At 40.9% G+C, this 48,588-nt stretch carries 54 protein-coding genes and 3 pseudogenes (1 of these 57 only partly in view); 33 read left to right on the top strand and 24 right to left on the bottom strand.

The annotated features are described in order from the left end of the window. Both WA1_RS14530 and WA1_RS14535 read left to right on the top strand, forming a co-directional pair. Window positions 1–514: the 3' portion of an MIP/aquaporin family protein gene (locus tag WA1_RS14530; protein ID WP_026134551.1), read on the top strand. Its footprint begins 317 nt before the window's first position; only the last 514 of its 831 coding nucleotides appear in the window; its start codon lies beyond the left edge, outside the window; the stop codon is at window positions 512–514. Then, window positions 511–2,124, top strand: a complete 1,614-nt coding sequence (locus WA1_RS14535; protein WP_017742470.1) for a GMC oxidoreductase — start codon at window positions 511–513, stop codon at window positions 2,122–2,124. Before WA1_RS14530 ends, WA1_RS14535 begins: the two co-directional genes overlap by 4 nt. A gap of 49 nt (window positions 2,125–2,173) precedes the next feature. Here WA1_RS14535 and WA1_RS14540 read toward each other — a convergent pair whose 3' ends face one another. Further along, on the bottom strand, window positions 2,174–2,740 hold the full coding sequence (locus WA1_RS14540; RefSeq protein ID WP_017742471.1) for a DUF2808 domain-containing protein: 567 nt from the start codon (window positions 2,738–2,740) through the stop codon (window positions 2,174–2,176). A gap of 273 nt (window positions 2,741–3,013) precedes the next feature. Between WA1_RS14540 and WA1_RS14545 the strand changes: the two genes are divergently transcribed. Next, complete coding sequence (locus WA1_RS14545) at window positions 3,014–3,499, top strand: DUF4149 domain-containing protein (RefSeq protein ID WP_017742472.1); 486 nt, start codon at window positions 3,014–3,016, stop codon at window positions 3,497–3,499. Between the two features lie 115 nt (window positions 3,500–3,614). Here WA1_RS14545 and WA1_RS59745 read toward each other — a convergent pair whose 3' ends face one another. Then, window positions 3,615–3,743: a hypothetical protein gene (locus tag WA1_RS59745; protein ID WP_017742473.1), complete on the bottom strand. Its 129-nt coding sequence runs from the start codon at window positions 3,741–3,743 to the stop codon at window positions 3,615–3,617. 32 nt (window positions 3,744–3,775) lie between these two features. On the opposite strand from WA1_RS59745, the gene WA1_RS14550 reads away from it, so the two are divergent. From WA1_RS14550 to WA1_RS54965, 12 genes are all read left to right on the top strand, one after another. After that, on the top strand, window positions 3,776–4,372 hold the full coding sequence (locus WA1_RS14550; RefSeq protein WP_017742474.1) for a Uma2 family endonuclease: 597 nt from the start codon (window positions 3,776–3,778) through the stop codon (window positions 4,370–4,372). A gap of 243 nt (window positions 4,373–4,615) precedes the next feature. After that, on the top strand, window positions 4,616–4,855 hold the full coding sequence (locus WA1_RS56935; protein ID WP_017742475.1) for a tetratricopeptide repeat protein: 240 nt from the start codon (window positions 4,616–4,618) through the stop codon (window positions 4,853–4,855). A gap of 135 nt (window positions 4,856–4,990) precedes the next feature. Continuing rightward, on the top strand, window positions 4,991–5,182 hold the full coding sequence (locus tag WA1_RS59750; protein WP_272819137.1) for a hypothetical protein: 192 nt from the start codon (window positions 4,991–4,993) through the stop codon (window positions 5,180–5,182). After that, window positions 5,173–5,439 (top strand): pepsin/retropepsin-like aspartic protease family protein, encoded by a 267-nt coding sequence (locus WA1_RS59755; RefSeq protein ID WP_272819138.1) that lies wholly within the window; start codon window positions 5,173–5,175, stop codon window positions 5,437–5,439. Before WA1_RS59750 ends, WA1_RS59755 begins: the two co-directional genes overlap by 10 nt. A gap of 180 nt (window positions 5,440–5,619) precedes the next feature. Beyond that, entirely contained in the window at window positions 5,620–5,769 is a 150-nt protein-coding gene (locus WA1_RS59760) for an effector-associated domain EAD1-containing protein (RefSeq protein ID WP_017742476.1), read from the top strand. Window positions 5,770–5,858: 89 nt separating this feature from the next. Then, complete coding sequence (locus WA1_RS14565) at window positions 5,859–6,158, top strand: hypothetical protein (protein WP_017742477.1); 300 nt, start codon at window positions 5,859–5,861, stop codon at window positions 6,156–6,158. An 80-nt stretch (window positions 6,159–6,238) separates the two neighbouring features. Next, complete coding sequence (locus WA1_RS14570) at window positions 6,239–7,654, top strand: VMAP-C domain-containing protein (protein WP_017742478.1); 1,416 nt, start codon at window positions 6,239–6,241, stop codon at window positions 7,652–7,654. A 7-nt stretch (window positions 7,655–7,661) separates the two neighbouring features. After that, window positions 7,662–8,648: an AAA family ATPase gene (locus tag WA1_RS14575; RefSeq protein WP_017742479.1), complete on the top strand. Its 987-nt coding sequence runs from the start codon at window positions 7,662–7,664 to the stop codon at window positions 8,646–8,648. Then, window positions 8,641–11,256 carry a formylglycine-generating enzyme family protein gene (locus tag WA1_RS14580; RefSeq protein ID WP_017742480.1) on the top strand — a complete coding sequence of 872 codons (2,616 nt, stop codon included), beginning with the start codon at window positions 8,641–8,643 and terminating at the stop codon, window positions 11,254–11,256. Before WA1_RS14575 ends, WA1_RS14580 begins: the two co-directional genes overlap by 8 nt. Before the next feature lie 298 nt (window positions 11,257–11,554). Next, window positions 11,555–11,893 (top strand): diversity-generating retroelement protein Avd, encoded by a 339-nt coding sequence (gene avd / locus WA1_RS14585; protein ID WP_017742481.1) that lies wholly within the window; start codon window positions 11,555–11,557, stop codon window positions 11,891–11,893. Window positions 11,894–11,914: 21 nt separating this feature from the next. Further along, window positions 11,915–12,973 (top strand): RNA-directed DNA polymerase, encoded by a 1,059-nt coding sequence (locus tag WA1_RS14590; protein ID WP_017742482.1) that lies wholly within the window; start codon window positions 11,915–11,917, stop codon window positions 12,971–12,973. Window positions 12,974–13,202: 229 nt separating this feature from the next. Next, a complete protein-coding gene (locus tag WA1_RS54965) occupies window positions 13,203–13,409 on the top strand; it encodes a hypothetical protein (RefSeq protein ID WP_148662689.1) in 207 nt (68 codons plus the stop codon). Window positions 13,410–13,559: 150 nt separating this feature from the next. Here WA1_RS54965 and WA1_RS14595 read toward each other — a convergent pair whose 3' ends face one another. Together WA1_RS14595 and WA1_RS14600 are read right to left on the bottom strand one after the other, a co-directional pair. After that, window positions 13,560–13,835, bottom strand: coding sequence for a hypothetical protein (locus WA1_RS14595; RefSeq protein ID WP_017742483.1), 276 nt, complete (start codon window positions 13,833–13,835; stop codon window positions 13,560–13,562). Next, window positions 13,819–14,685, bottom strand: a pseudogene (locus tag WA1_RS14600) (LysR family substrate-binding domain-containing protein); the annotation flags it as partial. The gene WA1_RS14595 and the pseudogene WA1_RS14600, both read right to left, overlap by 17 nt. A gap of 428 nt (window positions 14,686–15,113) precedes the next feature. Here WA1_RS14600 and WA1_RS14605 point away from each other — a divergent pair. Together WA1_RS14605 and WA1_RS14610 are read left to right on the top strand one after the other, a co-directional pair. After that, a complete protein-coding gene (locus WA1_RS14605) occupies window positions 15,114–15,326 on the top strand; it encodes a hypothetical protein (protein ID WP_017742485.1) in 213 nt (70 codons plus the stop codon). Next, the gene (locus tag WA1_RS14610) at window positions 15,323–15,586 is read left to right on the top strand and encodes a type II toxin-antitoxin system RelE family toxin (protein ID WP_017742486.1); all 264 of its coding nucleotides are present in this window, start codon (window positions 15,323–15,325) and stop codon (window positions 15,584–15,586) included. The genes WA1_RS14605 and WA1_RS14610 overlap by 4 nt, the downstream gene beginning before the upstream one ends. 120 nt (window positions 15,587–15,706) lie before the next feature. Here the strand turns inward: WA1_RS14610 and WA1_RS14615 are convergent, their stop codons facing one another. After that, the gene (locus WA1_RS14615) at window positions 15,707–16,615 is read right to left on the bottom strand and encodes a LysR family transcriptional regulator (protein ID WP_017742487.1); all 909 of its coding nucleotides are present in this window, start codon (window positions 16,613–16,615) and stop codon (window positions 15,707–15,709) included. 164 nt (window positions 16,616–16,779) lie between these two features. Here WA1_RS14615 and WA1_RS56940 point away from each other — a divergent pair, with 164 nt between their 5' ends. Beyond that, window positions 16,780–17,046 (top strand): hypothetical protein, encoded by a 267-nt coding sequence (locus WA1_RS56940; protein ID WP_017742488.1) that lies wholly within the window; start codon window positions 16,780–16,782, stop codon window positions 17,044–17,046. 203 nt (window positions 17,047–17,249) lie between these two features. On the opposite strand, the gene WA1_RS14625 is transcribed toward WA1_RS56940, so the two are convergent. Continuing rightward, window positions 17,250–17,975 carry a hypothetical protein gene (locus WA1_RS14625; protein WP_017742489.1) on the bottom strand — a complete coding sequence of 242 codons (726 nt, stop codon included), beginning with the start codon at window positions 17,973–17,975 and terminating at the stop codon, window positions 17,250–17,252. 343 nt (window positions 17,976–18,318) lie between these two features. Here WA1_RS14625 and WA1_RS14630 point away from each other — a divergent pair, with 343 nt between their 5' ends. Beyond that, on the top strand, window positions 18,319–19,530 hold the full coding sequence (locus tag WA1_RS14630; protein WP_017742490.1) for a glycerate kinase: 1,212 nt from the start codon (window positions 18,319–18,321) through the stop codon (window positions 19,528–19,530). On the opposite strand, the gene WA1_RS14635 is transcribed toward WA1_RS14630, so the two are convergent. Continuing rightward, on the bottom strand, window positions 19,523–20,857 hold the full coding sequence (locus tag WA1_RS14635; protein WP_017742491.1) for a cytochrome P450: 1,335 nt from the start codon (window positions 20,855–20,857) through the stop codon (window positions 19,523–19,525). The two genes, WA1_RS14630 and WA1_RS14635, sit on opposite strands and share 8 nt — an antisense overlap. 25 nt (window positions 20,858–20,882) lie before the next feature. On the opposite strand from WA1_RS14635, the gene WA1_RS14640 reads away from it, so the two are divergent. Continuing rightward, complete coding sequence (locus tag WA1_RS14640) at window positions 20,883–21,077, top strand: glycosyltransferase (RefSeq protein WP_081403122.1); 195 nt, start codon at window positions 20,883–20,885, stop codon at window positions 21,075–21,077. A gap of 353 nt (window positions 21,078–21,430) precedes the next feature. Continuing rightward, a complete protein-coding gene (locus WA1_RS14645) occupies window positions 21,431–22,045 on the top strand; it encodes an AAA family ATPase (protein WP_017742493.1) in 615 nt (204 codons plus the stop codon). Between the two features lie 139 nt (window positions 22,046–22,184). Here the strand turns inward: WA1_RS14645 and WA1_RS14650 are convergent, their stop codons facing one another. From WA1_RS14650 to WA1_RS14660, 3 genes are all read right to left on the bottom strand, one after another. Further along, window positions 22,185–22,634 (bottom strand): type II toxin-antitoxin system VapC family toxin, encoded by a 450-nt coding sequence (locus tag WA1_RS14650; RefSeq protein WP_017742494.1) that lies wholly within the window; start codon window positions 22,632–22,634, stop codon window positions 22,185–22,187. Then, the gene (locus WA1_RS14655; RefSeq protein WP_017742495.1) at window positions 22,631–22,882 is read right to left on the bottom strand and encodes a hypothetical protein; all 252 of its coding nucleotides are present in this window, start codon (window positions 22,880–22,882) and stop codon (window positions 22,631–22,633) included. The genes WA1_RS14650 and WA1_RS14655 overlap by 4 nt, the downstream gene beginning before the upstream one ends. A gap of 111 nt (window positions 22,883–22,993) precedes the next feature. Continuing rightward, window positions 22,994–23,203, bottom strand: coding sequence for a hypothetical protein (locus WA1_RS14660; protein ID WP_017742496.1), 210 nt, complete (start codon window positions 23,201–23,203; stop codon window positions 22,994–22,996). Window positions 23,204–23,756: 553 nt separating this feature from the next. On the opposite strand from WA1_RS14660, the gene WA1_RS14665 reads away from it, so the two are divergent. From WA1_RS14665 to WA1_RS14680, 4 genes are all read left to right on the top strand, one after another. Next, a complete protein-coding gene (locus tag WA1_RS14665; RefSeq protein WP_066612881.1) occupies window positions 23,757–24,506 on the top strand; it encodes an ABC transporter ATP-binding protein in 750 nt (249 codons plus the stop codon). A 73-nt stretch (window positions 24,507–24,579) separates the two neighbouring features. After that, on the top strand, window positions 24,580–27,144 hold the full coding sequence (locus WA1_RS14670; RefSeq protein WP_017742498.1) for an FtsX-like permease family protein: 2,565 nt from the start codon (window positions 24,580–24,582) through the stop codon (window positions 27,142–27,144). A 16-nt stretch (window positions 27,145–27,160) separates the two neighbouring features. Continuing rightward, entirely contained in the window at window positions 27,161–28,336 is a 1,176-nt protein-coding gene (locus WA1_RS14675) for a lipocalin-like domain-containing protein (RefSeq protein WP_017742499.1), read from the top strand. Window positions 28,337–28,511: 175 nt separating this feature from the next. Further along, complete coding sequence (locus WA1_RS14680; protein ID WP_017742500.1) at window positions 28,512–29,399, top strand: aspartoacylase; 888 nt, start codon at window positions 28,512–28,514, stop codon at window positions 29,397–29,399. A 310-nt stretch (window positions 29,400–29,709) separates the two neighbouring features. Here the strand turns inward: WA1_RS14680 and WA1_RS14685 are convergent, their stop codons facing one another. The 4 genes from WA1_RS14685 to acsF all read right to left on the bottom strand — a co-directional run bounded on the left by WA1_RS14685 (window position 29,710) and on the right by acsF (window position 32,403). Further along, entirely contained in the window at window positions 29,710–30,219 is a 510-nt protein-coding gene (locus tag WA1_RS14685) for a DUF411 domain-containing protein (protein ID WP_026134552.1), read from the bottom strand. Window positions 30,220–30,229: 10 nt separating this feature from the next. Next, window positions 30,230–30,784 carry a methylmalonic aciduria and homocystinuria type D protein gene (locus WA1_RS14690; protein ID WP_017742502.1) on the bottom strand — a complete coding sequence of 185 codons (555 nt, stop codon included), beginning with the start codon at window positions 30,782–30,784 and terminating at the stop codon, window positions 30,230–30,232. A 260-nt stretch (window positions 30,785–31,044) separates the two neighbouring features. Next, window positions 31,045–31,251, bottom strand: coding sequence for a hypothetical protein (locus WA1_RS14695; RefSeq protein WP_017742503.1), 207 nt, complete (start codon window positions 31,249–31,251; stop codon window positions 31,045–31,047). Window positions 31,252–31,326: 75 nt separating this feature from the next. Continuing rightward, a complete protein-coding gene (gene acsF, locus WA1_RS14700) occupies window positions 31,327–32,403 on the bottom strand; it encodes a magnesium-protoporphyrin IX monomethyl ester (oxidative) cyclase (RefSeq protein ID WP_017742504.1) in 1,077 nt (358 codons plus the stop codon). 558 nt (window positions 32,404–32,961) lie between these two features. On the opposite strand from acsF, the gene WA1_RS14710 reads away from it, so the two are divergent. The 4 genes and pseudogenes from WA1_RS14710 to WA1_RS59765 form a co-directional block, all read left to right on the top strand. Beyond that, window positions 32,962–33,672: a biliverdin-producing heme oxygenase gene (locus tag WA1_RS14710; RefSeq protein ID WP_017742506.1), complete on the top strand. Its 711-nt coding sequence runs from the start codon at window positions 32,962–32,964 to the stop codon at window positions 33,670–33,672. A 184-nt stretch (window positions 33,673–33,856) separates the two neighbouring features. Further along, window positions 33,857–35,239, top strand: a complete 1,383-nt coding sequence (gene hemN, locus WA1_RS14715; protein ID WP_017742507.1) for an oxygen-independent coproporphyrinogen III oxidase — start codon at window positions 33,857–33,859, stop codon at window positions 35,237–35,239. A gap of 216 nt (window positions 35,240–35,455) precedes the next feature. Beyond that, window positions 35,456–36,742, top strand: a complete 1,287-nt coding sequence (locus WA1_RS14720) for a serine hydrolase (protein WP_026134553.1) — start codon at window positions 35,456–35,458, stop codon at window positions 36,740–36,742. Between the two features lie 193 nt (window positions 36,743–36,935). Continuing rightward, window positions 36,936–37,133 (top strand): annotated as a pseudogene (locus tag WA1_RS59765) (IS630-like element ISAcma32 family transposase); the annotation flags it as partial. A gap of 38 nt (window positions 37,134–37,171) precedes the next feature. Here WA1_RS59765 and WA1_RS59770 read toward each other — a convergent pair. The 10 genes and pseudogenes from WA1_RS59770 to WA1_RS14770 all read right to left on the bottom strand — a co-directional run. After that, window positions 37,172–37,327 (bottom strand): annotated as a pseudogene (locus WA1_RS59770) (ISAs1 family transposase); the annotation flags it as partial. A 50-nt stretch (window positions 37,328–37,377) separates the two neighbouring features. Then, window positions 37,378–37,629, bottom strand: coding sequence for a pentapeptide repeat-containing protein (locus tag WA1_RS61340; protein WP_017742510.1), 252 nt, complete (start codon window positions 37,627–37,629; stop codon window positions 37,378–37,380). After that, a complete protein-coding gene (locus WA1_RS14735) occupies window positions 37,605–37,844 on the bottom strand; it encodes a hypothetical protein (protein ID WP_017742511.1) in 240 nt (79 codons plus the stop codon). Before WA1_RS14735 ends, WA1_RS61340 begins: the two co-directional genes overlap by 25 nt. A gap of 37 nt (window positions 37,845–37,881) precedes the next feature. After that, window positions 37,882–38,379: a hypothetical protein gene (locus tag WA1_RS14740; RefSeq protein ID WP_017742512.1), complete on the bottom strand. Its 498-nt coding sequence runs from the start codon at window positions 38,377–38,379 to the stop codon at window positions 37,882–37,884. Window positions 38,380–38,903: 524 nt separating this feature from the next. Then, complete coding sequence (locus WA1_RS14745; protein WP_017742513.1) at window positions 38,904–39,158, bottom strand: hypothetical protein; 255 nt, start codon at window positions 39,156–39,158, stop codon at window positions 38,904–38,906. Between the two features lie 171 nt (window positions 39,159–39,329). Beyond that, the gene (locus WA1_RS14750) at window positions 39,330–39,932 is read right to left on the bottom strand and encodes a neutral zinc metallopeptidase (RefSeq protein ID WP_017742514.1); all 603 of its coding nucleotides are present in this window, start codon (window positions 39,930–39,932) and stop codon (window positions 39,330–39,332) included. A 132-nt stretch (window positions 39,933–40,064) separates the two neighbouring features. Further along, a complete protein-coding gene (locus WA1_RS14755) occupies window positions 40,065–41,096 on the bottom strand; it encodes a hypothetical protein (RefSeq protein ID WP_201789094.1) in 1,032 nt (343 codons plus the stop codon). A 291-nt stretch (window positions 41,097–41,387) separates the two neighbouring features. After that, window positions 41,388–41,876, bottom strand: a complete 489-nt coding sequence (locus WA1_RS14760) for a pentapeptide repeat-containing protein (RefSeq protein WP_017742516.1) — start codon at window positions 41,874–41,876, stop codon at window positions 41,388–41,390. Between the two features lie 376 nt (window positions 41,877–42,252). Further along, window positions 42,253–44,250 carry an amylo-alpha-1,6-glucosidase gene (locus WA1_RS14765; protein ID WP_017742517.1) on the bottom strand — a complete coding sequence of 666 codons (1,998 nt, stop codon included), beginning with the start codon at window positions 44,248–44,250 and terminating at the stop codon, window positions 42,253–42,255. 236 nt (window positions 44,251–44,486) lie between these two features. Continuing rightward, entirely contained in the window at window positions 44,487–44,882 is a 396-nt protein-coding gene (locus tag WA1_RS14770) for a hypothetical protein (RefSeq protein WP_017742518.1), read from the bottom strand. A 67-nt stretch (window positions 44,883–44,949) separates the two neighbouring features. On the opposite strand from WA1_RS14770, the gene WA1_RS14775 reads away from it, so the two are divergent. The 4 genes from WA1_RS14775 to WA1_RS59780 form a co-directional block, all read left to right on the top strand. Beyond that, the gene (locus WA1_RS14775; RefSeq protein WP_017742519.1) at window positions 44,950–45,624 is read left to right on the top strand and encodes a response regulator transcription factor; all 675 of its coding nucleotides are present in this window, start codon (window positions 44,950–44,952) and stop codon (window positions 45,622–45,624) included. Window positions 45,625–45,644: 20 nt separating this feature from the next. Further along, a complete protein-coding gene (locus WA1_RS14780; protein WP_017742520.1) occupies window positions 45,645–46,925 on the top strand; it encodes a sensor histidine kinase in 1,281 nt (426 codons plus the stop codon). Window positions 46,926–47,225: 300 nt separating this feature from the next. Next, the gene (locus WA1_RS14785) at window positions 47,226–47,702 is read left to right on the top strand and encodes a hypothetical protein (RefSeq protein ID WP_272819139.1); all 477 of its coding nucleotides are present in this window, start codon (window positions 47,226–47,228) and stop codon (window positions 47,700–47,702) included. A 291-nt stretch (window positions 47,703–47,993) separates the two neighbouring features. Further along, window positions 47,994–48,588: photosynthetic reaction center family protein (locus tag WA1_RS59780; protein WP_473163455.1), on the top strand; the 595-nt coding region annotated here is incomplete at its 3' end.

The following is a 48,588-nucleotide window of genomic DNA, read 5'->3' on the forward strand; positions in this document are numbered from 1 at the left end:
TGGATTGGTTGGTATATACTTAGTCGCTTTATTGCTGGGAAAAGTTTTCACGCAACCACCTGTGAACTATGTTGTGACAGTGCCAGGAACACTAGGCTGGGTTGCGGCTTTGTTGGGTGAACTAGTCATTGCATTTCTCATGATGATGACTGTCTTGCTCGCAAGTAACAATCAAAAACTCAATCGCTTTACAGGGTTATTTGCCGGATTTTTGGTAATGCTTTACGTCTTTTTTGAAGCTCCTTTATCTGGCTTTGGCATGAACCCTGCCCGCACCTTTGCCTCTGCCTTTCCCTCTCAGATTTGGACGGCATTTTGGTTGTACTTGATTGTACCACCTGCTGGTATGTTGCTGGCATCAACGTTGTATCAATATCTATTTGGACAGAGAGCCGTTAAGTGTGCCAAATTGCATCACGAAAATCACAAACGTTGTATTTTTCGCTGTGGCTACAACCGTAATGGCAATATCGATTTGAGCGATCGCCTACCTATTTCAGGAAAACATTCATGACAACAAATACCTATTATGATGTCATCATCATCGGCACTGGGGCTGGTGGTGGAACTCTAGCTTATCATCTTGCGCCCAGTGGTAAGAAGATTTTAATCTTGGAGCGGGGTACCTTTTTGCCCAGGGAAAAGGAAAACTGGAGTGCGCTGGAAGTATACCAACGAGAGCGATACCATACCCAAGAGCAGTGGTATGATGTGAACAACAAATCCTTCCGTCCTGCAATGAATTACTGGGTTGGTGGGAACACAAAAGTTTATGGTGCAGCCTTGTTGCGATTGCGGGAACGCGATTTTGAACAGGTAGAACATAAGGATGGTATCTCACTGGAATGGCCGTTGAAATACCATGACTTTGAAGCATATTATACTCAAGCCGAGCAGCTTTATGATGTTCGAGGTCAGGCTGGTGTAGATCCTACAGAACCGACTAGAAGTTTACCTTATTCTTATCCTCCGGTACACCATGAACCGCGAATGCAGGAGCTAGTCAATGCTCTGCAGATAGCTGGTTTGCATCCCTTCAATCTGCCATTGGGGTTGAAACTGAACGAAGTTGATAAAAGTCTGGGAAACTGTATTCGCTGCAATACCTGCGATGGATTTCCTTGTCTAACTCGTGGCAAAGCCGATGCTGAAGTCAATTGCATTCAGCCCATTCGCGATTACGCAAACATCACTTTACTAACTGAAGCTAAAGTGACCCGCCTGCATACGAGTCCTTCTGGTCGGGAAGTGACTCAAGTAGAAGCCCAGATTAATGGGGAACTTCAATTCTTTACAGGCGATATTGTTGTGGTTTCTTGCGGTGCTATTAACTCAGCAGCATTGTTATTGCGATCGCACAATGACCAACATCCCGATGGATTGGCAAACAGTTCTAACCAAGTGGGTCGCAACCTAATGAAGCATATTTGCATGGCAATGGTGCAATTAAATACAAAAATTAATCAATCTGTTTATCAAAAGACAATTGCCATTAGCGATTTTTACTGGGGCGAACCTGACTTTCCCTACCCCATGGGCTTGATACAGAATACTGGCAACGTATTGGCAGATATGTTACCAGCTGAAGTTCCCGCACTGCTAGCTCCACTATTAAGAATGCGACCGGGAGCAGAACTAAAAACTGTTGCCGATCGCACCGTTGGCTGGTGGTTGCAAACTGAGGACTTACCCGATCCTGAGAATCGCGTGCGAGTGGAGGGCGATCGCCTCTACTTAAACTACAAACCCAATAACCTTGAAGCAAGCGATCGGCTTGCCAAACGCTGGGTAGGAATTCTCAAGAAGGTCGATCGCGCAGAACACCTAGTTCCATTTAGCCTTTATCCCCGTAACATGATGCCACTTCAGTCAGTTGGTCATCAATGTGGTACTTGTCGATTTGGTGAAGATCCCACCAATTCCGTACTCGATCTCAATTGCCGTACCCATGACGTTGATAATCTCTACGTTGTTGATGGCAGTTTCTTTCCATCTAGTTCTGCTGTTAATCCAACACTGACCATTATTGCCAATTCCTTACGAGTAGGCGATCTCTTGTTACAAAGAGTAAACTCTCCAGTTAGATCTCCGACTTCTTTGAGAAGTCGGAGATCTGAAGTATAAAAACCGTTAATCCGGTCACTGGTCACTGGTCACTGGTCACTGGTCACTGTCAAAATGGAATTCTGGAATCAAAAGAGTTATAGAACTGTAACCTTCCATAACCAAGAAATTGACCGTGTGCGCTCTCTCCCGGTGGAAACGCTGTCACTCCAAATAGGTAAACTCCTGCGATCGTAGGATTTTTTCTCGGCTTTAAACCTATGGTGACAATTTTACCAGGGGACAAAGGTGGATCGAAAGTCAGCGATACTGTTTTTGTCTTGCGATCGCTAGCTACATCTTTGAGTTCTACCCGTTGTCCTCGTTGAGAACGGGTACCTTCAAAAGCTGCACTGTCTTTGAGGTCAAAGCGGATGTTATCTACTCCATCTCGTTGATTAATTGTTATCTTTTGGAGTGGTTCTCCAGCCGTTTCCGGTATGCTAACGGTGAAGTAGTATGTTGCACCCCATACATTGACATCTTTATAAGTTGTCACCACCTCTTCTAGGCGGGGCGGTTGAGTAAAATATATTTTACCGTCTCGCAACTGGACTGCTTGACTCAAGTTAGCGGGATAACTACCAATTGCTACTGCACAAGCAATTGCTGTACTAAGTAAATATGGGACGCGCATTGCTTTTTCAACTTCAAAGATTAGGACAGGTTTTACACCCCGTTTTATCAGAAATTTTACCTACACTTAATATGCTAGCACTTACCAACTTCTTGACTCTTCTTAACAAGATGTAAATAACATTAAGAATTTAGTGAGAGCAATTACGGTGTAACTTAGGAAAAGGTTCAATTCTTTGTAATATTGCAAATGATTGTAAAAGATAATTGATACTTGTTGTCAAAATCCGTTGTTAGGTTAGACACTAGGAATATAAACATATGCAATTTTCCTATGAACGCTATTTCTAACGTCGAACTGAAACGACCCAATTGGCAGGCTGTTGCCATGCTAACATTGGGCTTCTGGCTCAGTGCTAGCCTAGTTTTGAGTTGGGTAATTATGCCTAGCTTATATGTAACTGGCATGATGGCTCAGTCCGGTTTTGCATCAGCAGGTTACGTCATTTTCTGGAATTTTAATCGGATTGAGTTACTGTGTGCGAGCTTGGTATTAGCCAGTGTATTGGCTTTGTGCAATACCCAATCTCAGTGGCGTTTGAGTTCAATAATCTTATCAGTCTTACTACTAGTAGTCGCTTTGGTGGATACCTATCTCTTGACTCCGCAAATGTCTGCTCTTGGCGTTCAACTGAATTTATTTGAGGCTGTTCTTGATACTCCAGCAAATATGAACTTATTACACGGTGGTTATTGGGCATTAGAAGCAGTCAAACTCATGGCAGGTTGCACGTTGTTAAGCTGGTGCTGGCGACGCTAATTTTCAGTGACCAGTGACCAGTGACCAGTGACCAAATAAATCACTCTTAGTTTGTAGTTGCGCTTTAGCGCTAAAGTGTAACTACAAACTAATTTCGCATATTATAATTCATATATCAACCGTCAGCCAAAGCCGCCTGATGACGTGCATGAAGCCGCGCCATCACCTCTTCTCCATCTAAAAGTTCGCCTCTGTCGGCTTGATCTATACCCTTTTGGATTTCTTGCCGTAAGGTATAAGTCATGCTAGATTTCAATCGTTCCAATCGTATAATTTATGAATATTTCACTTTTAGACCGTGCTATAGAAGAAAAACTAGTAACCCTAACAGATGTGACCTGGGAGCAATTTAAAGGTATTGAGGCACAGCTCATCGATAACCGTAGTGTCCGGCTATCTTATTTATCAGGAATTTTAGAAATTATGTCTCCTATTGGTGAAGAACACGAGGCTGTGAAAAGTTCTCTTAGCTTGCTGTTAGATGCTTATATAAGAGTATTAAAGATTAGATTTTACAAACGTGGAGGTTATACCTTACAAGCACCAGGATATGCCTCTGGTACACCTGATGAATCTTATAGCATTGGCACAAAAAAACCAGTTCCTGATATCGTCATTGAAATTATTGTTACTAGTGGCACTATTGATAGAAGGGAATTATACAAACCCAAACAAGTTCCCGAAGTTTGGTTTTGGAAATCTGACACCATTAGAATATTCTATTTAAATGCACAAGGTGAATATGAGGAAGTTAGCCGTAGCAGTTTCTTCCCCAATCTCGACCCAAATGTGCTACTGCAATATATCGCCATGCCTGACCAGTATGATGCTGTTCAAGAATTCGAGCAGTTTCTCCGACAAGGGAATTTGTGATGGTTCACGAAAGGGGAGATTTCAGAAAGGGACGGAATGTCAGTTTTCCAATAACCTAATAGTGCATAAGTTAATGAGCCATAATCTTATCATATAGCCCTATTCTTAAATGACGAGGAAATAAAATAAACGGTTCATTGGCAAGGGATTGCACTGTAATAACGGAGGTGTCGTAGTTCCATACTTTAAGTTAGCAGTGGCAGAATATTAATTTATCAAGTCTTCATCCATTGGGTCAGAGTTTTGAGTGAACATCTTTTTCAGGTTATATGTCAACCAGAAAATTTTATACGCGAAACATCTTCAAAAGCAACAGAAGCATCAGCATTAGGAGCTTTAGGTTCCGTCTGCACTGATATAAAACAATACCAAAATGCCCTGAAATATTATCACCAAGCTTTAGAAATAAGTCGTGAGATCGCAAACCGAACAATAGTGGTTTTCAATTGGGTGCAACACATAAAAAAGTTATGGAACCGCTGATGAACGCGGACGAACGCAGATAAATCTGTACTTCATTCAAGTGAGAACCGCTATAGTTCTGATGGGGTATCAGAATCCCCAAGAAAACATTACTTACAATAAAAACAAGGGATTGCAAGTAGTAAGGTATGAGTCATGCTAGATTTCAATCGTTCCAATCGTATAGTTAGTAAGGATATGGGAGAAGTTAGAGTGCAAGTGAAGCTCACAAATGCTGTCGATGAAATTTTAGTCGAGCGTGGATTATTAAATCCAAATCAGTTGCGTGTGTGGGAGACACAAGCACTTGTAGATACTGGTGCTGTACTGTGTTACCAATGGAAATAGTGGAAAAGCTTGGTTTGAAGATTCGCTCTCAGCAGATAGCAAAGTATGCTGATGGAAGACAAGAACCAGTTGGATTGACTGAACCTGTGATTATTGAGATCGAGGGACGTGAAACAACAGAAGCTACTTTAGTCTCAGGTGATGAAGCGTTAATCGGTCAAACAGTATTGGAAACTTTAGATTTGTACGTAGATTGCAAGAATCAGAGGTTGATTCCAAATCCAGAACATCCTGAATATCCTGTATTTAGAATTTAGTGAGCATTACCCACTCTACCTATATTTCAAAAATCAAATAGAAATCTTATAAGTGCATAAGTTAATAGCTAATGACCTTATAAAGTACTTAGAGGATCTGTGAAACCTTAGCAAATTATATTCGTTCAAAATTTAAAAAAATCTTAATGTTTGTTTTAGTCATTCGAGTAGGAAAAGTGCATGGAATTAACTGGTAAACAACGCGAACAACTAAAAGATGCTTTGATTAGCGCGTTTCCGGATAAGAGCAAACTCGAACAAATGGTAGATTATAAGCTTGACAAAAGAGTATTACCGCTCCGGAATTTATCCACAATGTTTATGAGTTAGCCAAAGGTTTTGCTCTCATTGCAGCAAGTACCGCTCAACAAGTTGCATCTGAATGGCAAGAAAAACAACACGGAGTCTTTACTTATTATTTGTTAGATGGGCTTTCCGGTCAAGGCGATCGCGTGGGTAAAAAGTTTGTGACTGTGGACGATCTCAAGAATCATGTACTGGATGGGTTGCGTCGTTGGGGTGTGCAAAACTATAGGACTCAAGAACCAACAGCTCGTACTGAGGGCTTTGGAGATATGATCTTAGCAGATTATCGGGATGCAAAGCTTGTGGTAGAAAAGAATCGAGAACCTGAATTAGATGCACCTGTGAAAAATCAGACAACTATTGAAGGTGGTTCTACGTCCGAAAGCAAGCAGAATGGAGGTGTAAGTACTTAAAGATAACGGCAAAGTATAAAAAACAGTGCTGTTTAAGTATATTTTAATGTTTTTCTAAGTCATTCAAGTAGGAAAAGTGCATGGAATTAATTGGTAAACAACGCGAACAACTAAAAGATGCTTTGATTAGCGCGTTTCCGGATAAGAGCAAACTCGAACAAATGGTAGATTATCAGCTTCACAAAAGCCTAAATGCGATCGCTGGAGGAAATACCTTAGTAGACATTGTTTATAACTTGATTAAAACAGCAGAGTCTGAGGGATGGGTTGAGAAACTGATTAAAGATGCTTCTGACCAGAATTCTGGAAACAAACAATTAAAAGAATTTAGAAAACAATATGATGCTATCTCCGAGCTATTTAATATTCTTATTCCTCTAGAAAAAAGCTTCTTTCACGAAATGACGCAAGCTTATCGTTCTTGTCGTAATATCGGCTATGAAGATTGGGAAGATTCTGTTGATACGTTTGAAAAAATTTTAACTAACCTTATAGATATGCCTGAAGCAAATACCTATCCCAGTCATATTGTAAAATTTGTAGCACAATTCTTAATCTTGAAAAAGAACAATTTTCCTTCAGAAACAGCAGATAAATTAAGAGATTGGGGAAAAAGTAATAATCCAGATTTTCTTAATTTATTAACTTCATTAGAAAATAAGGTAAACACGACAGCAGAAAATGCATTGATTCCTACTTATCTTCTAGTACAAATTAAAAAAAGTAGACAAGGTAGAGAACAACACTATAATGTAATGGCTTGGTTTATTGCTGATGAATGTTATGAAAACAATGAATATAAAAGCTTAAATATTTACAATGAAGGAAAAGAGGGTTTTAAGTTAAGAAATATTTCTAGATTACTAGAAGATTTGATAGCTCAAATCAATAAAGATCATCATAAAGGTGAAAAATACGACTTACCTATTATTGTGTTCTTTTTATCTCATGACTTACTAGTGCAAGAAAGTAATAAATTTGAATGGTCTGAAATTCAAGAATTTAATGATAAAACTCCTATTGGGAAAGATTATCAGGTGGTGATTCGTTCTTGTGAACGAAGCAACGAGAAATATAATACTCGTAGAGGTGTATGGAGACAAAAATGGGAAATTTTAAAGAAGGACTGTACTAATTTAGATTCTAACAATTTTATAATTGGAAATTGTAGTAACTTAGATAGTTTAGCAAAGAATTTATTCTCTTCTCATGTGATTGGAGTAACAATGTTAGATCCACCATCTAAGAAACATATTGATTTAATTCATAAATCAGCAGTACCAGTAGCGATTTGGTTAAGAAAGACTCTACCTAATATTAATTGTAAATATGAACTAGAACAACTGTTACAAGGCAAACTTATTAAGTTACCTGAGGTTGTAAAACAAAAGCGTGCAGATGCTTTAGGTAAAAAGAAAGACGAGCATATTGGATATCATATTGCTCTGCAATGGGAAAATCCTGAAATACAGCCACCTGATATAAAGTATCAATAAATACAGTATGAACTCTTGGAAAATCTTTAAAGGAACACCTGAAAAACCTCACGAAGGAATTAAGAATCTTCCCGCTCCTCCTAATTGGCGTAATTTCTCTGAAAAAACGCGAGGTACAACCTATACAGTCAGAAGTAAAGAAATCGATCTCGTGAATGCAGCATTGTATTTGCGTCGCCCCTTGTTGGTAACGGGAAAACCGGGAACAGGAAAAACTTCTCTAGCTTATGCTGTAGCTCAGGAATTACAATTGGGTGAGGTGTTGCGTTGGAATATTACAACTCGCTCTACTTTACAGGAAGGTCTTTATCGCTATGATGCTATTGGTAGATTACAAGATTCTCAACGTAACTCTCAGGACAATGAGGATAATTTAGCTGAAATTGGCAAGTATATTCAATTGGGTGCGTTAGGAACGGCGTTGCTTCCTTCAAAAACTCCCAGAGTCTTATTGATTGATGAAATAGATAAAAGCGATATAGATTTACCCAATGATTTGCTAAATATTTTTGAAGAGGGGAAATTTGAAATTCCTGAACTTACAAGAATTGCTAGCAAAGAACCAAAAATTACTGTTCAAACTGACTATAAAGAAGAAGATAAAAAAACAGCAATCCTTGAAAAAGGAAAGGTACAGTGTCAGGCGTTTCCTTTTGTCATTCTCACAAGTAATGGTGAACGCGAATTTCCGCCCGCTTTTCTACGCCGTTGTTTGAGACTAGATTTACCAGAACCAACTCCTGAAGAATTAAAAGCAATTGTTGAGGCACATTTAGGGGATAATATTATTGAACAAGCAGGAGCGATCGTTGAGAAGTTTGTAGAACGACGGAATGAGGGAGAGTTGGCAACAGATCAATTACTCAATGCAATTTATCTGTTAACCAAGACATCTGATAACAGTGACTCTCCGATGCTTGATTTATCAAATGATAAGCAAACCTTAATGAATCAGGTGTTACGCTATCTAAGCAGTACGGAAGGTTATGATTGAGCAAGCGATCGCTATTCTAAAAAAGGTAAACTCCAATCTAACTGCTCGCGAGATAGCAGAAATTCTCTGGTTGGCGGTTCATATAGAAGAATCAGAACAATCGCAACAGCAATCATCTGGAGCGCAACAAAAATTACCAACACCAGAAAAACCCACAACTCCAGAGTCAGACTCTCAAGCAGAAACTCCCACTCCCTCAGAACTACCAGAACCTAGCGTTCAGGTTTATCTTCCCTCCCGTACCTCACGCTCAACAACGGCGACATCAACCAACCAGGGAACTTCTATCAAAGTACCTGCAGCGATCGCACTGAGGAATTCTCTAGAGTTAGGGCGATCGCTTCGTCCTTTAAAGCGGAAATTCCCATCTCCTATAGAAAAGATACTGGATGAAGAAGCCACTGTTCGACGCATTGCGGAAGAAAAAATTTGGACGCCAGTTCTAAAACCAGCCCCCCAGAGATGGTTAGAGCTAGCGTTAGTGGTTGAACAAACCCGTTCGACTGCGATTTGGAAAAAAACTATTACTGAACTCGAACGACTTCTAAAACATCACGGTGCGTTTCGGGATGTCCGAACTTGGGAATTGAGGATAACACCGAAGGTAATCTCCAAAAAAGAGGAAAAATTTGAGAGACGACTATTTGCTCAAGATAGCAACGGAAACTATAGTTCTACTCCCCATCATCCCAAAGAACTGATCGATCCAAAAGGTCGGCGTCTGATCTTGCTAGTCAGTGATTGTATATCTCCTGCTTGGCGAGAGAAGTTCATTTATCCGGTGCTGGAATTCTGGGGACGAAATGGGTTGTTAACTGTTCTTCAGTTACTTCCCGAACGACTCTGGGAGAGAACAGCTTTAGCATCGGAAATTCCCGTTCAACTACGTTCCCTAACTCCTGGAGTTTTCAACTCCCAACTTATTGTAGAAAATTGGGATGAAGATGATTTTGCAGATGATGTTCCAGAAGACAAACAGATAATCCAAAATCCCTTAATCCAAAATCCAAAATCTAAAATCCAAAATTCTATCCCCGTCCCCATTATTACTTTAGAACCAGAACCTTTGCTTGCTTGGTCGCGGGCGATCGCTGGTTTGGGTAATATAGGAACAGTGGGGTTCAAATTTTTTTCTCCTAAAAATCTAGTTCCACTGGGCGAGACTCAACAAGATTCAGAGCAAAGCGAAACCCAACTGAGTGCATCAGCCCTAGTCAGTCGATTTCGCGCCACCGCTTCTCCCATTGCTCGTCGGTTAGCGGGATTAATGGCAGCTGCTCCTGTTAGCTTATCAGTAGTACACTTAATTCAACAAACCCTGCTTAAAGAATCACAACAGATTCATGTGGCTGAGGTGTTTATGAGTGGGCTGCTCAAATCCAGTCAATCCAAAGGTTCTGGATATATTGAGTACGAGTTTATTGATGGAATTAGGGAGTTATTGCTGGAATCTGTACCCGTAAGTAAAGCCAATTCAGTTCTTGAAGAAGTTTCTGAATTTATCGCTAGAAGAGTTGGTGTGTCAGTACGGGATTTTGAAGCAGTTTTACAAAAGCCTTTATACCAAGCTGAAGATAATTTAGCAACTAAAATTCGTCCTTTTGCAGAACTCAAGGTGAAAGTTTTACGCCAGTTAGGTGGAGTATACGCTCAATTAGCTGACGAATTAGAGACAAATTTACAAAAAGGCAAAGAGGAATTAGTACCAGATACAAATTCTCAACCCTTATCAGCTTTTAACTTCAAGTTTGTTACCGTCAACCCTCGCGGCGAAATCCTTATAGAAGAAATCAAAAAAGCCCAGTACTTTGCTGAAAACTTGGGTAAGGATATCACACTCGACATGGTTTATATCCCTGGTGGTACTTTTACTATGGGTGCATCAGAAAATGAGGAAAGAAGTAGAGATAGTGAACGCCCGCAACATCAAGTTACTATCAAGCCCTTCTTTATGGGTAAATATCCAGTTACCCAAGCACAATGGAAAGCAGTTGCTGCATTACCCAAAGTTGAACGAGATTTAAAACCCGATCCATCTCGTTTCAAAGGTGATAACCGTCCTGTAGAATGTGTCTCTTGGTTTGATGCGGTGGAATTTTGTGCTAGACTATCTAAATATAGCGAGCAAGAATATCGTTTACCGAGCGAAGCCGAGTGGGAATATGCCTGTCGTGCTGGTACAACCACACCATTTCATTTTGGTGAGACAATTACCACCGATTTGACAAATTATGATGGAACAGATGACAAGGATGGCAAATGGAAAGGTTCTTACGGGCAAGGGCCTTTAGGAGAGTATCGTCAAGAAACAACAAAAGTGGGAATTTTTCCAGCAAATGCTTTTGGATTGCATGATATGCATGGCAATATCTGGCAATGGTGTGCTGATGATTGGCATGAAAGTTATGAATCAGCACCTAGTGATGGAAGTGTTTGGGCCAAGAAAGAGAATAATGATAATCAAAGAAAGCTGCTGCGCGGTGGTTCGTGGAGCGACAATCCCGGATACTGTCGTTCTGCGTATCGCGACTGGGACGATCCGGTCAACGACATCCTCCTCAACAGCATCGGGTTTCGGGTAGTTTGCGTTCTTGCGCCGAGGACTTAGTTCCCCTTTCTCTTTTTACCCTCTTACCCTCTTCTCTTATTCTTTTTTTCCTTTTCGCGAGCGAAGCAAGCTCAAATTTTTTATGTATTCTCATACTAGCAAATTTTCCCAAGAAATACCACACTGGCTCTTTGATGTAATAAATCTTAACATAATGGGTGGGAAACCGACTTGATTTCAAACAATTATCAAATTTTCAAACTTCTAACTCTAAAACCAGCAAAATCGTGCTAGAGTATGTAACTCTGATAAAATTGAGGTCTTTCTTGTTGTGTAACTGGTGTTGAGATTTAAATCAATGGAAGAATTATCTATTATTCAAAAGACATATGATTTGATTAAATGGTACGTGCCTATTCTCAATCGCTTGCCCAGACAGCATAAATTTGCTTTAGGTGATAGAATGGTTGCTGGATTGTACGATTTGTTAGAAGGTTTGGTCAATGCTCGTTACGATCCAGAAAAACTAACACTATTAAAACCGCTCAACGGTCAATTGGCGATTCTCCGCTATCAAACTCGGTTGCTCTTCGATTTCGATCTGATGGCACTACATCGCTATGAATATGCTGGAAAATTGTTAAATGAAATTGGTTTGGAATTGGGCAGTTGGATTAAACAGCAAAGCAAGCGTTAGACAAGTTATCTTAAATCTACCATGAAAAGGTACGGAAATCTTTATCCTCAAATCATTGATTTTGAAAATATTTTAGACGCTGTGAAGAAAGCCCAAAAAGGGAAGCGCTTTCGAGATAATGTTTTGGCATTCAATTATAACTTAGAAGGAGAACTAGCACAATTAAAAAAAGAATTATCTCACAAAACTTATCAACCAGGCGCTTATAGAACCTTTTATATCAAAGAACCAAAAAGCCGCTTAATTTCTGCTGCACCTTATCGCGATCGCATAGTGCATCATGCCTTGTGTAATATTATTGTTCCTATTATAGAACCTAAATTTATTGTTGATTCCTATGCAAATCGCGTAGGATTTGGCACTCACCGCGCCTTACGTCGTTTTATCACCTTTGCCCGTTCTAGCCGTTACGTACTGCAATGCGATCTGCAAAAATATTTTCCCAGTATTGACCATGAGATTTTAAAAACGTTGTTGCGCTCCATAATAAAATGCCCGGATACGCTTTGGCTTATAGATACCATCATTGACAATAGCAACGAACAAATACCAGCTGTTGTACATTTTAAAGGAGACGATTTATTAACTCCACTGCAACGACGGCGAGGTTTGCCGATTGGAAATCTGACCAGCCAGTTTTTCTCCAATGTTTATCTCAATGGTTTTGACCATTTTGTGAAAAGAGAGCTAAAAGCCACTAAATACTTGCGCTACGTTGATGATTTTGCTTTATTCTCCGATGATAGAGAATTTTTAGCGGATGCGAGATGTGCCATAGAAGAATACTTAGCAGGCTTAAGACTAAAAATCCATCCTATTAAGAGCCAGTTATTTGAAACAAAGCATGGTGCTACTTTCTTGGGTTTCCGTATATTACCAGATCGTATCCGAGTTCGTACAGAAAACTTGCGAAGGGCAAGACGCAGACTGAGAAAGATGCACAATGACTATACTCAAGGTAAGATAAACTTAGAAAAAGTATCGCAATCCATTAAAAGCTGGTGTGCTCATTTAGAGCATGGAGATACTTGGCAGTTGCGACAAAAGATATTTGCCTCACTTGTTTGGACAAGGGGGTAAAGAAGGGACAGGCAACTCCGGCTGCTACGCGGTGGTTCGTGGAACAACAATCCTGAAAACTGTCGTTCTGCGTATCGCAACAGGAACGATCCGGGCAACGACATCAACAACAACATCGGGTTTCGGGTAGTTTGCGTTCTTGCGCCGAGCGCTCTTCTGTACCAGATTTGGCGGATGGGAATCCTCCGAGAGTGTCAGAGAAGAGTCCAGACCTGTTCCTGTGATAGTGGTGATACTATCCGAAAATCAAGCCAGGTTGGGTACTCTAGTAGGTGTCAAAGCCGAACGTTTACCTAACCTTTTGAAGAAATATACCTTTACCAAGGTTGTTAATCCAACGCTACCAGGTTCGGCTGATTGTTTTCGATCCAGAAGAGGAGGCGATCGTCAAATGGCAAAAGTAGAACTTAGAGGATGTTTGAAAAGTCATGATTGATGTATCAAATATTTTTTACCCCACCCTAACCCGAACCGATACATTGATCCGGGAACTCAATTTTCCATTTCCCCCCTTTCCAAGGGGGGACTAAGGGGGGTAATAATGTGATTAAGATGACAACTAACCACTTTTCAAACATCCTCTTAATTATTGTGAAGATTGCTCTTGTCTACTAATTTGGTTTAGTAGTAACTGTTCGCGTTGTTCGAGGTATGCAAGGTCTTCTAATAGTTTTTGTTTGTTAGCACGCACCTTTTCTAAATGACGATAGTAATAGTTTTTATCAAGGAGATTGTTAACTCGCCTTTCTTGTTCTGATTCTGACATAATTCCCGCGATCGCATATTTTTCGAGTTCATATATTTCCTCTTGCCATTTGAGTAGTTCTTCTGTAGTTTTTAGTTTTTTAATTTCCTGTGTCATGATGAATTTCCCTTAATTGCTGCTGTTTTGTTAAAAACTCTTGTGCTGCATCAGGAGTAAGTATCATTTCTCCCGAACCATCCGTTTCTATAAATCCGATTTTTCTATAGAATGGGCGAACGCTAGGTATTGTTATTGCTTTAACGATACCATTGAACTGGAGGCGTTGACTCTCACGTACTAATTCTTCAATTAGCGAGGTAGCACAACCTTTCCTAGTTTCTGGTTGTGCATGGGTGATTGTATTCCACGGTGCGTTGGTGAGGCTCTCGATCGCCTGATAAACTAAACCAGTGCGTTGAAGATTCTGCAAAGAAGATGGCACAATTGCAACGCCTATACCTGTAGCCACAAGCCCGATAATTGTCTGCATTTGAATTGCCTCTTGTGCAATCTTTGGGATAAAATTCCCTTGCTGACATAGAGACATAATCCCATCATATAGCCCTATTCCTAAATGACGGGGGAATAAAATAAACGGTTCATTGGCAAGGGATTGCACTGCAATAGGTTCTTGTTGTGCTAAACGGTGAGTTTGGTATAATGCTACAATCAGAACTTCTTTCTGAATGCACAGGTAACTTAAATCGGCATCTGACAAAGGTAGATACACAAAGCCAACATCAATGTGGCGATCGCGAAGTGCTTGTTCCTGTTCGGCAGTTGTTAACTCTTGCAATACCAATTCCACATCTGGAAACTGTTGCCGAAATTCCTGTAATATAACGGGCAATATATTATAAATTGCCGGACCGATCAACCCTACTCGCAACTGTCCTATCTCTCCCCGCCCGGTGCGTCGAGTCACCTGAATTGTATTCTCCAAATGCGCCAACAGTTGATAAGCTTTAGCCTCATACTATCTGGGCAATGCTTACAATGTTTTAAAGCAGCCCTAACAGTCGCTTAATCTTGAAGAGAACCCTTGAGGACACTTTTCGATTTTTTCGGAGGCTTTTTGCGAAGTATTGAAACACAACAACTGACAATACAGCTACTTATCTATTACAATTACAATCAGATAAACTTAGTGGAAAACGATTACCGAACACCCACCAGTAATTCATTATACTTTTTTAAGAAAGTGGGTAGAAAAAAACACAACTATGTTACAAAATGTAAACATATCTGAAACTCTTGCCAATGACTAATGACAAATGACCAATGACGCTCCTCACTAGTTCATTTTAATTGTGACGATCTACTTAGTCGTGTGAGGCTCGTACAGACATATGACTACATAATCTAAGTAAAAAATCATTAAATAGAGGCGAAAAAATGTCAAGCATAACTAGAAGACATTTATTATTAAAGGCTATCTCTGAAGAACTAGAACAGGCTTATGACGACACATTAGAAGATGTTTTAGAACTATTGAAAATCCGAAAAAGTGAAGATGAAGAAGACCTTAGAGACATTCAAGCAGCTAAAGAAGATATCAAAATAAATGGCACAGTACCTTGGTCTGAAATTAAAAGAGAAATTGCGTGAGTTATCAAATTGAGTTTTCAAAGCCTGCATTGAAACAACTTGAAAAGTTATCACTTGATACACAAGAACGGATAAAAGCTAAAATTCAAGAATTAGCCGATAATCCTCGTCCTCATGGAGTGGTCAAGCTAAAGAACTTAGAAAACAATTATCGAATCAAAGTAGGTGTCTATAGAGTTATATATGAAATTATTGACAACATTTTATTAATAACTGTTCTTAAAGTAGGTCATCGCAGAGAAGTTTATCGGGATGAATAGGGAAAATCGCGTTGTACGGCGCTGGGAGTCATGATTGAAGGAGTGGAGGCTTTGGAGAATCATTCGCACGAGCAAATTCTTTTGATTGGGTTGGATACCCAAACCTTGAATTGATATAATTCACAATTTCGGAAAATAAGAATCTGTTGTGCCAAATTGACTCACAACTTTTAAAAATTGCCGCACAACTGGTGTTTCCTCCTTCCCACACCACACGCTCGCAGTTTCAATCAGAGGTGTTTGGTGTGCGATCGCCCGATAAACTAAACCAGTGCGTTGAAGATTCTGCAAAGAAGATGGCACAATTGCAACGCCCATACCTGTAGCCACAAGCCCGATAATTGTCTGCATTTGAATGGCTTCTTGTGCAATCTTTGGAGTGAAATTCCCTTGCTGACACAGAGCCATAATCCCATCATATAGCCCTATTCCTAAATGACGAGGAAATAAAATAAACGGTTCATTGGCAAGGGATTGCACTGCAATAAGTTCTTGTTGTGCTAATGGATGGGTTTGGTATAATGCTACAATCAAAGCTTCTTTCTGAATGCACAGGTAACTTAGATCGGCATCTGACAAAGGTAGATACACAAAGCCAACATCAATGTGGCGATCGCGAAGAGCTTGTTCCTGTTCGGCAGTTGTTAACTCCTGCAGTACCAATTCCACATCTGGAAACTGTTGCCGAAATTCCTGTAATATAACGGGCAATATACTATAAATTGCCGGACTGATCAACCCTACTCGCAACTGTCCTATCTCTCCCCGCCCGGTGCGTCGAGTTACCTGAATTGTACTCTCCAAATGCGCCAACAGTTGATAAGCTGACTGTAAAAATACCCTTCCTGCTTCTGTCAGTTGCACCTGTCGCTTCGTTTTGCGATGAAACAATTCAACTCCTAATTCTGCTTCCAACTGCTGAATTTGCTGGCTAAGAGGCGGTTGGGCTATATGCAATCGCTCCGCCGCCCGACTGAAGTGCAGTTCCTCAGCGACAGCAATAAAGTAACGGAGGTGTCGCAGTTCCATATTTTTGATATTTTAAAAGTTTCTCTCTGTGCAAGAGCGATCGCCATAATATGACTTACCTCTAAATCTAACTTTCAAGTAATACAATAATCCTTTACATACTCTTTAAATTTGGCAGCGCAATAAAGTGTAAAGATAAACTGCGTAAGTATCTGTCCTGAAAAATGAAAGTTGACCAAAAATACAGCAACCTAAAGAAATTCTGGAACAGACTGGGCTTAACGGTAGTAATCGCAGGCTCGCTAGGTATTTGTTACTTGATATATCAAAACAATTTTGCTAGCCAAAGTGGGGCGAGGCGAGTGCAGGTAGAAAAGCAGAACCAAACGAACCAAACGAACCCCAAATTGGAGCAATATCTCAAATACAGCGAGTGCCTTTCAGAGGGTGGAACTGAGGAAAAGTGCAACTCTCTTCTTGACGATCGGTGACTAGAAACGAAGGGTAAGGAGTTGGACTTTACAGGTACTACGGGTATGGCAATTATCCATGCCATTATTTCTAGCTAAAGCAACCCACATTCGTTAGCTGCTTCATAGCACAACTTGTGAGACTATCAATAAAGCCGCCTCTAAAGTATATCCTTGGCTAGTTTACCTACTGCTATTACTATGAATCAGCAGACTAGAAAACGCTATATCCCTTTCCGTCCAGCCTCCAAAAATAATACATCTTTTGTCTCCTTTCGATGTCCTTTGTAAAATCCAAAATTCAAATTTTCTGCCAAATATATATTGTGTTCTAGCGATTTTTCCATCACCTGCTCTCCAAACCCTTTTATAGCTAGCTTTTGTTCAATCTTCTTGCGCTTTTCCTCGTTCTCATCTAGATCGAGTACCTCTTCGCTATAATGACGTGGGTAATATTTATCAAAAATCTCGTGCATGAATTGGAGATTTTGCGTTAATCGGTCGTCTATTATCGCCTTATCATATGTAGAGTAGCCTCTACGATATACAACTGCATAAATAAAATCTCCTGATGATACGAACCTAATGAAAATTGGTTTGTTCTCGTTATATTTGAATGTAGTCCAATCTTCCATTGAGTGAGCACTATAACCATTAAGATGACCGATAGCTTTTGATGGATGAGAATGCACGTCCCCAAATTCCCAAGGATTATCAGTATGAGGAACATCACAACTCACGTCAGTCCCACGAGCAATGGCAGAAAACACAATTGTTCGGTTGTTATTGAGACTTATGCTTTGACCACTTTCACATCCTTCTCTTTCTACCAAGTTGTATAAGTCACGACATACATCCACAAGTGGTTTTGGTAGTACTAGATCGGGGGGAAAAGTCTTTGGATACTGATTTTTTTCATGAACACCGACAACATAATCTATAAGTTCCATTACTAATCCCTCTTACTTGATTATTTTGATCGAATCTTTTATCCATTGGGAACAATTAAGGGTCAAAAACTGCCAAAAGGTATTGTCAAAGAATTTCAGTAGTTCCAAAAGATAATTTCAAAGTTACAGCATACTAACAGATGTTATACCAGAACAATTTAAAATGTAAAATAAGAAAAACTTTCTTCTTAAATTTTTATGTATTTTTGTAAGAATTTAGGTATTTAAATACCGATCAAAGAGTTAAGTTTCAAATTTGACGGAATCGTATTAAAACAATTTTCATCGCATTTCTCATTATTAAAAATCTATAAGAGTTACTTGACAGCTATAGGAGGCAAACTTGAGCAACACTGTTCGTACTCAAAATGTCCATTTTGTTCTTGCTCCTGATTCTTTAAAAGGTTCGTTATCTGCTGTTACTGCGTGTGCAGCTATGAAGCTTGGAATACAGAGGGCAATGGGAAAAATTCCATGTCAGATTAGCGCTGTACCGCTTGCTGACGGAGGTGAGGGAACAGTTGAAGCCCTTCTTTTGGGTACTGGTGGAGAGGAACGCATCGAAACTGTGAGCAATCCTTTGGGAGATCCAGTTCCAGCTAAGTGGGGTGTGCTTCAAAATGGGCAAGCAATTATTGAAATGGCTCAAGCCTCCGGGTTAACACTAGTTCCTCAAAGCGATCGCCGTCCCAAGGAAGCTTCATCTTATGGTACTGGACAATTGATTAAAGCTGCATTAGATGTTGGTTGTCGCAATCTATTAATTGGCATTGGGGGTTCTGCAACAACTGATGGCGGTGCAGGAGCGTTACAAGCACTGGGGGTACGCTTGCTTGATGCTGATGGTCAAAATTTACCACAAGGGGGATTTGCTCTGCATCGATTGGCAAAGATCGATCTGACACATTTGGATGCACGACTTCAAGATACTCAAATTACTGTTCTATCGGATGTAGATAATCCGCTTTGTGGAGCTAATGGTGCAGCATATGTCTACGGACCTCAAAAAGGAGCGACACCAAGTGATGTCAAGGAACTGGATGCTGCTCTGAGCCATTTTGCACAAGTTGCTGCTGCTACAACCGGAAAGGATTTCAAAACTGCTAAAGGTGCAGGTGCAGCCGGAGGTATGGGTTTTGGGCTAATAACTTTTTTGAATGCACGACTAAAAGCTGGCATTGATGTAGTGCTGGAAGCAACACAAATAGCACAAAAGCTGGAAACTGCTGACTTAGTACTGACAGCTGAAGGTTCGATTGATGTTCAAACTTTGCATGGTAAAGCTTTGTCTGGCGTAGCAAGGGCGGCGAGTGCAGCTAAAAACGGTAAAGGTGTTCCAGTTATAGCATTCGGTGGGACAGTACAATTAACTAGCGATGAATTGCAGAAATTAGGAATACTAGTTGCTTTACCTCTACCTGATGCACCTCTTCCCCTCGCGGAATGCATACAACGGGCGGAGGAGCTATTGGCTAATGCAACAGAGCGAGCAATCCGGTTATGGCTATGCGATCGCGAAGCGCAAGCTGTACCCAGCTTATCGCATTTCATCTGACTTCTACGGTCATAGGTAATCCATTTTTGGGACGAGTATTGAATCTGTAAAGTGTCTCGAACTTATATCCAGGGGCGACTGAAAGCCGATAATTTTGCAAAATAGTTGCTAAATTAATTCGCATTTGCATCATTGCGAATGCATTGCCAATACAGATGCGGGGACCTCCTGAGAAGGGAAGGTAGGCAAATTTGGGAATTTTGTCTTGGCGATCGCGATGAAACCTTTCTGGATTAAACTCAAGTGGATTGGGGAAATACTCTGGGTTGCGATGCAACGTCCAAGGTGCAATCAGGACAACACTGTTTTTAGGAAGGGTGTATCTTTGGAGCACAACATTTTCTACAGCTTGACGGGATACCACGGCTGTTACAGGTAACAAGCGCATGGATTCTTTCAACACCATCTCCAAGTATGGCATTTGCTCTAAGTCAGATGTTGCAATCGCTCTTTGACCTACAACTCTATCAATCTCCTCCAATAATCGTGCTTCTACAGATGGATGTTGGGAGATAAGATATAAAGTAAAAGCTAATGTATGGGCTGTTACTTCATAACCTGCAGCAAATAGGTTCGTAACTTCGTTGCGAATTTGGCTGTCGGTGAGAAGACCTGTAGTATCTACAGCTTGCGCCTGAATAAGTACAGATAGAACGTCATCATGCTTTTCAAAAGATTTACGACGTTCTGCAATTAACGGGCTAAGATGACGTTCTCCTACTGCAATCAATCGTTTAATTTCCCAATTACTGGGAATTGGTAACCAAGCAGGTATTGGAAATCCACTAATGCGTTGAGAGAAGAGTTCTATGAAGCGGATAATTGCCTGACCTGCGACATCATCTCGTAAATCTTCACCAAATAGAGCTTTAGTTGTAATACCTAACGTCAGATCCATCATGGCTTTGGGAATGTCAATCGCCTGACCTGGTTGCCATTGAGAAACCATAGCTTTGGTATAATTGACCATAGTATCCGCATAGGCATTGATGCGTTGAGCGTGGAAAGCAGGTTGAATGGTAGCACGTAATGCTTGCCACAATTCGCCATCGCTGGTAAAAAGATTTTCTCCAAAAAACTCTTTAGCTGTGTATTTTACAGTAAAAGGTTTTTGAAACTTCTTAGATTGCTTGAGCAAAACCTCTTGTACTAAGTTTGGGCTATTGACAAAATAAGCTGACCCAAAAAATCCAAGAGGAATGCGAAGGAAGTTATCTTGTCCTGCTAGATGTTCGAGGTATCCTATCATATCCTCTCGCATGGCTTGCATATGCCCGCGATTGGTTTTACCGTCTGGAGTGGTAGCAGTTAAGATAACTTTAAACATGAGATTTCTTGTAAAAATATTTGCAATGACGCCAACTTTACCTATCTTACAAACTAAATCTCTCCAGATTACTATTTTAGCTGTTGGTTCTAGAGGAGACTTGCAGCCTTACTGTGCGTTAGCTGTTGGTTTGCGACGTGCGGGACATAAAGTCAAAATTGCGACAAGGTACGTAGGTTGGGTTGAGGAACGAAACCCAACATTTACAGGTATTTTTTGAGTTTCTCCACGGCGATCTCAACACAAAAATTCTCAGCCCTTGTAGTCTTGAGTAGGGAGTAGGGAAGAGGAGGTATGAAAATTTTCACGACAAATGTTGTAAAATTTGACATCATCTAGACAGTCTAGCTGATATCCGAATTATGAAGCAATGGCAACTTCAAGAAGCTAAAAACAAAAAGATTTTACTTTGGTAACACGCAACGAAGCAGATTTTCAACAGGCTGGTGTTAAGTTGATTAATCCTTGGAATGCTTTGTAAGAATTTCCCGATGTTTACTCAGCTATGTGATTCACTTAGGAGCTAAACTTATAGCAACAAACTCGCGCAACCCACTAAGATATTTATCATCCATGACTCGTTGGTTCAATACCGCAGGTCCTTGCCAAGATGACATTCACTACATGGTGTCGCCAACCAGTCGATTGCCAGACTTGAAGCAGTTGATTGAACAACGTAGGTATTTTGTCATTCATGCGCCTCGTCAAACAGGGAAAACTACTGCAATGCTGGCGCTAGCGGCAGAACTAACAAGTAGTGGATGCTACACGGCAGTCATGGTATCGGTAGAGGTAGGAGCACCCTACAGTCATGACCCAAGTGCAGCAGATCTGCCTATTATAGACAGTTGGTGGACGAGTGCGCGGTTCGATTTACCTTCCGATCTACACCCCCCTGAACAATGGAATGAAGGACAACCAGGACGCAGAATTCAAGCGGCTTTACAGGCTTGGGCGCAAGTAACAAAGAGACCATTGGTGTTGTTTATAGATGAAGTTGACTCTTTACAGGATGAAGCGTTAATTTCACTTCTGCGCCAGTTACGCGATGGCTATCGCGGGCGTCCTAAGAACTTTCCGTGGTCTGTAGGGTTGATTGGTTTACGTGACGTGCGCGATTATAAAGTGGCTTCCGGTGGGAGCGTTCGCGAAGCGTCTCTAAAGCGCGTCGCAGTCCTTCAATCTTAGCTCTTGTAGCGACTTGCTCAACTGCCATGAGGTAAGCTTTACTACCAGCTTTTCCAAGATGCTTACAAATTCAACTTATGCAGTTATTACTGGTATTACCCAAAAAACGTTTTTGTATGTGCGATCGCTCTTAGCGTAATTACGAGTTCTCGCTTTCCAACTCACACACTACCAAAACCCTCAACTCCGTCACCCGCTTCAAAGCTGCATCATTGGTCAAAAACGCCTCACAACCAGTTATTAAAGCCGCCGCCACCTGCAACGCATCGGGTAACTGAAGGTTATAACGTACCCGAATTCTTGCAGCTTCTCGCGCAATAGCAGCATTAATCTCCACAAAAATTACTTGTTCTTGTTGCAACACATCGACAAAGGCTTGCTCTAAATCAACTAACCCCAGACGTATAGCACCTACCAAGCACTCTGATAACGTTATCCCAGATGCCACTGCTGTAATATCAGCCTCCAATCGCTCAAAAATTGGATCGACTAAATCCACAAACTGCGGATGGCGTTCTACAAAATAAATTACGGGTGCTGTATCAAGAAATAAGCGATCGACATTTGCTAACGCATCACTAATCCTCATTCCTCTCCTCGCAACAACCGTTCTCTATGCTCATCTCCTTCTTGTCGAGTCCGTGAAACCCATTCCTGAGCATCCTCACCCAATAGCGGATAGGGAGCCATACCTTTCAAGTCGCTCCACTTGCGTTTTGGTTGAATTTGGTTGATATGCTTTTTTACATGCTCCACCAACTGTCCCATTACCGTCAATTGCTCTTCTGGAGTTAGTTGCTCAATCTCGCTTAAAATTTTTTCAAGTGACCAACTCATCAATCTAAACCTTGTCAATATCTGTAAATTTTAGCGTCTTTTCTCTTGGATATATCCAAGTTTTTTTAAAAATCCCAACATTCCCAGAAATGAATTGAGATTATGTAAGTCCTACTTTCTATTTCTCATACGCTGAAGGTCTTCCCAAAACTCTTCTCTTGTTACTTTATCTAGCAATTCTTGTCTTTCTTGTGTATAGTCACCGCTTCCCCATCCTGCTTGTTGTAAAAACCGAATAGCATCAACTTGACCCAAATGTTCAACTAAAATCTCATAACCTTTTTTTCTCAGCTCTAATAGACTGCTTTCCTGTCTATCCATTACTATATCAAGCCTTCAGCAAAAGTGTATGTTTTGTTTACCATGTTTCAAAAATCACTTCACAATGACTTCAACTACCAGTTTAAGCGATCGCTCTTAGCGTAATTACGGGTTCTCGCTTTCCAACTCACACACCACCAAAACCCTACGGGTGCTGTATCAAGAAACAAGCGATCGACATCAGAAGACAGCATCACTAATCCTCATTACCTCCGCACTTGTAACCGCTCTAATTCATTAAATTGTAGAATTTCAAAAGTAACTCTCCTGGACAAAGCTGCAGGAGATCTGTCAGGCGATGAGACTACCATTATCCAAAAACTACCAGGTGGAGCAGAGCATCTCAAGGATGCAGCAAGATGGTTACAGCAGATGAGCGGTTTGTAAATGCGTTACAAGGCGATACCTTGGCAACTTATTTGTGCTGGGTAGAAGATTTGCCTTAAAAAATTAAATTAGCTTTCCACCACTACCTTGGGATAATTACATAACATACTCTTCTCCTGTTAGTCTAGATTGTAAAGTTTTTTTAATCTTCTAACAGGGGGAAACTTTGAGCCAAAATGATACCAAGACTCAGTCAGTGTCGATCGCCCTGGGCGAAAGCCGTACCCGGCTTATCGCACTCCAAAATCTCCGCAAAGAATTTCAAGAAGGAGCAGATTCCCGTACTGTCATTGATGACGTGAGCATCTCCATTAACAAAGGAGAATTTATTGTTCTTCTAGGTCATAGTGGTAGCGGGAAAAGCACTCTGCTAAATCTCATCAGTGGGATTGAAAAACCAACAGCAGGAACGGTTCGCATCGAAAATATCGCGATTACAGAACTCAACGAAAGAGCTTGCACTCTATTCCGACGCGATAATATTGGATTTATTTTTCAATTTTTTAATTTGATTCCAACTTTAACAGTTTTAGAAAACGTCACGCTTCCCCAAGAATTGGCGGGAAGACAGGGAAAAGAATTAAAACAGGCGGCTGTGAATCTCTTAGAAAAAGTCGGTTTGGCAGATAGGTGTAATGCTTTCCCCGACCAACTTTCGGGAGGACAGCAGCAAAGAGTGGCGATCGCACGAGCATTACTTCACGAACCTATGTTGGTTTTAGCAGATGAGCCGACAGGGAATTTGGACGAAGAAACAGGAGAAAAAGTTTTAAATTTGCTCCTACAACTGACTCGCGACACTAACAAAACCCTAATCATGGCAACCCACAACCCAGAAATCGCCCGATTTGCTAACCGAGTTTTGCGAATGCACGATGGACGTTTGCAGCAAGAAATTATAGCAGTTCTCACTTGAATAAAGTATAAATTTATCCGCGTTCGTCTGCGTTCATCTGCGGTTCCATAACCCATTCTTTGTTCAAACTGGTATGACTATATCCAATCAACCTTTGTGGCGTTTGGCTTGGCGACGCATTCAGAAAAACGCCTTGCAATATATTCTCTTAATCTTAGGGGTAGCGTTGGGAGTTGCCATGATGGTTTCCATTGACTTAGCCAATGGTTCCGCCCAACGTGCTTTTGAATTGTCAACAGACGCTATAACTGGACACGCAACGCATCGGATTGTCGCTGTTTCTCCTACAGGTATCGATGAAAGTCTTTACACTAAATTGCGACGAGAAGTTCGTGTCACCTCAGCTCCCATCGTTGAAGGTTATGTTTCAGCCAAAGAACTTGGTTCTCAACCTTTACGGTTGGTAGGAGTTGATTTATTCGCTGAGCCTCCATTCCGCAACTATTTTGAAGATAACCAATCTCAATCAGTCACGGGTGGAACTGCTTTTCTGACACAACCTAACACTCTTATCCTGTCCCAAGACTTAGCCAAACAGTATGGTCTTGGTGCGGGAGACAGTGTAACCCTAGATTTAGCCGGAAAGGATATCCGCGCTCGAGTGGTGGGGTTACTCAAACCAGCCAATAACATCACCCGTAACGCCTTGAGTAGCATTTTATTTGCGGATATTGCCTCAGCCCAAGATATTTTAGGAATGGTGAATCATCTCAGCTATATCGATTTGATTCTGCACGATACAACAGAACAAACGGCTATCGAGGCGATTCTACCAGAAGGAGTGAAACTGGAAACAGCAGAAGCTCAAAAAAATGCTATTCAGCAAATGACGGCTGCTTTTAAACTCAATCTCACGGCTTTGAGTTTGCTCGCATTGGTCGTGGGAATGTTTCTGATTTACAATACTGTGACTTTCAGTGTTATCCAACGGCGACCTCTGTTTGGGATTCTTCGTTGTTTGGGTGCAACTCCCGGTCAGTTATTTATCTTAATTCTCAGTGAAGCTACGGTCTTTAGTTTAATTGGTTCTACCTTGGGGTTAGGGCTGGGAATTTTACTGGGACGTGGGATTGTAGGTTTGATTACCCAGAGTATTAACGACTTTTATTTTGTCGTTAACGTGCAAAGTGTCAGTATTAACCCTTGGAGTTTGGGGAAAGGTTTGGCGGTTGGGATTGCAGCCTCAATTGTTGCTTCGGTCGTTCCCGCTATTGAGGCGATGCGAACTTCTCCTCAAACGACTTTACAGCGATCAAGTTTGGAAAGTCAGGTACGGCGTTTGCTACCTTGGTTGGTGCTAGCATGGGCTGTGTTTACCCTTTTAGGAGTTGGTTTACTCCGAATTGGCTCAGGTGGATTAATTTTGGCATTTGCTGGGTTGTTTGCAATTTTACTTGGTGCAGCATTGCTCACACCACCTGTAACGGCTTTCTTCATGGAAACCTTAACTTCCGTGGGAAATGCTATCTTTGGTATTGTCGGACGCTTGGCAATACGGGATATTGTGCGATCGCTCAGTCGTACCTCAGTAGCAATTGCTGCTTTGATGGTGGCTGTTTCCGTAATTGTCGGGGTATCAATTATGGTTGGTTCTTTCCGCGTGACTGTGGTACAGTGGCTAGACCAAACTTTGCAAGCTGATATTTACATCACCCCTCCGGCTACTACAGCCAATCGCATCTTGGGGAAACTATCACCTGATGTTGTTGCTGAAATTAAAACGCAGGGAGATTGGGAAGATTTTGTTACCTACAATGAGACGGAAACTACGGTTCAAGAATTCAACCGTCGTGTAAAACTCATTTCTGCTGATGGTGATGTCTCTCACGGAAATCGCCCTTATAGGTGGATGCGTGACAAAGGAGTCAACCCGTGGAAAGGACTAGAAGCAGGGAAAGGCGTCATTGTTTCGGAAGCTTTGCTACTGAAAGAAAATCTCTCGACTCCCCCGACAACCATTACTATAGAAACACCTGTAGGTTGGCGTAGTTTTCCCGTGTTAGCAGTTTTTTATGATTACTCTAACGACCAAGGCACCATTTTACTGGACAATGATATCTATCTAAACCTTTGGGGGGATGATAAGATTGCCTCTGTTGGTTTGTTTCTCAAACCAGAGGAAAGCGTAGAGAATGTTGTGACAGCTATCAAAAACCATTTTCAAGGCAAACAAGATTTACTGGTTCAATCCAATCAAACTCTACGTCAGGGTTCTTTAGAAATCTTTGACCGCACTTTTGCCATTACAGATGCTTTGCGATTGTTGGCTGTGGTTGTGGCTTTTATTGGTGTTCTTAGTGCTTTAATGAGTTTACAACTAGAGCGATCGCGAGAAACGGGTATCTTGCGAGCAAATGGTATGACGCCCCAGCAATTATGGTTTATGACTTTCATTGAAACTGGCTTGATGGGTGCGACATCTGGTATTCTAGCTATGCCTTTGGGATATGTTTTGGCATGGATTTTGATTTACGTCATTAACGTTCGCTCTTTTGGTTGGACATTGCAAATGCAACTACAGCCAGGATACTTTTTACAAGCCTTTGGTGTTGCGGTAGTGGCTGCTCTTTTAGCAGGAGTTTATCCTGCTTGGCGTTTGGGTAATACTGTCATTGCTTCCGCTATTCGCCAGGAATAGTTTTCAATTTACAACTATGAAACGAATACTGATTGTTTTTCTCTGTGCGATCGCATTACTAGGTAGCATTGCTTTTATTCTCTTCCCCTCGCAAAAAGTGACTGCGAGCGGTCAAGCAACAGTAGAATGGTTATCTACAGCCTCCCCCTCTGAGGGAAAATTTAAACAAGTCTTTGCGCCTACTGAAATCATTTTTCCTCGCGATTTTGGACCTCATGAAGATTATCAAACAGAGTGGTGGTACTATACAGGGAATTTAGAAACGTCAACAGGTCGCCCTTTTGGTTTTGAATTAACCTTTTTCCGTCGTGCTTTAACCCCAAAGAATCAATCAATTTCTGTACAATCTGCCTCTCATTGGCGCGGCAATCAAGTCTATTTTGCTCACTTTACTGTCAGTGATATTGCTGAAAATAAATTTTATCCCAGCGAACGCTTTAACCGTGATGCTGTAGGGTTAGCAGGCGCACAAGCCGAACCATACAGTCTTTGGCTAGATGATTGGTCTGTGACAGAGGATACACAAGATCAAGTTAGACTCAAGGCGAAAACCGATAAAGTAGCACTAGACTTGGTTTTGCAACAAACCCGGACACCAGTATTGCAAGGCGATCGCGGTTATAGCCGTAAAGGTTCAGAACCGGGAAATGCTTCTTACTACTACTCTATTGTGCGGCAAAAAACTACAGGTACAGTCACAGTAGGAGAAGAAACCTTTGCAGTGAAAGGTTTAAGTTGGAAAGACCACGAGTACTCTACCAGTTTTCTCAGTGCTAACGATATTGGTTGGGATTGGTTCTCGTTACAATTTGATAATGATACAGCACTGATGTTGTATTTGCTGCGGCGGGAAGATGGCACAATTGAACCCCTATCTAGTGGTAATTTCATTGCAGCAGATGGCAAAGTAGAATTATTATCTCCACAAGATTGGCAAGTAGAAGTCTTGAATACTTGGAAAAGCCCTTATAGCAGGGCTAAATATCCCGCACATTGGAAAATAAGTATTCCCAAACTAGGGTTGTCTTTAGAAGGAAAACCTTTAATGGCAAATCAAGAACTAAATATCTCTACTGTTTATTGGGAAGGTGCTGTTAATTTCCATGGTAACATGGCAGGAAAACCAGTTACAGCGTTAGGCTACATTGAAATGACTGGTTACGCTAATAAAAGCTTAACAGACGTACTTTGATATCAGTGACCAGTGACCAGTAACCAGTGACGTTTAGTTTTCCAGCACTTGTTCTTGTGTAGGTAACTCCGGCATATTTTCAACCGATTCAGTAGAAAAAAGCGAGAACCTGGGGGCTAGTTAAATGTGTACCCAGGTAGCGCTATGATGCTTCCATGTTGAGAGAGGGTTGATGATGGAAAGCTTTAAAAAAGTGGCTATTATGGGAGGAACTCACGGCAATGAATTTACAGGCATATATTTAATCAAAAAGTTTGAGAAGTTTCCGCAGCTTGTCACGAAATCTAGTTTTGAAACCTTGACAGTACTTTCTAATCCAGAAGCCTTTCGAGTTTGTAGAAGATATGTTGACAAAGATTTAAATCGCTGCTTTGTCAAGGAAATTTTAAATAATTTTTTAGGGTCTACCTATGAAGAAAATAGAGCAAAATTTCTTAATCAAACTCTGGGACCGAAAGAAAATCCGCAAGTTGATTTTATTTTAGATTTACATACGACTACTGCGAATATGGGGTTGAGTATAATTCTGCTCAGCAACCATCCGTTTAATATCCGGTTAGCTGCTTATTTAAGTTCAATCGAACCGACAGTCAAAATTTATAGTTGGATTGAACCTGACAAAGAATCATCTTTCCTAAATTCTATTTGTGAAAGGGGTTTTGGTATTGAAGTAGGTCCCATTCCACATGGAACTTTAAACGCGCATCTTTTTGAACAAACGGAAAGGCTGATTCTTACTATTTTGGATTATTTAGATCAATGCAATCAAAATGATATATCAAAAATAGATAATACTGTCACTATTTATCAACATTTAAAAACAGTAGATTACCCCAAGAACAAAAATGGTGAAATTGAGGGTATGGTTCACCCGGAGCTTCAAGGGAGAGATTATGAGGAATTAAAACCGGGCGATCCTTTATTTCTGACTTTCGATGACCGAACTATTTATTATGAGGAGGAAGCATTGGTTTATCCTGTGTTTATTAATGAGGCTGCTTACTATGAAAAGGGGATCGCAATGTGTTTGACTACAAAAGAAAGCATTGAGTTTCCAATGTAACATTTAGTATCCCCAATCAAATGTCTCCTTTTGTATTTGAAAATTACTTATTTAATTGAACCGCAAAGACGCAAAGGACACAAAGAAAGAGGGAAAGAAGATAGGTATCTTATAGCACCGAAGAGAGTTCGTAGGCGTAAAGTAGATAGTGCTATCCCTGTCAAGCTGGCTTAAAAATCAGAGAAATTATGCCTAATCTTCGACATATTAATAATTTAGTCCGCGTAGGCGAACTTCGTTTGTATAGCTGCGATTTCTAATCATTAGGTTTAAAAGGAGGCTTTCTCAATCCAAAATCTAAAATCCAAAATTAATAAGATTGATATTCTTGAAAAATTTTAACTTCACCCTTGTTATCAAAGGCTACAACTGCAAATGGCTGTTTTTTGTTTCCTAGTTCCATCCCTGGTGTTCCCACAGGCATTCCTGGTACAGCTAAACCTGCAAGATTAGACTTTTGTTGAAGAAAGCGTTTGATATCGTTAGCGGGAATGTGTCCTTCCATAACATAACCGTCAATAATTGCTGTATGACAGGATGCTAACTCTTGAGGTAGGTTGTATTTTTGTTTAATTGCTTCTATTTGGTCGGTTTTTATATCTTTGATTTGAAACCCGTGCTTTTGCATATGTTCGACCCAAGCCCCACAGCAGCCACAAGAAGGACTGCGATAAACGGTAATTTCTTGAGTTCCTGAATACGGTTTTGTGTCTGCTACAGCTACTGTTGCACAGGCAATAACTGCAAATCCAGTAGTTATAATACTGAGTATTACAATTCGCAAACTTTTACGAATCCAAGAAGACAAACGTTTCTGCATTTTTAAAACCTCATTCTTTTTGTTTCCAATCATGTAAGGGAGCTATGCTCCTTATCATCCATTCAATAACGATGGGGGGAGCTTCGGATATCAAGACACTGGGATAAACTGCTGTCCCCCATTCGGGATGGACTAATACCCGACATTTGTTTTGAATGATTGGGTAGTGGAGTAAAGCTTTTACCGTTGCGGTGTCGTCGTGATTTTTTTTCCCAGGAAGGGAAAGCAAGGGGTAGCCCGTGCGGGGATCGATGAGGTCTGTTTGGTAATTGCGATCGCGCAAATTAAAGGCGACATCACAGCCAAACCTCATAAACTTTTCTCGCAATCGTTCTTTTTCTGCTTCTATTTCTGGTGTTGTTTCCACCAGTTCAAATCGTGCTTGTTGTAAAACGATCGCTATCCATAAAGAAAGCGAATTTTTCCAATCAGGGAATATCTGCTCGCGGTTGGTACAGATATACTGGCTAGGGGAATGAATTGAAATTTGAACAGACTGTCCCATATTACCAACCAAATGAATGGGACTTCCTTGTTCAAAAGTGTAAACTGTTAGGTAGCTCACTTACCTTAATTTATTTTTTTACAAGTTTTTTCAATTCATATTTCGTTTTGATGATAACTCTTTACTAGCGCAGAAAATCATCAAATTATTGTGAAACCCCAGTTCTTACCTAAAATTTTTCATAAACAATTAATTTTTCATCTGAACCTTATCTTTTCTTAACGTACTCCTACATCATAATTTTGCCACTTACTTTCTTCCCAGTATTCCGTTGTCGTAGAGACGCTTTCATTCAGCGCGTCTCTACAAAGAAACTAAGATCAGTTTAGCTTTAAGGCATTGACTGGAACTTCATCCCAAGAATCCACTGTCCGCAATCGCGCCACCCACCCCCATGTTTTTTGCGTCTCAGTCAAGTTTTGCTTAAAGGATTCATGACAAGCTTGAGCTTGGGATTCATCACAGCAAGCAATACAGGCGTGGATCATGCCTGATGGATCTATTTGTTCGTTTACCCAAATAGTCATTGTGTTTTTGATACTACATGCGAATTTAATCCCCCTTTAATTTACTCCACGTTTGTCAAATACGCACGAAGTCTATCAACAAACAACTTCCCGAGAGGATTCAGCGTTAATGGGTTTCATTAGGTAAAGTCGCAACAGATGCCCAAGGATTGAGAGCAGCAAGGGTAACTTTTGGAAGAATTTGACAATCTGCGGGCGATCGCTTCTATCAATCAATGCCATTTTAAATTGGATGTCCGAACACTGCTCCAGGCGCTCAAAAAAATCTGGATGCTTTGTGTTTAAAATCACAGGAAACGCCCGTGCTGCCGTTTCATTCGTCTTTTCGATGACTTGGACATTATATTCGTAGGGATTGATCCCAACAGAACGATAAAAAGCAGCCCGTTCAAGCACTGTTAAAGTATGGGTAGCAAATACAGACAAAAGGAAAAAACGTACCCACAAACGAGATTTCCAATTGTTCCATAATTTGGGTTGCGATCGCAGTAATGCTTTAAAGAAATCTCCGTGTCGATTTTCATCCTGACACCAACTCTCAAAGTAACGGAAAAGAGGATAGAATCGCTTATCTGGATGAGACTCTAAATGACGGAACATGAGGATATAGCGCCAGTAACCAATTTTCTCAGATAAGTAAACCGTGTAGATAATCCATTCTGGTGGAAAAAAGGTATAAGTGCGATTTTTTGTTAGATAGCGTAAGTCCAGAGAGAGATTGAAATCTGACATTGCCTTATTAAGAAATCCAGCATGGCGGGCTTCATCCCTTGCCATAAAATGAAAAGCATCTGCCAAAATGGGGTTTCTGTCTTTCAGTCTGCGCGATAACTCTTTAAATAGAAGAAACCCAGAAAATTCCGATGTACACGAGCGTTCCAAAAACTCAATAAAAGAACGGCGCGTTTCTCCATCAATATGTTCCCAACTCTGCTCAAACTCAGAATCACGGACAAAATGATGGCGGTTATAGTCAGCTCGCAGTTCTTCCACAATAGCTCGCAACTCAGGCTCGTGTGCTAATATATCCATCTGCGCTACAGCCTCAAAGTCAGTGGTATAAAACCGAGGTGTTAATAATGTTTCCTTGACAGGGGCTTTAACACCAGGCTCAAGTAACTCAGGCTCCAAAGTATGAAGAGTATTAGCCATGAGAATATGCTATCGATTAATGTTTTTAAAGTTATCTAACCATAATTTTTGAAGAAAATCTATTAAATTTAAAATGAAATTTTGAAAGGTTTTTAATGCATTTTTAGTAGGTAGGGCTAAAGCCCACCATATTCGGCTTTTGTGCGGCAAAGCCCTACCTACTTGATTCAAATACCTCAATTTCAAGTATAGAAATTCATTGTTCACTGGTCACCGCTCACTGATTACTGCTCACTGATAAAGTTATATATTTGAAATAGTTGTGAGTAAGGTTTAATGCGGCGATCGGCATTGGTAATTGCTGATACAGTTTTGCTCCTAACCTAAAATAACTATTTGCCCCTAACTTTGACGTTAGCGATAAACTGCAGTTAATTCTAGAGAAAAAATGCTTATTGAGTTAACAGGTGAGAAAGAGGCAGTATTAATAGAGGGGCAAGAAATTGCCTGACAAGGTGTAAAAAATCTGCGAAAGTCCTACCACAGAACAGTTAGCAGTAAACAGTTAACTGATAACTGTTCAACAAATTGTATATTTTTAACAAAATTGCCACCAAGATGAGTAGTAATCTAGCTCAAAAACTTCGCTGTGGAACACAACAATCTCACGCAGCGATTGAAAATATGGGATTCATGAAATGTTTTCTTAAAGGAGTTGTTGATAGAAGCTGCTTTGCAAAATTTTTAGGTAATTTATATTACATTTATGGTGAATTAGAAGCAGCATTAGAGGAACACAAAGACCATTCTTTAATTAATCCTGTATATTTCCCAGAACTCAATCGTAAAGCTAATCTGGAACAAGATTTACAGTTTTACTACGGTTATGATTGGAGAGGACAAAGTTTACCTCTAAAGGCTACCCAAAGTTACATAGCCCAGATTCGAGAATTGTCTGCTCATGAACCCGAATTATTGATAGGTCATGCTTATACTCGCTATATGGGTGACCTTTCTGGAGGTCAGATGTTGCAAAAAGTTGCTCAATCAGTTTTAAAGCTTTCAGGTTATGAAGGCACATCTTTTTACAATTTTGAGCAAATTCCTGATCAGAGGACATTTAAGGATAAGTACCGTCAAGCTTTGGATTCATTACCTGTAGATGAGAAAACAGCAGACAAAATTGTTGCAGAAGCGAATCATGCTTTTCTGTTTAATATGCAGATAGCCCAAGAATTGGAGGAAGGGCTTATTAAAACGATTGGTCAAGCAGTGTTTAATACTCTCATCAATGGCAACAATTCTGGTAGCGCAGCTAACAGTTATTAGCGTTTAAGTAGGGTGGGCGTCCTCGTGACTACATCTACATCTGTGGGGTGGGCGTCCTCGCCCGCCGACTGATAGACTACATCTGTAGGGTGCCTCGCCCGATGAGAGAGTTTACGGGCGAGGACGCCCGTACCACAAGAACATAGGCAATCCTATCCTTTGTACATCTATTGGAAGCAACTCAATGGTTTTTCAAATTCCTGGTGTCAAATTTGATTTCGATATCATTAAAAAGTATGATACTCCCGTACCTAGATACACCAGTTACCCGCCCGCTACTGAGTTAACTGAAGAATTTACAGAGAGGGATTTTCAAACTGCGATCGCAGCCTCAAATCACAGAAAATCTCCCCTATCCTTATATTTTCACATTCCCTTTTGTCAAAGTGCTTGCTATTTTTGCGGCTGTAATGTTGTTATTTCTAATAACAAGAATATTGCCAAGCCTTACGTGGAGTATTTGGTTAGAGATATCAAAAAAACAGCTAGCTTAATTGATATAGATAGAAGAGTGGTTCAAATTCACTGGGGTGGTGGAACTCCTAACTACTTGAGTTTGGCACAAGTAGAATATCTATGGAAAAATATCACTCAAAATTTTGATGTTAGTCCAACAGCAGAAGTCTCGATAGAAATCAATCCTCGCTATATTGATAAAAACTACATTTTCTCTTTGCGAGAAATTGGGTTTAACCGAATTAGTTTTGGAATTCAGGACTTTAATACTCAAGTTCAAGCAGCAGTCAATCGCATTCAACCGGAAGAGATGCTGTCTGATGTGATGAGTTGGATTCAAGAGGCAAAGTTTGAAAGCGTGAATGTAGATCTCATTTACGGTTTACCCCATCAAACCGTTGAGACTTTTCAGGAAACGCTAAGAAAAACCATCGCACTCAACCCCGATAGGATTGCTGTTTTTAACTTTGCTTACGTTCCTTGGCTAAAGCCAGTGCAGCAAAATATTTCACTTGATGCACTTCCAAAAGCGGAGGAAAAGTTAGAAATCCTCAAAATGACTGTTGAGGAACTCACGAATCATCAGTACTTGTTTATTGGTATGGATCACTTTGCTAAATCTAATGATGAATTGGCTGTTTCCCAACGCGATCGTACCTTAAAGCGTAATTTCCAGGGCTACACAACCCTAGCACAAGCAGAACTCTTTGGTTTTGGTGCAACATCCATCAGTATGCTTGAAGATACTTATACCCAAAATCACAAGCAACTGAAAGATTATTATCAAGCAATTGATCGAGGACTTTTACCGACGAGTAGAGGCATTAGACTGACTCAAAATGATATCCTCAGACGAGAAATTATCATGTGTATAATGTGTCATTTTCAACTTTACAAGCAAGATATTGAAAACAAGTACCACATCAACTTTGATGAGTATTTTGCACTAGAGTTAGAGGAGTTGAAGCGCTTGGAAGAGGATGGACTCGTTAGATTATCGAAAAACCATATCAGCGTTACAGAGATTGGCAGGTTATTGGTGAGAAATATCGTTGTTCTCTTTGATACACACGTGAAGAAGCAAGAAAAGAGATTTTCACGTGCTATCTGAATGTAATATTGTAAACCAAGGCATCTGCTAATAGTTGAGTGAATTAGAGATTGTCGTTGCGAACTAAGCAGGTTAAAACTGAGTCACAACTTTGTTTGGTAGAAAGTGCAGCCAAAATACTTAACTACATTTGGATGTGGTTTTCTTCCGGACAAGAGTGTCAACACCTGGAAAATTTTTGCAAGCCAATTCCACTCTCACTCTAAAATTCCGCAGATGAGATTACGCATTCTATTACTCAGTGCCATCAGCATGATGCTGCTATCGTCTCCAGCTTTTGCAGCGCGTTTGCAGTCTTGGCGCTTCGATCCGGCTAAAAATCAGCTTGACCTAACCACAGATTCTGGAGTCAAACCTCAAGCTTTCCTACTCAATAATCCAACAAGACTGGTTATTGATTTACCGGGAACAACTAATTTAGATGATAATACAGTTCGTAAAAGTTTTGGATCGGCCGTTCGGGAGATTCGGATTGGACAGCCAGACGCCAAAACCACCAGAATGGTTATTGAATTAGCGCCCGGTTACACCGTTTCCCCAGAAAACTCACTAGTTAAAGGAGATTCTTCCTCTCACTGGATAGTCAGATTTTCATCCATCGATCGCGCCACACCAGAAAACACGACATCCAGCGAAGAAAAGATTCCCATTCAAATTAGTAACGAATTGACCTTTGCTGGGACTGTTCCACTCAACAAGGAAATGTCACAGCTTTATCCTCAGGTCAAAAAATTGATGTCTCGTTACAGCTTTCTTGCACCTGGGATGTTTTTCCTTGACTTAGAAACAGGCAATTATTTAGACATTTATGGAGAAAAAGTATTTCCAGCTGCTAGCACCATCAAATATCCTATTCTGATTGCTCTTTTTCAAGACATAGACGCTGGTAAAGTTAAACTCAATGACACTCTCGTATTGCGGCGCAACTTGAAAGCTGAAGCTGCAGGTTCAGGAGTCTTGCAATTTAAACCTGCGGGAACCAAACTCAGTGTTTTGGAGACCGCGACTAAGATGATTACTATTAGTGACAATACTGCCACCAACATGATCATTGACCGTTTAGGTGGTAAGGCTAAATTAAATCAGCGGTTTCGTAGTTGGGGACTGCAAAATACTGTTATTCGCAATTTATTAGGTGACTTTAAGGGAACGAATACAACAAGCCCTAAAGATTTAGTCAGACTGTCGGTCATGATTGACAACGATAAATTGCTCAGTCCCACAAGCCGTTCCAAAGCTTTAAGCATCATGCGTCGGGTGCAAAACAGAAGGTTATTGCCATCCGGACTTGGTAAAGGTGCAACGATCGCTCATAAAACAGGAACCCTTGGAATTATCCTTGGGGATGCGGGTATTGTTGAGTTGCCCACAGGCAAACGTTATTTAGCAGGAATTTTTGTTAAGAGACCCTTTGGTGATACAAGAGCAAGGGAATTTATCAGTCAAGTTTCCAAGCTTGTTTACGGCTACCTCAATCAACCAAAGTTGACTCGTCAACCTTAGAGTCTCATGATACAAGCTTTCCTCTCCCATTTAGAACGAGTATTGGAGAGGAAATTTGTTGACTTCTCCCTCGGTTTAAAATTAAGTCTTATCGATTTATAGATAACAACAACTAGGGCAAACGCATTAAAATTTAAAAACATAAAAAAAATCAGTAGAAATATTGTTGGCAAACATACACGTATGAACTAATTTAGTATTTTTTGATGAATTTGCAGTTTATGACCGTCCAAGTATGTTTTACGGATGGGCAGAAAAAAATACACGTCCCCAAGTGCCGAGCAATGAAAAAGGACGTAGAAATAAATTAAATGGCATGATTGCAGTAGATGCTGTAACAGGTGAAGAATACTTAAAATTAACAGAAAAATCAAAAACTGAAGATGTATCTAATAAATGTGCATAAAAACTTAAAATATCTATTCCTGCTAAAACTTTTTCTAAATATGCGTTATCCCAGCCAGCAATGTTTCGTTTGTATTTAACCTCAGCCTTGACGGTTTTTTCTTGATTTAAAAGATTCAAGGTAATATGTATAACCATAGCTAAATTTTGTGGAGCATTGTCTTTTCTGATTCTTGAATCAAAAATCTCGAACAAAAATAGGAAGCTTTCTTCCATCGGGCAAAATAGTATTAATATATAAATGCACGCAAATGGCTCCTTTCCAAATTAGCACTCCTAAAACTGGTATTAACCAAGTAGATGCCGTTGAAAACAGACCCTTCCAGATTGACACCGCTGAAATTAACATCCATGAAACAGGGATAATTAATACGGATATTTCTCAAATCAGTACCAGTAAAGTTTCGTTCGAGAGCCTCGTAACGCTTTATAATCTCTTCCCGCAAAGCGTTCAGTCTCAAAATTTCTTCAAATTCATCCATAACGCCAAACCTACATCTGTTAATACCTTTAACTTTTCTAAACTAATTTGCCTATATTGTTGAATGATTTTTCTAGAAGCACTAAAAACTTTTGCCGCTGTTGGCAATACCCTAATATTTTCTTCCTTAATACTTAAGCTAGCAACCATTTCCCAAAATAGCTGGTAGGCTGCTAGCTTTAAAATCACATCATTGTCTGTAAAGTACAGTAGCAAGGACTTGCTCCTTCTAGAGATCAATATTTAGAAAAAATTATACTCCTGTTACGAGTCTTAAATATTCTTCGCTGTCTGAATCCAATCGCTCCCAGTCTAACTCTTTTTCAAGATACTTATTAACCTTAACAGATGTATTGGCTACTGGCTCCAGTATCTTTAATGCCCCTACTCCTATATCCCATTCACCCGTTTGCCAAGCATAATTCAATGCTAAGACACCTGGATCTAACCTATCTTTGGTAGCAAGTTGACGCACAGTACGTACCAAGTGAATTGAATCAGATTGTTTACCCCAAATATATTTGTCTTTTTCTCCTAAAAGAAGATCTATCGCAAAGGCATTAGCTTCATTCTCTTCCTTGTCTTGAAACTCCTTAGTTATTTGTTCATCAATCAGAACACCGTCTTTAACATGACCGCAGGCAATATGCCCATCACTCAGGTAAAGCTTTTTCTTGGATAAACTTCTGTGGTAATCCAATTTTTGACAAACGTTTGTACAGCGTTGGCATTGTTGTCGCATCTGACTCATATTTCCTTCCTCCGCTGATTCTCAATTTTTACTCCTTGCTTTTAACTTAGGATGACAACACTATCACTATAATAGTGACAACACTATTATGGTAATCTTAAAATTACTTTGGTTTTTGACAAGCTTATATCTAGCAAAAGTTATGGGACTGGTATAGCACTATTGATTTCTTTACAGTACTATTGTACCATAAAAGTGTGAGCGGTATATATTATAGCGTTTCCCGGTCTGATGAAGTACAAATTTATCCGCGTCCATCTGCGTTCATCTGCGGTTAATTACTTTTTTCTGTACCTCACGGAAGTGGGAATTGCTATATTAACGATCTGCTTCCCGTGTTATTCAGGTGTATCTACCTCCGTAAAGACGTTTCAAACAGCGCGTCTCTACGGAGAGTAAAAATTTTGCTAACTAAGCAAAACCTAAGCCGTATCGTGTTCTGAGCAACATTAAATTATCAAAAGCGGCTAACGTTCGGTTTCAAAACTTGCTCGTTTGGTGCTAGTTGTCGCAAAATTGCCAGCCTAGGCTGGTAGGGGTATTGACAATATTACGCTTTTAATTCTACCTACTAGTCCGTTCGCAGTTGGACCCACGACTGGTAGTCCGCCTACTATTCCGCTTACCAGACCGACTGGCGGGGCTGGTGGGGCTGGTAAGGCTGCTGGATCTGCTGGATCTGCTGGAGCAACTCCACCTACTACAAACACCAAATCTTCATTGCTAAGCTCTTCAACTTGGTTGACGGATTGCAATTCAGAGATATCAATTTTAGCCATGATTTTTTCTGAAGAGATATAAATATTACCAGTCTCTACTCAGAGTAGCCGTTAAATGCAGTCTTTACAAGCATCTCGTTGTATTTAAAAAGACATAAATGTAATCATTCTAGCTCTTATTTCTATTGTGTAATATATTACTTCCAAATTTCAGTATAAATATGACTTTAGTTATACTCTACGAACTTGGCAAGCACGGATATTACTTCCATTAACAGCGCCTTTCATCCCCAGGATAACAGCCCTCACACGTTGTTCTGGAGTTCCATGATGGTGTCTTTGACCCCATTGATAATCTCCGATTCGATGAGCTAGAGTTGCGATTTCCAAAATATCTCGTTTGTCAAAAACAATATTGGGAATTAATCCCAAGTAAACACCTGCTAAACAATCTGCTTGTAGTTCTGAGATGGGTGTCACTCTGGGTTGAAAGCCATAAGCTGTTTGCATAGCATGAGCATACTCGTGACCAATAATGTAAGCCAGAGCAGCATCTCCATGCTGATACGCCATCCTAACATCTTGAGCAGTAATGTAAACGGTGTGATTGCGTTTGCAATACTGGCTACCCAAAATAAGTCCGCAACCACCACGCTTTCCTCGTGCAACGCCCCAGACTAATTTTGGTGTCGCTTTATAACCATGAATATGTTGAATTCCGGCATAGACTCCATCTATTACAGTTTGGGGTGGCCATTCTGCTTTAGCAGGTAAACTCACTAGCACAGATCCAAGACTGATTAAGGTCGCAGTCAGTACCCTGAGTGCCTTCATTTTTACTGTCTTCCACAAAAACTACAATTCGAGCAATGCAGCAAAATTTTTAGATATGTTAAGACGCGCCATGGCGCGTCTCTACATTTGATCGATCAAATCGTGAGGTTGGGTTGAAGAACAAAACCCAATCTAAGGTTGTTGTGGCTTGGGCTTGGGCTTAGGCTTTGGTAAATCCTTTGGTTTTCCTTCAGAACTGCCCTCAGAACTTTCCTGAGAATTGCCCTGAGAATTGCCCTGAGAACTTTCCTGAGGATTGCCCTGAAACTTCGCTTTGGGCTTGCCTTTAAAGGATGGTTTTCCTTTTGGTGGGGCGGTATCCTTACCAGCTGCTTTCAGCGCTGCTCTTTTTTCTGCGATCGCTGTTGCTTTATCATCTTTACTCGCTTTGAGGAACCTTGGTGCCTTCTCCATTGGCAATCCCAATAATGAGTCAAATTCAAAAGCGTCTCGATGCGGCACAAACTTTGCCTTAATTTGTACAAAAACTGGTTTACCTTGCTCTTCTCTTGGTGCTTTGGGATTAAACCTAAACGGCGGTACCAGTGCGTCTCGCCAGAACAAAGGTAAATGACTGGCTTTCATGTATTTTACTTTTTTTGCTGGTTCCGATTGTTTAATGTGCTCCAGTCGTTCTTTAGTAAAATTCTTGAAAACAGAGATACACGGTGTGCGACAAACTGGAATAAACTGCCACAATCCGCAAAGTTTAAACTCCATGTCAGCGAGTTCATCTGAAATGACCTCTTCATGGCGTCCTTTGTCAAAGCCGACGAGTTGGAAGCCAACGTTGGGCGGTACGTCCCTACCGGGAAAATGAGTAAACCTCGGATATACAACGACCCGTTGGGTAGATTCGCTAGTTGCTTCTATCTCTTTCTTGAGCGCATCAAAAGCTTTCTGTTTGCGTGGAGCATAGAAAAGTGGGTATTCCTTGTTACCGATAGTAATGGTATTGTTGTTCGACTCTCCAAACTTAACCTTGCCTGTGATGACGCCAACTGCTTGAAAGATGGCACTAGGCTCCTCTGGAGCGGTCTTCTGCTCTTCCTCTGGGGCTGTGGGTTGTTCTGGTGCAGGATCTTGCGTTTGTTCAAGGGAAGATTCTGGCTCAGCAGAAGAATTTTCAACTTTTTTGTCGCTGGTAGCTTCTTTTGATGTCATAACTATAAGTAAGCACGTTTTTTTAATGATAAACTTGGGATTGCCTCCCAAGTTTTGTTTTGCTTGTAAAAGTGTTTGAAGAAGCTGTATTGGTATACTAGGCAACTCATCAATATCACTTAAACGCCAGGAGACTAAGGCACGGAAGTCGTAGCGCTGGGATGCGATCGCTTACTGCTTATGGGAAGAGCGATCGTACACTGCAAGCAGTGATATGAATTATACATCAAGCAAAGCATATTCACTCGTTTTCTGACCACAGCGTGCGATCGGCATTCAAACGAAATTTATTTAACTGGTCACTGTAAACTTAGCACCACGAAGCAGCAAATCGTCACGTTGATATTGCGTCAATCCAATACCTTCTCCTAACTCACACCCTTTTACAAGGGTATTTAACCAAATCGTTTGATTTAAAGTTGCACCGCTTAAGTTAGCATTTCTTAAATCGGCACGAGTGAAATTAGTAAATATCAAATCCGCATTCATTAAACTACTTTCGCGTAAGTTTACCTCTGATAAATTACCACGGATAAAGTTAACTTCATCTAAAACTAAACTTGATAAATCTGCTCCTGTCAAATTTGGAAATTTTAACTGATTTGGATTTTGTAAAAACCTCATAACACAAATAATGTTGGATTCATTAAAGCGCATTTTTGTTAGAAAATCATACCGGGCTATACCAAGTTCCTTGAGGTTGTGTAGTCGTTCTTCAGGATTTTGTTCTAGAAACTGGATGGCACTGTTACGCAGGTTTTTAACTGTAGGATTGAGCATGAATAGATTTAAAGTTAATAGCAGTTTTAATATGGTACAACGTTGTCCATTTGATCCTCAAAATAGGACCGCACTGCTTTGTAACAGTGCGGCAAGGGTTTAGGTATAGAGTTTAATGGTTAGTTGGTTTAGATATAATTAGCTACGAGATGGTACTGTCATAAGAGTTAGGTAATATCACCTGTCTCTAGCAGTTTATATTGCGGTTTGATTGCCAGTCCACCTTTCTACATGGACATACTAATCTACAAAGTCAAATAACCGCATTCCGGATTTTACTGAAATATTTTTTTTTGCTAACTACAAGTCAAAATTGCGTATCACGGAGAACATTCGATTAAAATCCAAAATCCAAAATCCAAAATCTAAAATCGAATCACTTATTCGCCCCTGCTTCTTCCGTTGCAAACCAAGCACGCAATACTTCCGCCACTGTCCAAGCTTGGGCGATACAGCCTCGTGGAGTCATAGGAGGGTCACCATCAAAAATTTCACTGAGATTACCGACCCCATGCGATCGCAAATGATTTGCCATGGGTTCTAAAAACTGACGGGCTTGCATGGGATTTTTATAAACACGCAGATGTGCCAAAACAAAGGAACCGATCAACCATCCCCAAGTCGTTCCTTGGTGGTAAGCCCCATCTCTTTCTACGGCATTACCCCCGTAACATCCTTTATAATCAGGACTATCCGGACTCAAAGAACGCAACCCATGGGAAGTGAGCAACATTGTACCACAAATGTCTACAACTTTCTGTTGTTGTTCGGGGGTCAGTGGGCTATTTGGCAATGAGACGGCAAAAATTTGGTTAGGACGCAAGGAGCGATCGCCACCTTCCGGGCTATCTATTACATCGTAGCAGTAACCCATCTCATCATTCCAAAATTTGGAAAAACTGGCTAAGGTGCGGTCAGCCATTGCCTCATACCCTTGATGGGGTTTACCAAGGAGGCGAGCAAACTGTGATATAGTCCGCAACATATTATACCATAAAGCATTCACTTCAATTGGTTTACCAATACGAGGCGTTACCACCCAATCACCAACTTTAGCATCCATCCAAGTTAATTGCGAAGCCTCTTCACCTGCGTAAAGTAACCCATCAGTCATATCGAGATGAATGTTGTATCGCGTTCCCTGACAGTGCCAGTCAATAATATCAACCAATACGGGAAAGAGTTCTTGCAGTAAATCGTTATCTTCTGTCGCACTGTAGTAGTTGCGAATAGCTTCAAAGTACCACAAAGTCGCATCAACAGTGTTATATTCCGGTATCTCCCCAGCATCAGGAAACCGATTGGGTAACATTCCCCGATCTACATATTTCGCAAAGGTGCGAAGAATAGAACGAGCAACTTCCGGTCTTCCAGTGGCAATTGTTAAACCCGGTAGACTAATCATTGTATCCCGTCCCCAGTCACCAAACCAGTGATAACCCGCAATAATAGTCTTGCCATTGGGGTCATCATTTAAGGGGCGCGATACAATAAATTGGTCAGCTGCAAGAACTAATTGATTGATCCAAGCAGGCGTTTCTCTCACATTGATTGGTCGATTTGCTTTCCAATGGCTAATTAACTTCTGCTCCTGCGTCCGTCGTAACTTAAATGCGGCTTCACCATCTAACTCTGGTTCCTTCTCAAGACTCGCAACAAAAGTCACCGATTCTCCAGCATTTAACGTCACTTCAAAAGTAGCAGCATGAAGATGATTTTCGCGATCGCTCAATCCCCGATAACGTTCTACCGCTAAGTCAAAGCCACTTACCCAAGTGTGAGACAGTGAGACTCGAGCATTGTTGCACAGGAGATAAAACGGTACTGCATTTGTCCAAGCGATCGTACAAATTCCCCTCTCAATTTCCTCTATACTCATTTGCCAGTCACTGCTTTGAGTATCGCCGTGATAGTCGCGATAATTTACCATCGCCTTCAGTATCAGCTTCAGGGGTTGCGTTCCACGAAGTAATGTGTATTGAACATAAGTTGTATTTGCACCTTGCTGCATCCAAACGCGTTTTTCCAATAAAGCGTCAGCACAGGCAAAACGCCACGTAGGGGTAGTACCTTGTAAAGAAAAGCGTTCAATATGAAGATAACCATGAGGGCTGACAGTCCCATCAGTCCAACGATTGGTAAACAGTGGATAAAACTGCTCCCCGTACACAGCCGTGTCATCCACTTTAGCCAGCATCAAAGTCCGACCCAAAGGCGGATTGAGAGAAGCAACAAGCAAGCCGTGGTAGCGCCGAGTCAGCAACCCTCCTACAGTACCAGAAGCGTAACCACCTATACCATTGGTAACCAACCACTCTTTTGATTCTACTATATTTAGATAGCCGCAAACTTCTCGGCCAAATTCAACACACATAGCGTCTCTTCCTCTTTCTTCGTGTCCTTTGCGTCTTTGCGGTTCAATAAAAAATGATCTTCGGCCGAGAAAAAAGTCAGGGAACTGCAAAATTAATTATCCCATCTTGGGAGACAAACATCTTTACTCATTCATAATAGGACTTACGCACGCTCTACGAATTCTTGGCGCTCTTGGCGTCTTGGCGGTTGATAAATCAAGGTTTCTAGCAATTTTTGCGTAAGTCCTGCGTAAGATTAATTCTCAATGCGATAGCGTATCAACTGCTTAATTGCCGTTATTGGTAATCCTAAAGTTTGAGCAAGCGCTGCATCGACTTGAGCATATTCAGTCACAGGGAACTCAAATTCCATCTGCTTTAAAAACGAATCAGCAGTAAAAACCTTCACATCAGTCAACTTCTCTCTTCGCTCAATCAGGGCTTCAATAGACATAACAGCAAGCGAAGCCGAGAAATGAACTTTATGTTTTGAGTCGGCGTGTAATTGTGAGGTTGTATCATAAGTATGGCTCAGGACTTGATGCGTTAGCAAACCCGTGCTCAACCAAAAAAACAGCCCTATCAAAGGTATTGGCAGCCAGAACTCCAGTCCTAACTTTATCAGAAATTGCAACCAACGGGGTCGAGTCATAACACAAAGAAAGTTTGATGATTCAATAATCATAATAGGTAATCTTTTTACTAGAAGGGAGTAGTGAATGAGAATCTTAGTTGTAGAGGATGATGTGACTCAGTTACAACCACTACAGGGTGCCCTTTCTAAAGTCGGTCATATTGTGGATAGTACTGAAGATGGTGAAACAGCCCAGTGGTTAATAGAACAAAGAGACTACGACCTCTTGATTTTAGACTGGATGTTGCCTAAGATTAGTGGTGTGAGTCTGTGTCAAAAGTATCGCCAAGCAGGCAAAACGTCTCCAGTGCTGATTCTGACAGCTAAAGATGCAGTTTTAGACAAAGTATCTGCTTTAGATGTGGGTGCAGATGACTATTTAGTTAAACCTTTTAGTTTGCTTGAACTCTTAGCAAGAGTGCGAGCATTGGGGCGCAGAGCGCCACTTTGGCAAGGTGATACCCTAGAGTTAGCCGACCTACAACTACATCTTACTACTCTAACGCTACAGCGCCAGGAAGTTACAGTTCAGCTGTCAGGTCGAGAGTTTCAATTGCTAGAATATTTTTTACGACATCCCCGACAGGTACTGACTCACGATCAAATCGAACAAGCACTTTGGGAATGGAATACACAGCCAGATAGTAAAGCGATAACGATGCTGGTACATCGACTGCGACATCGCTTACAGATGGTGAAAGCAGAAAATTGGCTACAGACCGTTTACGGTATGGGATATCGATTAGTTGCACCCGAATGATGCGATCGCTAATTCCTAACATGTTCAGCCGCAGTCGGCGTAACCTAGCTCGCTGGTTTACGCTTTCTATGGGGAGTATTCTAGTTATCTTTGCAGCAATACTTTACTTTTTAGAAGCCAAAGACCAGTTGCGGGCATTTGACCAAGAGCTTTATAATACAAGTCGGCTGATGGCGGCGGGCGTTGAAGATGGACTTTACCAAGAACAGCAGCGCATTAGCCTCGAAGATGTTCCTATTTTAGGTGGTGAAGCTTTGCCTTTTGGGAGTGAAATTGTTTATGCTCGTTGGTACACTCCCAAAAAGCAACTACTACAGTTTGTTGGTGTCACGCCATCAGAGCGGTTAGATAGTAAACTAGGGTTTCAAACAATTGAGTTAGGCGATCGCATTTCTACCAACGTTCGTCAACATGAATTGCTGCGTCAATTAACACTTCCTGTTTTTCAGGATAAACAATTAATCGGCTATCTGGAAATAGCGACTTCTTTAGCGCCTGTTGAAGAAACCTTATGGTCGCTGAGACTGTTTTTAATAGTAGGTGTACCCATTGCCTTAAGCGTAATTGCTTTGACGGGTTGGCTTCTTGGTGGAATCGCCATGCAGCCAATTCGCGAATCCTACGAACAATTACAGCGCTTTACAGCGGATGCTTCCCACGAGCTACGGACACCTCTTCAGGCAATTCGGAATCATGCTCAGTTTGGTTTGCTAGAACCAATTGACCCCAGTCAACAGCAAAGTTCCCTGCAAAATATTGACCAGAGTGCCGAATCTATGGGAATGCTGATTAGCGATTTGTTAATCTTAGCTCGAAATGAAGGACAGTTAAAGCCAGAGCTACTTAACCTCGTCAATTTGGTTAACTGGCTCTCCGCATTAGTAGAGGAATATACTCACTTAGCAAAGGCAAAAAACTTAGAATTCACAAGCGAATTTCCCGAACAATTGGTCATGTTGAGAATAAATTCAGATTTAATGCGCCAAGCCGTAACTAATCTTCTCAGCAACGCCTGTCGCTACACACCCTCTGGAGGTAAAGTACGCTTACGAGTTTTCCTTCAGTCTCGTTGGGTAATCATTGAAGTACAGGATAGTGGTATTGGGATTCCAAAGGCAGATTTACCCCATATTTTTGAGCGGTTTTATCGAGTAGATAGCGTGCGATCGCGCCATACAGGAGGCTTCGGGTTAGGATTAGCGATTGCACAACAAATTGTCCAGGTACATGGGGGAAAAATTATAGCAACAAGTCGTTTGGGTGAAGGCTCTACATTTCAAATCAAGCTACCGCTAATTTAAATCTAAGCACAGTTGTACTGTTACTTTCTTGTTACTTTTATCTAGTAATTTGAAAATAAGCGTGAGTTCCACACCAGATTGGAGGTCTTAACAAATGAATTACAATCCTACATCCAGCATCCTCCTAACGGCTTTGGTTGCTTTGCTACTCCCTTAAAATCAAAGATTCCAAGTAAGTCTTGTATCGGACAACAAGTTTATAGAATTTAAAAAAAATACGTCATTAGGGCGTTCCATAAAACCAATATCTCATCCTTCCAAAGATATAGAAGGAATAAATGCAGCCAAAATTGTATGAAAATGAGTCAATTAAAAGTTACCAACACTCTAAGACGATCCACAGGAATCGTAGGAATTTTAGGAATTTTAGGGTTGATGATTGGACAAATATGTCTCCATGCAGAAGACACTAAAAGCATCGCTAATCAAATAGAAAAAACAATAAAACCTCAAGACACTTTACTTAGAAGCGCTCTCAGAATTGGCGGATTTTCAATAGTGTCAGGAATAATTTTAATAGAGAGTTCTCGAAAAAAACGTCAGGCAAAGATAGAGCCAGAAATACAGAGAACCCCAGTTTTTACGAATGCGATTGTAACTCCAAGAACTTGTGAAGGATGCAAGCACTACCATGGTGTTGCCTATAATGATGTACCCTTTGTTTGTGCCATGTATCCTTATGGTGTAGAAAAGGATATATGCCCAGATTGGGAAGAAGAAAACGGGTCAACTACCTACACTTCTCTTCGGGAGAGTGGGCGTGGGAGTAAGACCTAATAGCTCTGCCAAACGGTTTACAGCAATTTTCAGGTTATTACCTCACATGGAGTAGAATCAGTGTCCTCCTCCCGCCCTCTATGATTTACGGACAGGGACGCTTTACCACAACAGCATAGTGTGGTAAGGCTCCATCTTCTCCAAGCCTCAAATTATAAGTTTTATTAATCACTCGTATCAGCTTTAATAAAGTTAACTCTCTTGATAAAGTAATGTAACTTAATGTAAATTAAAGTTAAGGGGAACAAACTTCCCCATTCATATATAAATCGTCATCGCAATCATAAAACCATGACAGCAACCTTACAACGCCGCGAAAGCGCAAGCGTGTGGGAGCAGTTCTGTAATTGGATCACCTCCACCGAAAACCGCCTTTATGTAGGCTGGTTCGGTGTCATCATGATCCCTACACTCCTCTCCGCAGCCATCTGCTTCATCATTGCTTTCATCGCTGCTCCTCCAGTAGACATCGATGGTATCCGCGAACCTGTTGCAGGTTCTTTACTCTACGGTAACAACATCATCTCCGGTGCAGTTGTTCCTTCTTCTAACGCCATCGGTCTTCACTTCTACCCCATCTGGGAAGCGGCTTCCTTAGATGAGTGGTTGTACAACGGTGGTCCATACCAGTTGGTTGTTTTCCACTTCCTGATTGGCGTCTTCTGCTACTTAGGTCGTGAGTGGGAATTGTCCTACCGCTTGGGAATGCGTCCTTGGATTTGCGTAGCATTCAGCGCACCTGTTGCAGCAGCTACCGCAGTCTTCTTGATCTACCCCATCGGACAAGGTTCCTTCTCTGACGGTATGCCCTTGGGTATCTCTGGAACTTTCAACTTCATGTTGGTGTTCCAAGCAGAGCACAATATCTTGATGCACCCCTTCCACC

The organism is Scytonema hofmannii PCC 7110 (genome assembly GCF_000346485.2).
GTDB classification, from domain to species: Bacteria; Cyanobacteriota; Cyanobacteriia; order Cyanobacteriales; family Nostocaceae; genus Scytonema; species Scytonema hofmannii.

Coding starts and splice junctions, on each gene's coding strand:
- WA1_RS14780 (WP_017742520.1), top strand. CDS start 45,645: ATGTTCAGCCGCAGTCGGCGTAACCTAGCTCGCTGGTTTACGCTTTCT.
- WA1_RS14540 (WP_017742471.1), bottom strand. CDS start 2,740: ATGCGCGTCCCATATTTACTTAGTACAGCAATTGCTTGTGCAGTAGCA.
- acsF (WP_017742504.1), bottom strand. CDS start 32,403: ATGGCTAATACTCTTCATACTTTGGAGCCTGAGTTACTTGAGCCTGGT.
- WA1_RS14670 (WP_017742498.1), top strand. CDS start 24,580: ATGACTATATCCAATCAACCTTTGTGGCGTTTGGCTTGGCGACGCATT.
- WA1_RS59745 (WP_017742473.1), bottom strand. CDS start 3,743: ATGACTTATACCTTACGGCAAGAAATCCAAAAGGGTATAGATCAAGCC.
- WA1_RS14660 (WP_017742496.1), bottom strand. CDS start 23,203: ATGGATAGACAGGAAAGCAGTCTATTAGAGCTGAGAAAAAAAGGTTAT.
- WA1_RS14605 (WP_017742485.1), top strand. CDS start 15,114: ATGTCAAGCATAACTAGAAGACATTTATTATTAAAGGCTATCTCTGAA.
- WA1_RS14655 (WP_017742495.1), bottom strand. CDS start 22,882: ATGAGTTGGTCACTTGAAAAAATTTTAAGCGAGATTGAGCAACTAACT.
- hemN (WP_017742507.1), top strand. CDS start 33,857: ATGGTTTTTCAAATTCCTGGTGTCAAATTTGATTTCGATATCATTAAA.
- WA1_RS59755 (WP_272819138.1), top strand. CDS start 5,173: ATGGAAATAGTGGAAAAGCTTGGTTTGAAGATTCGCTCTCAGCAGATA.
- WA1_RS14775 (WP_017742519.1), top strand. CDS start 44,950: ATGAGAATCTTAGTTGTAGAGGATGATGTGACTCAGTTACAACCACTA.
- WA1_RS14625 (WP_017742489.1), bottom strand. CDS start 17,975: ATGGAACTTATAGATTATGTTGTCGGTGTTCATGAAAAAAATCAGTAT.
- WA1_RS14760 (WP_017742516.1), bottom strand. CDS start 41,876: ATGCTCAATCCTACAGTTAAAAACCTGCGTAACAGTGCCATCCAGTTT.
- WA1_RS14710 (WP_017742506.1), top strand. CDS start 32,962: ATGAGTAGTAATCTAGCTCAAAAACTTCGCTGTGGAACACAACAATCT.
- WA1_RS14755 (WP_201789094.1), bottom strand. CDS start 41,096: ATGACATCAAAAGAAGCTACCAGCGACAAAAAAGTTGAAAATTCTTCT.
- WA1_RS14590 (WP_017742482.1), top strand. CDS start 11,915: ATGAAAAGGTACGGAAATCTTTATCCTCAAATCATTGATTTTGAAAAT.
- WA1_RS14640 (WP_081403122.1), top strand. CDS start 20,883: ATGACGCCAACTTTACCTATCTTACAAACTAAATCTCTCCAGATTACT.
- avd (WP_017742481.1), top strand. CDS start 11,555: ATGGAAGAATTATCTATTATTCAAAAGACATATGATTTGATTAAATGG.
- WA1_RS14685 (WP_026134552.1), bottom strand. CDS start 30,219: ATGCAGAAACGTTTGTCTTCTTGGATTCGTAAAAGTTTGCGAATTGTA.
- WA1_RS14785 (WP_272819139.1), top strand. CDS start 47,226: ATGAGTCAATTAAAAGTTACCAACACTCTAAGACGATCCACAGGAATC.
- WA1_RS14695 (WP_017742503.1), bottom strand. CDS start 31,251: ATGACTATTTGGGTAAACGAACAAATAGATCCATCAGGCATGATCCAC.
- WA1_RS14635 (WP_017742491.1), bottom strand. CDS start 20,857: ATGTTTAAAGTTATCTTAACTGCTACCACTCCAGACGGTAAAACCAAT.
- WA1_RS14765 (WP_017742517.1), bottom strand. CDS start 44,250: ATGTGTGTTGAATTTGGCCGAGAAGTTTGCGGCTATCTAAATATAGTA.
- WA1_RS14580 (WP_017742480.1), top strand. CDS start 8,641: ATGATTGAGCAAGCGATCGCTATTCTAAAAAAGGTAAACTCCAATCTA.
- WA1_RS59750 (WP_272819137.1), top strand. CDS start 4,991: ATGCTAGATTTCAATCGTTCCAATCGTATAGTTAGTAAGGATATGGGA.
- WA1_RS14645 (WP_017742493.1), top strand. CDS start 21,431: ATGACTCGTTGGTTCAATACCGCAGGTCCTTGCCAAGATGACATTCAC.
- WA1_RS14570 (WP_017742478.1), top strand. CDS start 6,239: ATGGAATTAATTGGTAAACAACGCGAACAACTAAAAGATGCTTTGATT.
- WA1_RS61340 (WP_017742510.1), bottom strand. CDS start 37,629: ATGGATGAATTTGAAGAAATTTTGAGACTGAACGCTTTGCGGGAAGAG.
- WA1_RS14770 (WP_017742518.1), bottom strand. CDS start 44,882: ATGACTCGACCCCGTTGGTTGCAATTTCTGATAAAGTTAGGACTGGAG.
- WA1_RS14750 (WP_017742514.1), bottom strand. CDS start 39,932: ATGAAGGCACTCAGGGTACTGACTGCGACCTTAATCAGTCTTGGATCT.
- WA1_RS14740 (WP_017742512.1), bottom strand. CDS start 38,379: ATGAGTCAGATGCGACAACAATGCCAACGCTGTACAAACGTTTGTCAA.
- WA1_RS14595 (WP_017742483.1), bottom strand. CDS start 13,835: ATGACACAGGAAATTAAAAAACTAAAAACTACAGAAGAACTACTCAAA.
- WA1_RS14535 (WP_017742470.1), top strand. CDS start 511: ATGACAACAAATACCTATTATGATGTCATCATCATCGGCACTGGGGCT.
- WA1_RS14720 (WP_026134553.1), top strand. CDS start 35,456: ATGAGATTACGCATTCTATTACTCAGTGCCATCAGCATGATGCTGCTA.
- WA1_RS14615 (WP_017742487.1), bottom strand. CDS start 16,615: ATGGAACTGCGACACCTCCGTTACTTTATTGCTGTCGCTGAGGAACTG.
- WA1_RS14575 (WP_017742479.1), top strand. CDS start 7,662: ATGAACTCTTGGAAAATCTTTAAAGGAACACCTGAAAAACCTCACGAA.
- WA1_RS14680 (WP_017742500.1), top strand. CDS start 28,512: ATGGAAAGCTTTAAAAAAGTGGCTATTATGGGAGGAACTCACGGCAAT.
- WA1_RS14745 (WP_017742513.1), bottom strand. CDS start 39,158: ATGGCTAAAATTGATATCTCTGAATTGCAATCCGTCAACCAAGTTGAA.
- WA1_RS59760 (WP_017742476.1), top strand. CDS start 5,620: ATGGAATTAACTGGTAAACAACGCGAACAACTAAAAGATGCTTTGATT.
- WA1_RS56940 (WP_017742488.1), top strand. CDS start 16,780: ATGAAAGTTGACCAAAAATACAGCAACCTAAAGAAATTCTGGAACAGA.
- WA1_RS14545 (WP_017742472.1), top strand. CDS start 3,014: ATGAACGCTATTTCTAACGTCGAACTGAAACGACCCAATTGGCAGGCT.
- WA1_RS14675 (WP_017742499.1), top strand. CDS start 27,161: ATGAAACGAATACTGATTGTTTTTCTCTGTGCGATCGCATTACTAGGT.
- WA1_RS14550 (WP_017742474.1), top strand. CDS start 3,776: ATGAATATTTCACTTTTAGACCGTGCTATAGAAGAAAAACTAGTAACC.
- WA1_RS14650 (WP_017742494.1), bottom strand. CDS start 22,634: ATGAGGATTAGTGATGCGTTAGCAAATGTCGATCGCTTATTTCTTGAT.